The organism is Pseudomonas sp. BN505 (genome assembly GCF_029873175.1).
GTDB lineage: Bacteria > Pseudomonadota > Gammaproteobacteria > Pseudomonadales > Pseudomonadaceae > Aquipseudomonas > Aquipseudomonas putida.
This window is the reverse complement of record NZ_SSOI01000013.1, coordinates 113,265-168,737: the sequence shown is the minus strand read 5'-3', so window position 1 is coordinate 168,737 and position 55,473 is coordinate 113,265. Positions and strand designations below refer to the sequence as shown.

53 protein-coding genes, 2 tRNA genes and 2 pseudogenes (1 of these 57 cut by a window edge) are annotated in these 55,473 nt (G+C 60.5%); 35 read left to right on the top strand and 22 right to left on the bottom strand.

The window, feature by feature from the left end; genetic code table 11:
- Window positions 1-122: 122 nt before the first annotated feature.
- Entirely contained in the window at window positions 123-1,499 is a 1,377-nt protein-coding gene (locus E8E78_RS01635) for an L-serine ammonia-lyase (protein ID WP_016497606.1), read from the bottom strand.
- A 453-nt stretch (window positions 1,500-1,952) separates the two neighbouring features.
- Here E8E78_RS01635 and E8E78_RS01630 point away from each other — a divergent pair, with 453 nt between their 5' ends.
- The 3 genes from E8E78_RS01630 (at window position 1,953) to choV (ending at window position 5,005) form a co-directional block, all read left to right on the top strand.
- The gene (locus E8E78_RS01630) at window positions 1,953-2,900 is read left to right on the top strand and encodes a choline ABC transporter substrate-binding protein (RefSeq protein WP_016497605.1); all 948 of its coding nucleotides are present in this window, start codon (window positions 1,953-1,955) and stop codon (window positions 2,898-2,900) included.
- An 81-nt stretch (window positions 2,901-2,981) separates the two neighbouring features.
- The gene (choW, locus tag E8E78_RS01625) at window positions 2,982-3,830 is read left to right on the top strand and encodes a choline ABC transporter permease subunit (protein ID WP_169725175.1); all 849 of its coding nucleotides are present in this window, start codon (window positions 2,982-2,984) and stop codon (window positions 3,828-3,830) included.
- Window positions 3,827-5,005: a choline ABC transporter ATP-binding protein gene (choV, locus tag E8E78_RS01620; protein WP_059394975.1), complete on the top strand. Its 1,179-nt coding sequence runs from the start codon at window positions 3,827-3,829 to the stop codon at window positions 5,003-5,005. Before choW ends, choV begins: the two co-directional genes overlap by 4 nt.
- Before the next feature lie 120 nt (window positions 5,006-5,125).
- Here the strand turns inward: choV and hisF are convergent, their stop codons facing one another.
- The 6 genes from hisF to E8E78_RS01590 form a co-directional block, all read right to left on the bottom strand.
- Window positions 5,126-5,896, bottom strand: a complete 771-nt coding sequence (gene hisF / locus E8E78_RS01615) for an imidazole glycerol phosphate synthase subunit HisF (protein WP_008091498.1) — start codon at window positions 5,894-5,896, stop codon at window positions 5,126-5,128.
- Between the two features lie 10 nt (window positions 5,897-5,906).
- On the bottom strand, window positions 5,907-6,644 hold the full coding sequence (gene hisA, locus E8E78_RS01610) for a 1-(5-phosphoribosyl)-5-[(5-phosphoribosylamino)methylideneamino]imidazole-4-carboxamide isomerase (protein WP_016484508.1): 738 nt from the start codon (window positions 6,642-6,644) through the stop codon (window positions 5,907-5,909).
- Between the two features lie 27 nt (window positions 6,645-6,671).
- On the bottom strand, window positions 6,672-6,932 hold the full coding sequence (locus E8E78_RS01605) for a DUF2164 domain-containing protein (RefSeq protein ID WP_043203968.1): 261 nt from the start codon (window positions 6,930-6,932) through the stop codon (window positions 6,672-6,674).
- Window positions 6,933-7,571: an imidazole glycerol phosphate synthase subunit HisH gene (hisH, locus tag E8E78_RS01600; RefSeq protein WP_049276201.1), complete on the bottom strand. Its 639-nt coding sequence runs from the start codon at window positions 7,569-7,571 to the stop codon at window positions 6,933-6,935.
- The gene (gene hisB / locus E8E78_RS01595) at window positions 7,572-8,165 is read right to left on the bottom strand and encodes an imidazoleglycerol-phosphate dehydratase HisB (RefSeq protein WP_009682881.1); all 594 of its coding nucleotides are present in this window, start codon (window positions 8,163-8,165) and stop codon (window positions 7,572-7,574) included.
- A 170-nt stretch (window positions 8,166-8,335) separates the two neighbouring features.
- Complete coding sequence (locus E8E78_RS01590) at window positions 8,336-9,997, bottom strand: OFA family MFS transporter (RefSeq protein ID WP_059394977.1); 1,662 nt, start codon at window positions 9,995-9,997, stop codon at window positions 8,336-8,338.
- 368 nt (window positions 9,998-10,365) lie between these two features.
- Between E8E78_RS01590 and E8E78_RS01585 the strand changes: the two genes are divergently transcribed.
- The 4 genes from E8E78_RS01585 to E8E78_RS01570 all read left to right on the top strand — a co-directional run bounded on the left by E8E78_RS01585 (window position 10,366) and on the right by E8E78_RS01570 (window position 14,111).
- Window positions 10,366-12,612: an AsmA family protein gene (locus E8E78_RS01585; RefSeq protein WP_280312455.1), complete on the top strand. Its 2,247-nt coding sequence runs from the start codon at window positions 10,366-10,368 to the stop codon at window positions 12,610-12,612.
- Entirely contained in the window at window positions 12,609-13,676 is a 1,068-nt protein-coding gene (mutY, locus tag E8E78_RS01580) for an A/G-specific adenine glycosylase (protein ID WP_280312454.1), read from the top strand. Before E8E78_RS01585 ends, mutY begins: the two co-directional genes overlap by 4 nt.
- Window positions 13,673-13,945 (top strand): oxidative damage protection protein, encoded by a 273-nt coding sequence (locus E8E78_RS01575; protein ID WP_016497598.1) that lies wholly within the window; start codon window positions 13,673-13,675, stop codon window positions 13,943-13,945. The genes mutY and E8E78_RS01575 overlap by 4 nt, the downstream gene beginning before the upstream one ends.
- 90 nt (window positions 13,946-14,035) lie before the next feature.
- Window positions 14,036-14,111 (top strand) — tRNA-Phe (locus E8E78_RS01570).
- Window positions 14,112-14,245: 134 nt separating this feature from the next.
- Here the strand turns inward: E8E78_RS01570 and E8E78_RS01565 are convergent.
- Together E8E78_RS01565 and E8E78_RS01560 are read right to left on the bottom strand one after the other, a co-directional pair.
- Window positions 14,246-14,548, bottom strand: a complete 303-nt coding sequence (locus E8E78_RS01565; protein WP_049278078.1) for an addiction module antidote protein — start codon at window positions 14,546-14,548, stop codon at window positions 14,246-14,248.
- A 9-nt stretch (window positions 14,549-14,557) separates the two neighbouring features.
- Window positions 14,558-14,848, bottom strand: coding sequence for a type II toxin-antitoxin system RelE/ParE family toxin (locus E8E78_RS01560; protein WP_049278080.1), 291 nt, complete (start codon window positions 14,846-14,848; stop codon window positions 14,558-14,560).
- A 150-nt stretch (window positions 14,849-14,998) separates the two neighbouring features.
- On the opposite strand from E8E78_RS01560, the gene ppk2 reads away from it, so the two are divergent.
- Window positions 14,999-15,979: a polyphosphate kinase 2 gene (gene ppk2, locus E8E78_RS01555; RefSeq protein ID WP_084966519.1), complete on the top strand. Its 981-nt coding sequence runs from the start codon at window positions 14,999-15,001 to the stop codon at window positions 15,977-15,979.
- Window positions 15,980-15,984: 5 nt separating this feature from the next.
- Here ppk2 and E8E78_RS01550 read toward each other — a convergent pair whose 3' ends face one another.
- On the bottom strand, window positions 15,985-16,521 hold the full coding sequence (locus tag E8E78_RS01550) for a hypothetical protein (RefSeq protein ID WP_049278083.1): 537 nt from the start codon (window positions 16,519-16,521) through the stop codon (window positions 15,985-15,987).
- Window positions 16,522-16,652: 131 nt separating this feature from the next.
- On the opposite strand from E8E78_RS01550, the gene E8E78_RS01545 reads away from it, so the two are divergent.
- A complete protein-coding gene (locus tag E8E78_RS01545; RefSeq protein WP_016497596.1) occupies window positions 16,653-17,096 on the top strand; it encodes a hypothetical protein in 444 nt (147 codons plus the stop codon).
- A 181-nt stretch (window positions 17,097-17,277) separates the two neighbouring features.
- On the opposite strand, the gene gabP is transcribed toward E8E78_RS01545, so the two are convergent.
- Window positions 17,278-18,663: a GABA permease gene (gene gabP, locus E8E78_RS01540; protein WP_016497595.1), complete on the bottom strand. Its 1,386-nt coding sequence runs from the start codon at window positions 18,661-18,663 to the stop codon at window positions 17,278-17,280.
- A 641-nt stretch (window positions 18,664-19,304) separates the two neighbouring features.
- On the opposite strand from gabP, the gene E8E78_RS01535 reads away from it, so the two are divergent.
- The 5 genes from E8E78_RS01535 (at window position 19,305) to E8E78_RS01515 (ending at window position 23,611) form a co-directional block, all read left to right on the top strand.
- On the top strand, window positions 19,305-20,078 hold the full coding sequence (locus tag E8E78_RS01535) for an ABC transporter ATP-binding protein (RefSeq protein ID WP_016484496.1): 774 nt from the start codon (window positions 19,305-19,307) through the stop codon (window positions 20,076-20,078).
- An 11-nt stretch (window positions 20,079-20,089) separates the two neighbouring features.
- Window positions 20,090-20,842, top strand: a complete 753-nt coding sequence (locus E8E78_RS01530; protein WP_049278089.1) for an ABC transporter substrate-binding protein — start codon at window positions 20,090-20,092, stop codon at window positions 20,840-20,842.
- Window positions 20,843-20,896: 54 nt separating this feature from the next.
- A complete protein-coding gene (locus E8E78_RS01525; protein ID WP_016497593.1) occupies window positions 20,897-21,589 on the top strand; it encodes an ABC transporter permease in 693 nt (230 codons plus the stop codon).
- The gene (locus E8E78_RS01520) at window positions 21,589-22,278 is read left to right on the top strand and encodes an ABC transporter permease (RefSeq protein WP_016497592.1); all 690 of its coding nucleotides are present in this window, start codon (window positions 21,589-21,591) and stop codon (window positions 22,276-22,278) included. Before E8E78_RS01525 ends, E8E78_RS01520 begins: the two co-directional genes overlap by 1 nt.
- 127 nt (window positions 22,279-22,405) lie before the next feature.
- Complete coding sequence (locus tag E8E78_RS01515) at window positions 22,406-23,611, top strand: methyltransferase (RefSeq protein ID WP_280312448.1); 1,206 nt, start codon at window positions 22,406-22,408, stop codon at window positions 23,609-23,611.
- Between the two features lie 237 nt (window positions 23,612-23,848).
- On the opposite strand, the gene E8E78_RS01510 is transcribed toward E8E78_RS01515, so the two are convergent.
- Entirely contained in the window at window positions 23,849-24,118 is a 270-nt protein-coding gene (locus E8E78_RS01510) for a DUF3077 domain-containing protein (protein WP_019471292.1), read from the bottom strand.
- A 519-nt stretch (window positions 24,119-24,637) separates the two neighbouring features.
- Here E8E78_RS01510 and E8E78_RS01505 point away from each other — a divergent pair.
- The 3 genes from E8E78_RS01505 (at window position 24,638) to E8E78_RS01495 (ending at window position 25,673) form a co-directional block, all read left to right on the top strand.
- Window positions 24,638-24,886, top strand: coding sequence for a hypothetical protein (locus E8E78_RS01505; protein ID WP_236197907.1), 249 nt, complete (start codon window positions 24,638-24,640; stop codon window positions 24,884-24,886).
- 98 nt (window positions 24,887-24,984) lie between these two features.
- Window positions 24,985-25,060 (top strand) — tRNA-Thr (locus E8E78_RS01500).
- A gap of 289 nt (window positions 25,061-25,349) precedes the next feature.
- Window positions 25,350-25,673 carry a helix-turn-helix transcriptional regulator gene (locus E8E78_RS01495; RefSeq protein WP_049278097.1) on the top strand — a complete coding sequence of 108 codons (324 nt, stop codon included), beginning with the start codon at window positions 25,350-25,352 and terminating at the stop codon, window positions 25,671-25,673.
- Here E8E78_RS01495 and E8E78_RS01490 read toward each other — a convergent pair.
- Window positions 25,670-26,020 carry a type II toxin-antitoxin system RelE/ParE family toxin gene (locus tag E8E78_RS01490; protein WP_049278107.1) on the bottom strand — a complete coding sequence of 117 codons (351 nt, stop codon included), beginning with the start codon at window positions 26,018-26,020 and terminating at the stop codon, window positions 25,670-25,672. The genes E8E78_RS01495 and E8E78_RS01490 overlap by 4 nt on opposite strands.
- A gap of 175 nt (window positions 26,021-26,195) precedes the next feature.
- Here E8E78_RS01490 and E8E78_RS01485 point away from each other — a divergent pair.
- The 6 genes and pseudogenes from E8E78_RS01485 to E8E78_RS01460 form a co-directional block, all read left to right on the top strand.
- Window positions 26,196-26,516, top strand: a pseudogene (locus E8E78_RS01485) (integrase); the annotation flags it as partial.
- Between the two features lie 933 nt (window positions 26,517-27,449).
- Window positions 27,450-28,432 (top strand): annotated as a pseudogene (locus E8E78_RS01480) (integrase domain-containing protein).
- On the top strand, window positions 28,425-28,700 hold the full coding sequence (locus E8E78_RS01475; protein ID WP_080983745.1) for a hypothetical protein: 276 nt from the start codon (window positions 28,425-28,427) through the stop codon (window positions 28,698-28,700). The pseudogene E8E78_RS01480 and the gene E8E78_RS01475 overlap by 8 nt, the downstream one beginning before the upstream one ends.
- 199 nt (window positions 28,701-28,899) lie before the next feature.
- Window positions 28,900-30,513 (top strand): TIGR04141 family sporadically distributed protein, encoded by a 1,614-nt coding sequence (locus tag E8E78_RS01470; protein ID WP_080983746.1) that lies wholly within the window; start codon window positions 28,900-28,902, stop codon window positions 30,511-30,513.
- A gap of 288 nt (window positions 30,514-30,801) precedes the next feature.
- Entirely contained in the window at window positions 30,802-31,971 is a 1,170-nt protein-coding gene (locus E8E78_RS01465) for an AAA family ATPase (protein ID WP_049278103.1), read from the top strand.
- A 5-nt stretch (window positions 31,972-31,976) separates the two neighbouring features.
- Window positions 31,977-32,720 carry an HNH endonuclease gene (locus E8E78_RS01460; RefSeq protein WP_080983747.1) on the top strand — a complete coding sequence of 248 codons (744 nt, stop codon included), beginning with the start codon at window positions 31,977-31,979 and terminating at the stop codon, window positions 32,718-32,720.
- Window positions 32,721-32,924: 204 nt separating this feature from the next.
- On the opposite strand, the gene E8E78_RS01455 is transcribed toward E8E78_RS01460, so the two are convergent.
- Together E8E78_RS01455 and E8E78_RS01450 are read right to left on the bottom strand one after the other, a co-directional pair.
- Complete coding sequence (locus E8E78_RS01455) at window positions 32,925-33,398, bottom strand: transcriptional regulator (protein ID WP_049278105.1); 474 nt, start codon at window positions 33,396-33,398, stop codon at window positions 32,925-32,927.
- A 41-nt stretch (window positions 33,399-33,439) separates the two neighbouring features.
- Complete coding sequence (locus tag E8E78_RS01450; RefSeq protein ID WP_231859021.1) at window positions 33,440-33,565, bottom strand: type II toxin-antitoxin system HigB family toxin; 126 nt, start codon at window positions 33,563-33,565, stop codon at window positions 33,440-33,442.
- Window positions 33,566-33,739: 174 nt separating this feature from the next.
- Here E8E78_RS01450 and E8E78_RS01445 point away from each other — a divergent pair, with 174 nt between their 5' ends.
- Entirely contained in the window at window positions 33,740-33,946 is a 207-nt protein-coding gene (locus E8E78_RS01445) for a DUF3079 domain-containing protein (protein WP_016497582.1), read from the top strand.
- Between the two features lie 291 nt (window positions 33,947-34,237).
- Here E8E78_RS01445 and E8E78_RS01440 read toward each other — a convergent pair whose 3' ends face one another.
- Window positions 34,238-36,535 carry a TonB-dependent siderophore receptor gene (locus E8E78_RS01440; RefSeq protein WP_049276095.1) on the bottom strand — a complete coding sequence of 766 codons (2,298 nt, stop codon included), beginning with the start codon at window positions 36,533-36,535 and terminating at the stop codon, window positions 34,238-34,240.
- A gap of 140 nt (window positions 36,536-36,675) precedes the next feature.
- Between E8E78_RS01440 and E8E78_RS01435 the strand changes: the two genes are divergently transcribed.
- From E8E78_RS01435 to E8E78_RS01425, 3 genes are all read left to right on the top strand, one after another.
- Entirely contained in the window at window positions 36,676-37,398 is a 723-nt protein-coding gene (locus E8E78_RS01435; RefSeq protein WP_049276094.1) for a response regulator, read from the top strand.
- Window position 37,399: 1 nt separating this feature from the next.
- Window positions 37,400-38,767, top strand: a complete 1,368-nt coding sequence (locus E8E78_RS01430) for an ATP-binding protein (protein WP_049276096.1) — start codon at window positions 37,400-37,402, stop codon at window positions 38,765-38,767.
- Window positions 38,768-38,882: 115 nt separating this feature from the next.
- Window positions 38,883-40,550 carry an FMN-binding glutamate synthase family protein gene (locus tag E8E78_RS01425; protein ID WP_274138325.1) on the top strand — a complete coding sequence of 556 codons (1,668 nt, stop codon included), beginning with the start codon at window positions 38,883-38,885 and terminating at the stop codon, window positions 40,548-40,550.
- 30 nt (window positions 40,551-40,580) lie between these two features.
- On the opposite strand, the gene E8E78_RS01420 is transcribed toward E8E78_RS01425, so the two are convergent.
- Window positions 40,581-41,900 carry an OprD family porin gene (locus E8E78_RS01420; protein ID WP_016497577.1) on the bottom strand — a complete coding sequence of 440 codons (1,320 nt, stop codon included), beginning with the start codon at window positions 41,898-41,900 and terminating at the stop codon, window positions 40,581-40,583.
- Window positions 41,901-42,374: 474 nt separating this feature from the next.
- Here E8E78_RS01420 and E8E78_RS01415 point away from each other — a divergent pair, with 474 nt between their 5' ends.
- Window positions 42,375-44,450 carry a TonB-dependent siderophore receptor gene (locus E8E78_RS01415; RefSeq protein WP_049276039.1) on the top strand — a complete coding sequence of 692 codons (2,076 nt, stop codon included), beginning with the start codon at window positions 42,375-42,377 and terminating at the stop codon, window positions 44,448-44,450.
- A 131-nt stretch (window positions 44,451-44,581) separates the two neighbouring features.
- Here E8E78_RS01415 and E8E78_RS01410 read toward each other — a convergent pair whose 3' ends face one another.
- Both E8E78_RS01410 and aguA read right to left on the bottom strand, forming a co-directional pair.
- On the bottom strand, window positions 44,582-44,779 hold the full coding sequence (locus E8E78_RS01410; RefSeq protein ID WP_026034717.1) for a hypothetical protein: 198 nt from the start codon (window positions 44,777-44,779) through the stop codon (window positions 44,582-44,584).
- Window positions 44,780-44,963: 184 nt separating this feature from the next.
- Window positions 44,964-46,070 carry an agmatine deiminase gene (gene aguA / locus E8E78_RS01405; RefSeq protein ID WP_016497575.1) on the bottom strand — a complete coding sequence of 369 codons (1,107 nt, stop codon included), beginning with the start codon at window positions 46,068-46,070 and terminating at the stop codon, window positions 44,964-44,966.
- A gap of 278 nt (window positions 46,071-46,348) precedes the next feature.
- Here aguA and rfbC point away from each other — a divergent pair, with 278 nt between their 5' ends.
- From rfbC to E8E78_RS01385, 4 genes are read left to right on the top strand one after another with little or no spacing between them, the layout of a single operon-like run.
- Window positions 46,349-46,894 carry a dTDP-4-dehydrorhamnose 3,5-epimerase gene (gene rfbC, locus E8E78_RS01400; RefSeq protein ID WP_049276040.1) on the top strand — a complete coding sequence of 182 codons (546 nt, stop codon included), beginning with the start codon at window positions 46,349-46,351 and terminating at the stop codon, window positions 46,892-46,894.
- A 42-nt stretch (window positions 46,895-46,936) separates the two neighbouring features.
- The gene (locus tag E8E78_RS01395) at window positions 46,937-48,751 is read left to right on the top strand and encodes an ATP-binding protein (RefSeq protein ID WP_016497573.1); all 1,815 of its coding nucleotides are present in this window, start codon (window positions 46,937-46,939) and stop codon (window positions 48,749-48,751) included.
- Window positions 48,748-50,154 carry a sigma-54 dependent transcriptional regulator gene (locus tag E8E78_RS01390; protein WP_016497572.1) on the top strand — a complete coding sequence of 469 codons (1,407 nt, stop codon included), beginning with the start codon at window positions 48,748-48,750 and terminating at the stop codon, window positions 50,152-50,154. The genes E8E78_RS01395 and E8E78_RS01390 overlap by 4 nt, the downstream gene beginning before the upstream one ends.
- Window positions 50,154-50,609: a YiiD C-terminal domain-containing protein gene (locus E8E78_RS01385; protein ID WP_049276041.1), complete on the top strand. Its 456-nt coding sequence runs from the start codon at window positions 50,154-50,156 to the stop codon at window positions 50,607-50,609. Before E8E78_RS01390 ends, E8E78_RS01385 begins: the two co-directional genes overlap by 1 nt.
- A 102-nt stretch (window positions 50,610-50,711) precedes the next feature.
- Here the strand turns inward: E8E78_RS01385 and cysQ are convergent, their stop codons facing one another.
- On the bottom strand, window positions 50,712-51,530 hold the full coding sequence (gene cysQ / locus E8E78_RS01380; protein ID WP_274138323.1) for a 3'(2'),5'-bisphosphate nucleotidase CysQ: 819 nt from the start codon (window positions 51,528-51,530) through the stop codon (window positions 50,712-50,714).
- Window positions 51,527-52,093, bottom strand: a complete 567-nt coding sequence (gene nudE, locus E8E78_RS01375; protein ID WP_043200325.1) for an ADP compounds hydrolase NudE — start codon at window positions 52,091-52,093, stop codon at window positions 51,527-51,529. The genes cysQ and nudE overlap by 4 nt, the downstream gene beginning before the upstream one ends.
- A gap of 64 nt (window positions 52,094-52,157) precedes the next feature.
- Between nudE and yrfG the strand changes: the two genes are divergently transcribed.
- Entirely contained in the window at window positions 52,158-52,820 is a 663-nt protein-coding gene (gene yrfG, locus E8E78_RS01370) for a GMP/IMP nucleotidase (protein WP_049276045.1), read from the top strand.
- A 50-nt stretch (window positions 52,821-52,870) separates the two neighbouring features.
- Here yrfG and lysM read toward each other — a convergent pair whose 3' ends face one another.
- Window positions 52,871-53,311, bottom strand: a complete 441-nt coding sequence (lysM, locus tag E8E78_RS01365) for a peptidoglycan-binding protein LysM (protein WP_016497567.1) — start codon at window positions 53,309-53,311, stop codon at window positions 52,871-52,873.
- 177 nt (window positions 53,312-53,488) lie between these two features.
- Here lysM and fdhD point away from each other — a divergent pair, with 177 nt between their 5' ends.
- A complete protein-coding gene (gene fdhD / locus E8E78_RS01360) occupies window positions 53,489-54,319 on the top strand; it encodes a formate dehydrogenase accessory sulfurtransferase FdhD (protein ID WP_049276046.1) in 831 nt (276 codons plus the stop codon).
- A 5-nt stretch (window positions 54,320-54,324) separates the two neighbouring features.
- Window positions 54,325-55,473, top strand: the 5' end (the start) of a protein-coding gene (locus E8E78_RS01355) for an FdhF/YdeP family oxidoreductase (protein ID WP_049276049.1). Its footprint extends 1,197 nt past the window's final position; only the first 1,149 of its 2,346 coding nucleotides appear in the window; it begins with the start codon at window positions 54,325-54,327; its stop codon lies off the right edge, out of view.

The following is a 55,473-nucleotide window of genomic DNA, read 5'->3' as shown; positions in this document are numbered from 1 at the left end:
GTTATGTTGCACCTGCATCAACCTTCAAAGGCCTCTTCGCGGGTGAACCCGCTCCCACACGTACTGCGCAATGCCTGTGGGAGCGGGTTCACCCGCCAAGAGGCCAGCAAACCTGGTAACGATCAGCACTCGATAGCGCTGACCGCCAGGCCACCGCGCGAGGTCTCTTTGTATTTGTCGTGCATGTCGGCCCCGGTATCGCGCATGGTGCGGATCACCTGGTCGAGGGAAATGAAGTGCTCGCCGTCACCGCGCAGCGCCATTTGCACCGCGTTGATGGCTTTTACCGCAGCAATCGCGTTGCGCTCGATGCATGGCACCTGCACCAACCCGCCGACCGGGTCGCAGGTCAGGCCGAGGTTGTGTTCCAAGGCAATTTCGGCCGCGTTCTCCACCTGTGGCGGGGTGGCGCCCAACACTTCGGCAAGCCCTGCCGCCGCCATGGCGCAGGCCGAGCCGACTTCACCCTGGCAGCCCACTTCGGCACCGGAAATCGACGCGTTCTTCTTGCACAGGATGCCCACGGCAGCCGCAGCCAGGAAGTAATCGACAATGCTGGACTCGTTCACCTCATCGCTGAAGCGCATGTAGTAGTGCAGCACCGCCGGGATGATGCCGGCCGCGCCATTGGTGGGTGCGGTAACCATGCGCCCACCGGCGGCGTTCTCTTCGTTGACGGCCAGGGCGAACAGGTTGACCCATTCCATGGCGCTCATGGTCGAGCCGATCACGTTGGGCTTGCCGATCTCCTGCAGGCTGCGGTGCAGCTTGGCAGCGCGGCGGCGCACGTTCAGCCCGCCGGGCAGCGTGCCTTCGTATTTAAGCCCGTTGTTGACGCATTCCTGCATGGCTTCCCAGAGCTTGTGCAGGCCGGCGCGGATCTCTTCTTCGCTGCGCCAGACCTTCTCGTTGGCCATCATCAATTGCGACACGCTGAGGTCGTTTTGCTTGCACAGCCGCAGCAGTTCGGCGGCGCTGTTGAAGTCGTACGGCAGCACCGTCTGGTCGGCATCCAGCACACCGCTGGCGGCCTGGGCGGCATCGACCACAAAGCCGCCACCCACCGAGTAGTAGGTGTCGCGGTGCAACTCGCCCTGCTCGCCTTCGGCAATCAGGGTCATGGCGTTGGGGTGATACGGCAGGTTCTCGTCCAGCAGCAGCATGTCGCGGGCCCAGACAAACTCGATCGGCAAGCGGCTATCAAGCTGCAGCGTGTTGGTTTCGCGCAGGTCGGCGATGCGCGGCACGATCTGGGTCGGGTCAATCGCGTCAGGCCATTCGCCCATCAGGCCCATGACCGTGGCGTTGTCGGTGCCGTGACCGATGCCGGTGGCCGACAGCGAGCCATACAGGCGCACTTCGATCCGTTTTACACGCTCCAGCTCGCCGCGTTCGCGAAGGCCCTGAACAAACAGGGCGCCAGCACGCATGGGGCCGACGGTGTGGGAGCTGGAAGGCCCGACACCGATCTTGAACAGGTCGAACACGCTGATGGCCATTGTCGAATCACCTCTTGCTGGGCTTGTCTCTGCGCGCCATGCGCAGGGCGGGGCAACTGCTAGGCTCAAACAGCGGGCCGCCTTGAATGCCAGCATCATCGGGCTTTTACCGCACCCCTCGCCGTCTGCAACCGACGTACTTTTGTCCAGCCGCGCCGCGCTGTTTTTGCTCAAGGAGCGGCCCTCACCACGCCGCTTTCCGGCGGCCTGGTGACGCAAAAATGCGGCCGAGGGGGTGGATAAACCCATAAGCGACATCGCCCTTACTGGATACGACCCGTTCCGTACTGGATACGACCCTACCAGTAGGCGATTGCCCGGCGCTGGAGGATTATCGAAAGCGACTCGTAAAGCACGGCCACGCATCCTGCCCTCTGCAGGCCTGGTCGACCGGACCCTCAGAAAGCCCGGCGACCCACGCGAACCCGAAGACAATATCTCAGGAGTCCATCCATGAAAGGTTCACCCTCGCTGTTGCTGGTTGCGTTGCTGTCCACGCCCTTGCTGGCCCAGGCCGCCGAACCCGAGCAGTGTCAGACGGTACGTTTCTCCGACGTCGGCTGGACCGACATCACAGTCACGACCGCGACCACCAGCGTTGTGCTCGAAGCCCTGGGTTACAAAACCCACACCACCATGATCTCGGTACCCGTGACCTACAAGTCGCTGGCCACCGGCAAGGACCTGGACGTGTTTCTCGGCAACTGGATGCCGACCATGGAGAACGACATCAAGCAGTACCGCGACGCTGGCACCGTGGAAACGGTGCGCGCCAACCTGGAAAACGCCAAGTACACCTTGGCCGTGCCTCAGGCGCTGTACGACAAGGGCCTGAAAGATTTCGCCGACATTCCCAAGTTCAAGAAGGAACTGGACGGCAAGATCTACGGCATCGAGCCCGGCAACGATGGCAACCGCACCATCCAGAGCATGATCGACAAGAACGCCTTTGGCCTGAAGGACGCCGGTTTCAAGATTGTGCAATCGAGCGAGGCCGGCATGCTGTCGCAGGTCGACCGCGCGCAAAAACGCGGCGAGGCCCTGGTGTTCCTGGGCTGGGAACCGCACCCGATGAACACCCGCTTCAAGATGCAGTACCTGACCGGCGGGGACGATTTCTTCGGGCCCGATTTCGGCAAAGCGACCGTATTGACCAATACCCGCAAGGGCTACGCGCAGGAATGCAGCAACGTTGGCCAACTGCTCAAGAACCTGTCGTTCGAGCTCAAGGATGAAAGCACCATGATGGGCTATGTCCTGGACGACAAGATGAAACCCGAAGCAGCCGCCAAGAAGTGGCTTAAAGACAACCCCGGCAAGCTGGACACCTGGCTTGCCGGCGTTACCACTGTTGATGGCAAACCCGGCCTTGAGGCGGCCAAGGCCAAGCTGGCGCAATAACGCAGCACGCAATAGCGCTACCTCGGGGCAGGACCGTGCCTGCCCCGGGTTGATTTCAATCTATGCAGGTGGAAGCTCGCTATCATGCTTATCGATCAGAAAATACCCCTGGGCCAGTACATCGCGTCGTTCGTCGAGTGGCTGACCCAGAACGGCGCAAATTACTTCGACGCCATCGCGCAAGGCCTGGAATTCATGATCCATGGGGTCACCAGTGCCCTGACCTGGTTCAACCCGTTCGTCCTCATCGCCCTGTTCGCCGGCCTGGCACACCTGATCCAGCGCAAGTGGGGGCTGACCGCGTTCGTTGCCCTGTCATTCCTGCTGATCTTCAACCTGGGTTACTGGCAGGAAACCATGGAAACCCTGGCGCAGGTGACCTTCGCCACGGTGGTGTGCGTGGTGATTGGCGTGCCCCTGGGCATCCTGGCTGCGCACAAACCAATGTTCTATACCGCCATGCGCCCGGTACTCGACCTGATGCAGACGGTGCCCACCTTCGTCTACCTGATCCCTACCCTGACCCTGTTCGGCCTGGGTGTGGTACCGGGGCTGATCTCTACCGTGGTCTTCGCCATTGCGGCACCAATCCGCCTCACCTACCTGGGCATCTGCGACGTCCCGCAAGAGCTGATGGACGCTGGCAAGGCCTTTGGCTGCTCGCGTCGCCAATTGCTTACCCGTATCGAACTGCCGCATGCGATGCCCAGCATCGCCGCCGGCGTCACCCAGTGCATCATGCTGTCGCTGTCGATGGTGGTGATCGCCGCCCTGGTGGGCGCTGACGGCCTGGGCAAACCTGTGGTCAACGCACTGAACACCGCCGATATCTCCCTGGGCTTCGAAGCGGGCCTGGCGATCGTGCTGCTGGCAATCATGCTCGACCGTATCTGCAAGCAACCGGAACTGCCGGTAAGGGGTGAGGCATGAGCATCATTCGTTTCGAAGACGTCGACGTCATTTTCTCCAATAAGCCGCGCGAGGCGCTGTCGCTGCTGGATCAGGGCAAGACCCGCGAACAGATCCTCAAGCAGACCGGCCTGGTGGTCGGCGTCGAAAAGGCTAACCTTGATATCAACAAGGGTGAGATCTGCGTGCTGATGGGCTTGTCCGGCTCGGGCAAATCGAGCCTGCTGCGCTGCATCAACGGCCTGAACACCGTCAGCCGCGGCAAGCTGTTTGTCGAGCACGAAGGCAAGCACATCGACATTGCCCACTGCAGCCCGGCCGAACTGAAAATGATGCGCACCAAGCGCATTGCCATGGTGTTCCAGAAGTTTGCCCTGATGCCCTGGCTGACGGTGCGCGAGAACATCAGCTTTGGCCTGGAAATGCAGGGCCGCCCTGAAAAGGAACGGCGCAAGCTGGTGGACGAGAAGCTTGAGCTGGTGGGCCTGACCCAGTGGCGCAACAAGAAGCCGGACGAGCTGTCTGGCGGCATGCAGCAGCGCGTGGGCCTGGCCCGGGCGCTGGCGATGGATGCCGACATCCTGCTGATGGACGAACCGTTCTCGGCCCTCGACCCGCTGATCCGCCAAGGCCTGCAAGACGAGCTGCTGGGCCTGCAGGCCAAGCTGAGCAAGACCATCGTGTTCGTCAGCCACGACCTGGACGAGGCACTGAAGCTGGGTACCCGCATTGCGATCATGAAGGACGGGCGGATCATCCAGTACAGCAAGCCGGAGGAGATCGTGCTCAACCCGGCCGACGAGTATGTGCGTACCTTCGTCGCCCACACCAACCCGCTGAACGTGCTGTGCGGCCGCAGCCTGATGCGCAGCCTGGACAACTGCAAGCGAGTCAATGGCTCGGTGTGCCTGGACCCGGGTATCGATTCGTGGCTGGACCTGGGCGAAGGTGGCGCGCTCAAGCGTGCACGCCAGGGCCAGAACGGGCTGGACATGCAGAACTGGGCACCGGGGCAGGATGTGGAGCTGCTGGAGCGCAGGCCGACCGTGGTGCACGCCGACATCGGCATGCGCGAGGCGCTGCAGATTCGTTATCAGACCGGCAACAAGCTGGTGTTGCAGGATAACAACAGGGTGGTGGGGATTCTTGGGGATACCGAGCTTTATCACGCGTTGCTCGGCAAGAACCACGGGTGATGCCCCCGGGCCCGCTTTGCGGGCCATTCGCAGCACAAGGCTGCTCCTACAGGGGAATGCGTATCCCTGTAGGAGCAGCCTTGTGCTGCGAATGGAGGGCAAAGCCCTCCCGGCAATCTGTCAGCGAACGACGATGCCGCGCGAAGCCATGTAGGCCTTGGCCTCCGGCACCGTGTACTCGCCAAAGTGGAAGATACTGGCCGCCAGCACCGCGCTGGCATGCCCTTCCAGAATGCCGTCAGCCAGGTGCTGCAGGTTACCCACACCCCCCGAGGCAATCACCGGAATGCCCAGCGCATCACTGATCGCGCGGGTAACACCCAGGTCGAAGCCGTTCTTCATGCCGTCCTGGTCCATGCTGGTCAGCAGGATCTCGCCAGCGCCCAGGCCTTCCATCTTCTTTGCCCACTCGACTGCATCCAGCCCGGTCGGCTTGCGCCCGCCGTGGGTGAAGATTTCCCAGCGTGGCGTTTCACCTGGCCCGGACACCTTCTTGGCATCGATGGCGACAACGATGCACTGCGAACCGAAACGGTCCGCCGCCTCGCCCACAAACTCCGGGTTGAACACCGCAGCCGTGTTGATCGAAACCTTGTCGGCACCGGCGTTGAGCAGGTTGCGGATGTCCTGCACGGTGCGCACGCCACCGCCCACGGTCAGCGGGATGAACACCTGGCTGGCCATGCGCTCGACGGTATGCAGGGTGGTGTCGCGGCCATCGACGCTGGCGGTGATGTCGAGGAAGGTGATTTCGTCGGCACCCTGCTCGTTGTAGCGACGGGCGATTTCCACCGGGTCGCCGGCATCACGGATGTTCTCGAACTTGACGCCCTTGACCACCCGGCCGTTGTCCACGTCCAGGCAAGGGATGATGCGCTTGGCCAGTGCCATGGTTCAGTCCTCAGCCTTGGTAGTTGTCGCAGAAGGCCTGGGCCTCGGCGACATCGAGTGTGCCTTCGTAGATGGCACGGCCGGTGATGGCGCCAATGATGCCAGGGGCCTTGGCGTCCAGCAGGGCCTTGATGTCGCCCAGGTTGTGGATGCCGCCCGAGGCGATCACCGGAATGCGGGTGGCTTCAGCCAGTGCCTTGGTGAAAGGCACGTTGCAGCCTTGCATCATGCCGTCCTTGGCGATGTCGGTGTAGACGATCGCCGAGACGCCATCGGCCTCGAAACGCTTGGCCAGGTCGATGACCTGCACGGTGCTCACTTCGGCCCAGCCGTCGGTGGCGACGAAGCCGTCCTTGGCATCCAGGCCAACGATGACCTTGCCGGGGAAGGCCTTGCACGCTTCGGCGACGAACTCTGGCTGCTTCACCGCCTTGGTGCCGATGATCACGTAGCTGACGCCAGCCTTGACGTAATGCTCGATGGTTTCCAGCGAACGGATGCCACCGCCGATCTGGATCGGCAGGGTCGGGTAGCGCTTGGCAATGGCGGTAACCACTTCACCGTTGACCGGCTGGCCTTCGAAGGCGCCGTTGAGGTCGACCAGGTGCAGGCGGCGGCAGCCACCCTCGACCCACTTGGCGGCCATGCTCACCGGGTCGTCGGAAAATACCGTGGAGTCTTCCATGCGGCCCTGGCGCAGGCGCACGCAAGCACCGTCCTTCAGATCGATAGCGGGGATAATCAGCATCTTGGGAACCTGTCTGTTCTTAGGGTTTCAGGGCTTTTCGAGCGCCCACAGATCGCTTTCGATGCTCTCGAACCGCTCCTTGAGGTGCAGCTGAACATCGGCAATCGCCCTGTTGTAGTAAAGGGGTGCAATTTCTTTGCTGAACAGCTCAAGCACCTCGGCCACCTCGAACGACCCCAGCTCCAGCTCGAAACGGTCTTCGAGGAAGCGCTTGAGCGTGTCGAGCGCATCGCGCTCCTGCTCGGGGGCCAGCGTGATGACCGGGGCCTTGGCTTTCGACCTGCTCATTTACCAGCGCCCGTCCCAGGCGACGAAGTTCTGCAGCAACTGCAGGCCATGGGTATGGCTCTTCTCCGGGTGGAACTGCACGGCAAAGCGCGAGCCGTCCGCCAGCGCAGCGGCAAAATCGACGCCGTAGTGGCCGCGGCCGACTACCTGGCCCGGCTTGCCGGCATTGATGTAATAGCTGTGCACGAAGTAGAAACGCGCCTGGTCGGGGATGTCGTGCCACAGTGGGTGGTGGATGGTCTGGCTGACTTCGTTCCAGCCCATGTGCGGCACCTTCAGGTGCTCACCGTCTTCTTGCAGACCTTTGCCGAAGAAACGCACCTGGCCCGGGAACATGCCGATGCAGTCGACACCGGCGTTTTCCTCGCTGTGTTCAAGCAGCGCCTGCATGCCCACGCAAATACCGAGGAACGGGCGGTCCTGGCTGACTTCGCGCACCAGGCTGTCGAAGCCCAGGCGGCGGATTTCGGCCATGCAATCGCGGATCGCACCTACGCCCGGAAATACCACGCGGTCGGCTTCACGAATGACTGCGGCATCGCTGGTGACCAGCACTTTACCGGCACCAACGTGCTCAAGCGCCTTGGCCACCGAGTGCAGGTTGCCCATGCCATAGTCGATTACGGCTACCGTCTGCATTTACAGGCACCCTTTGGTCGACGGCATCTGCCCGGCCATGCGCTCGTCGAGGGTGACAGCCATGCGCAGCGCGCGGCCGAATGCCTTGAACACGGTTTCGATCTGGTGGTGGGTGTTGTGGCCACGCAGGTTGTCGATGTGCAGGGTTACCAGCGCGTGGTTGACGAAGCCCTGGAAGAATTCCTGGAACAGGTCGACATCGAAGCCGCCAACACTGGCACGGGTATACGGCACATGCATCTGCAGGCCAGGGCGACCGGAGAAGTCGATGACCACACGCGACAGCGCTTCATCCAGCGGCACGTAGGCGTGGCCGTAGCGGAAGATACCTTTCTTGTCACCGATGGCCTGGGCGAAAGCCATACCCAGGGTAATACCGACGTCCTCGACGGTATGGTGATCGTCGATATGCGTGTCACCCTTGCACTCGATATCCAGATCGATCAGGCCATGGCGGGCGATCTGGTCCAGCATGTGTTCAAGAAAAGGCACGCCGATATCGAATCGGGCCTTGCCACTGCCATCGAGGTTGATCGAGCACTTGACCTGGGTTTCCAGGGTATTGCGCTCGACGGAAGCCTTACGTTCGACCATCACCAGCTCCGCAAAATCATTGGGCGAAAAGGGCTCCATTATAGGCCCAGAACGTGCCAGCTTGAAACGCGGATGACATATGGCAAAGCGAGGAATTACGGGGGCTGGATGCTGCTACAGGTCTATACAACTGCGTAATGGGGGCTGCTTTGCGCCCCCATGCAGTTACATCAATGGAACAGGACAGCAGTCTTCTGCAGTGTCACCCACACACCCCAGGCCAGCGGCACGACCACCACCGCCCAGGCCAGCAGCACCAACGGCAGGCTCCCCGGCGCCGCCTTCCACTCCAGCGACCGCGCCCCATCGGCACCCTTGTCATGGCTCAGCGCGCGCTCGGCCGCCAGTTCGGCATCGCTCATGAAGTGCTTGTCGGCCACCGGGCGCACCAGCATGTTGCAGATAAAGCCCAGCACCAGCAGGCCGGCGAGGATATACAAGGTCATGTCGTAAGACGCTGCGCGCTCTACACCCGCTGCCAGCTGAGACTCGCGCAGGTAAGTGATCAACACCGGCCCCAGCACGCCCGCCGCAGCCCAGGCAGTCAGCAGGCGACCATGAATGGCGCCGACCATCTGCGTGCCGAACAGGTCAGCCAGGTACGCCGGCACGGTCGCGAAACCGCCGCCATACATCGACAGGATGATGCAGAACGCGGCCACGAACAGCGCCACGTTACCCAGGTGCCCCATGTTCGGCACCAGGCTGTAAAGGCCGACGCCCAAGGCGAAGAAGGCAAAGTAGGTGTTCTTGCGGCCGATGTAGTCGGAGAACGACGCCCAGAAGAACCGCCCGCCGATATTGAACAGGCTCAGCAGGCCAGTGAAGCCGGCGGCGATCGCGGCAATCTGTGCCAACTGGGCCGCATTCAGCTGGCTGAAGGTCAGTTCGTTGCCCAGCAATTTGCCGGCGAACACTTCCTGCAGCAGGGGCGACGCCATGCCGAGAATACCGATACCCGCCGACACGTTCAGGCACAGCACCAGCCAGATCAGCGCGAACTGAGGGGTTTTCCACGCCACACTGACATGTACATGGCGGTCGGTGACCATGGTGTTACCGGCTTTTTTCGCCGGGGCGCTCCAGCCTTCGGGCTTCCAGCCGGTCGGCGGCACTCGGTAAGCCAGCGCACCGGCAGTCATGAACACGAAGTAGATCGCCGCCATGGCGACGAAGCTCTGCCATACGCCCACTTCGTGTTCATTGCCAAAATGCCCCATCAGCGCAGTGGCCAGCGGTGCACCCACCATGGCCCCGCCACCGAAGCCCATGATCGCCATGCCGGTGGCCATACCGCGTTTGTCCGGGAACCACTTGATCAGCGTGGACACAGGGGAGATATAGCCCAGGCCCAGGCCGATACCGCCGATCACGCCGGAGCCCAGCCACATCAGCCACAGTTGGTGGGTTTTTACGCCAATGGCCGAGATCAGCATGCCGCCACACCAGCACAGTGCCGACACCAGGCCCGCCTTACGCGGCCCGGCGTGCTCCAGCCAACCACCCAGTACTGCCGCGGAGCAGCCGAGGAAGACGAAGAACAGGGTGTAGATCCAGCTCAGCATCGAGATCGGCCAGTCGCATTCGGCGCTGAACAGACGGGCAATGAAGCCCATGTCTGGCGCACAGGCGACGGGCGCGGTGATGCCGAGGGCTTGCGACAACGGCAGCCAGAACACCGAAAAACCGTAGGCCATGCCGATGCACAGGTGGATGGCCAGGGCGGCTGGCGGGACCAGCCAGCGGTTGAAGCCCGGGCGGGCGATGATGCGCTCCTTCGACAGGAAGCCTGGCGCACTGGCCGAGGCCCCCGCCGCGACGGTACTGGTCATGGATCTGATCCTTCTTATAGGGTGGGTGCTCGCAAAGCGGCGCAAGATTAGCAGAGCCAAGTGACGTGAAAGCAATCTGATATCGTGATTTTTCGCGTTGCTGAAACGGTCCTCTCTCCTGTGCCGGCCTCTTAGCGGGCTCGCCCGCTCCCACAGGATTTTCAACACCCTTCAGGCCTGTGCAGTACCTGTGGGAGCGGGCATGCCCGCGAAGAGGCCGGCACAGGCAAACATTTGCCCACCGAAAGCCGTACCATCTGCTTCAACCGTAGGAAATGCCCTGTATCTCTAGTCGAATAAGCAGGGACAACCCCCGCGGCGTTATACTCTGTCGCCTGAATTCACTAACGGACTACAAGGACTCGCCCATGAAAGCGTTCGGCAAAATCCTGGGGCTGGGGCTTCTCGGGTTGCTGCTGATCATCGTGGCGCTGGGCTTCGCCCTGACCCACCTCTTTGATCCCAACGACTACAAAGACGAGATTCGCCAGTTGGCACGGGACAAGGCTCACGTCGAGTTGAGCCTCAACGGCGACATCGGCTGGAGCCTGCTCCCGTGGCTGGGCCTGGAGTTGCACGAGGCAAGCATCGCCACCTTGGCCAAACCCAAGGAGCCGTTCGCCGACCTGCAAATGCTCGGCCTGTCCGTGCGTGTGCTGCCGCTGCTGCGCCGCGAGGTGCAGATGAGCGACGTGCGCGTCGAAGGCCTTAACCTGACCCTGGCCCGCGACGAGCTGGGCCATGGCAACTGGGAAGACATCGGCAAGCCGCTGCCCGTACAGAACGGTGCAAGCGCCGATGCACCCGCACAGGCACCTGCTGAGCAGAAGCCTGCTACCGCCGACAGCAACGACCGCGCCATCAAGCTGGACATCGACAGCCTGACCGTGAACAACGCACGCCTGCAGTACACCGATGCCAAGACCGGCCACAGCTACAGCGCCGAGAGCATCCAGCTGAGCACGGGGCCGGTCCACGAAGGCGCCAACATTCCGCTCAAGGCCAGTGCCTTCATCAGCGCCAGCGAGCCGAATATCAAGGCCCGCACCGAACTGGCCGGCGAGCTGCGTTTTGACCGCAAGCTCAAGCGCTACAACTTCGAAGACATGCGCCTGTCGGGCGAAACCTCGGGTGAGCCAACCGGCGGCAAGACCGTGACCTTCGCCGCCCAGGGCCAGCTGCTGGTCGACCTGGCAGCCAATGTCGCCTCGTGGAACGGCCTGAAAGTCTCGGCCAACCAGCTGCGCGCCCTGGGCGAGCTGAATGTGCGCGACCTGGACAAGGCACCACAGCTGAGCGGTGGCCTGTCCATCGCCCAGTTCAACCTGCGCACCTTCCTCGACAGCATCGGCCGCTCGCTGCCGGCCACCAACGACCCGGCAGCCTTCGCCAAGCTGGAGCTGGTGACCCGTCTGCAGGGCACGGCAAACAGCCTGGCCCTGGAAGACCTGGCCGTGAAGCTGGACGACAGTACCTTCAGTGGCCGTGTGGCCGTGGAAGACTTCGCCAAGCAGGCCCTGCGCCTGCAACTGAAGGGCGATACCTTCGACGCTGACCGCTACCTGCCAGCCAAGAGCGAAGAGGCCAAGGGCGCCACTGCCGCGCGCCAGGCCGAGGTCAAGCAGCAAGAAGCCAGCGCCGTGGCCGGTGCCGGCACCACACCACTGCCCAACGCCCCGACCCAGGTGGCCTGGAGCGACGACAAACTGCTGCCGGTCGACCGCCTGCGCGCCCTCGACCTGCAAGCAGACCTGGCCTTTGGCTCGCTGACCGTGGACAAGCTGCCGATCGAAGACGCCCAGCTCAAGGCCATTGGCCAAGGCGGCCTGCTGACCCTGCAAACCCTGCGCGGCGAGCTGTACAACGGCACCTTCGAAGCCAAGGGCACGGTCGACGTGCGCCCTGCCGTACCGCAACTGGGTGTGAACACCAACATCCAGCGGGTGCCGGTAGAGCACTTCATCAAGACCGAAGGCAAGGACCAGGTACCACCCGTCAAAGGCCTGCTGACACTGACCAGCGACCTGACCGCCAGCGGCAACAGCCAGAAAGCCCTGGTCGACACCCTGAACGGCAGCGCCAACTTCACCATCAATGATGGCGTGCTGGTCAATGCCAACCTGGAACAGCAGCTGTGCCAGGCCATCGCCACCCTCAACCGCAAGACCCTGAGCGGCGAGCCACGTGGCAAGGACACCCCGTTCCAGGAACTGCGCGGCAGCCTGGTGGTGCGAAATGGCGTTGCCAGCAACCCGGACCTCAAAGCGCGCATCCCGGGCCTGACCGTCAACGGCCATGGCGACCTCGACCTGCGCGTGCTGGGCATGGACTACAACGTTGGCGTGATTGTCGAAGGCGACCAGCGCGCCATGCCGGACCCGGCCTGCCAGGTCAACGAACGCTACGTGGGCGTTGAAGTGCCGCTGCGCTGCCGTGGCCCGCTGGAGCTGGGCGCCAAGGCCTGCCGCCTGGACCAGGGCGGCATGGGCAAAGTTGCCGCCAAGCTGGCCGGCAACCGTCTGAAAGACAAGATTGATGAAAAGCTCGAAGAGAAACTCGGAGACAAAGTGAGCCCGGAAGTAAAAGACGCACTCAAGGGGCTGTTCAAGCGATGAGCCCCGAGCAGTTCTCCAGCGCTGTGCTGGACTGGTACGACGAGCACGGCCGGCACGACCTGCCCTGGCAACAGGGCATCACCCCGTACCGGGTGTGGGTGTCGGAAATCATGTTGCAGCAGACCCAGGTCAGCACCGTGCTCAACTACTTCGACCGGTTCATGCAGGCCCTGCCGACCGTGCAAGCCTTGGCCGAAGCGCCGGAGGACGAAGTGCTGCACCTGTGGACGGGGCTGGGCTACTACACCCGCGCACGCAACCTGCAAAAGGCGGCAAAAATCGTCGTCGCGCAACATGGCGGCGAGTTCCCGCGCAGTGTCGAGCAGCTCACCGAGCTGCCCGGCATCGGCCGCTCCACCGCCGGCGCCATCGCCAGCATCAGCATGGGCATACGCGCGCCGATCCTGGACGGTAACGTCAAGCGCGTGCTGGCCCGCTACACCGCCCAGGCCGGCTACCCTGGCGAGCCCAAGGTGGCCAACCAGCTGTGGGCCACGGCCGAGCGTTTTACCCCGCTGCAGCGCGCCAACCATTACAGCCAGGCCATGATGGACATGGGTGCCACGCTGTGCACCCGCAGCAAGCCCAGTTGCCTGATCTGCCCGTTGCAGCGCGGCTGCGAGGCGCACCTGCACGGTGAAGAAACCCGCTACCCGGAGCCCAAGCCGCGCAAGGCGTTGCCACAACGGCGCACGCTGATGCCACTGCTGGCCAACCACGAAGGCGCCATCCTGCTCTATCGCCGCCCCTCCAGCGGCCTTTGGGGTGGCTTGTGGAGCCTGCCGGAGCTGGACGACCTCGCACAGCTCGACGACCTGGCCTATCAGCACGGCTTGCGCCTGGCAGGCAGCCGGGCCATGGCAGGCCTGACCCATACCTTCAGCCATTTCCAGCTGGCCATCGAGCCTTGGCTGGTGCGCGTCGACTTGGTCGGCGAGCACGTGGCCGAGGCCGACTGGCTCTGGTATAACCTCGCCACCCCGCCGCGCCTGGGCCTCGCCGCCCCGGTCAAAAAGCTGCTTGAACGCGCAGCCGACGAACTGATTGCAGGAGACGCCCGATGACCCGCACCGTGATGTGCCGCAAGTACAAAGAAGAACTGCCAGGCCTGGAGCGCCCGCCCTACCCCGGCGCCAAGGGCCAGGACATCTTCGAACACATCTCGCAGAAAGCCTGGGCAGACTGGCAGAAGCACCAGACCATGCTGATCAACGAAAAACGCCTGAACATGATGAATGCCGAGGACCGCAAATTCCTCCAGGCAGAGATGGACAAGTTTTTCGCCGGCGAAGAATACGCCCAGGCGGAAGGCTACGTTCCACCGGCCGAATGACCCCAAAAATCGTAAGCGACGGAATTAATTTAAAATTTTTTCAAAAAGTCGTTGACGAGCGGTCCGGAAATCTATTTAATTCACCTCGTCGCCCAGATAGCTCAGTCGGTAGAGCAGAGGATTGAAAATCCTCGTGTCGGCGGTTCGACTCCGTCTCTGGGCACCACCTTCAGCTTCTGGTGGTTGCAAAGTTACCCGAAGCGACAACAAGAAACCCGCCTAGTGCGGGTTTTTTGTTGTCTGTGATTTGTGCTGTGGATTCGGCAGCTATCCCACCTGCTGCCAAACCCGAACAAGGCTTTACCCGGTAGAGCGTGGCAACACCTCGGCATGCAGCCTCACCCCAAGCGCTGCCATCACTTTCATGATGGTCGCCAGGCTCGGGTTACCTTCAGCGGACAGCGCCTTGTACAACCCTTCCCGCGTCAGCCCGGTATCACGTGCCAGTTGGGCCATGCCACGCGCGCGAGCGATATCACCCAATGCAGCAGCGAGCAGCGCCGGGTCGTTTTCTTCAAGACAGGCTTCAAGGTACAAGGCCATGTCCTCTTCTGTCTTCAAATGGTCCACAGCGTCCCATTTGGTCAGTTTGATAGTTGTCATGGTGGCCTCCTAGAGGTCGCGAGCCAGCTTGATAGCAGATTTTATATCTCTGGCCTGGCTAGCTTTGTCGCCACCCGCCAGGAGGATGATCACTTCATAACCCCGCTGAACGAAATACACCCGATAGCCCGGGCCATAGTCGATCCGAAGCTCGGACACTCCCTCAGCAACCGGCTTACAGTCCCCCATCACGCCAAGCTCCACTCGACGCAACCGGACATTAATGCGAGCTTTCGCACGCGGATCCCGCAAAGCAGCGAACCACCTTCGGTACGTTTCGGATTGTATTAATGTACGCATGGGAAAAATGTAAACCGCAGTTCACACTACAGCCAATTTGTAGCTGTTTCAAACTGTTTGTCAGCACGCCATTGACCAGCATCAAATGGCCACCGCTCGCCACACCATAAGGTACTGAATGGACATCCGTATCGACTAGCAAGGACCTCCATGAGCGAAGAATCACCCCTCCTGCTCCCCGCCCCCAGCGAACCCGCCATCACTCCAGTCCGCACGCGCCGCCCACGCCAGCGCAAGCCGGAACCGGCGATCACCCGTATCAGCCAGCAACCCGCTGCACTGGAAGTTGCCACCGCCCCGAAGGGCAGCAACGAAGACAGCACCTCGGCCCACCTGCCGGCCAGCTACCCCTACCGCACCCGCCTGCGACGCCAGGACTACGAAAAGGCCAAGCACGCGCTGCAGATCGAGCTGTTGAAGGTACAAAGCTGGGTGAAGGAAACCGGCCAGCGTGTGGTGATCCTGTTCGAGGGGCGCGATGCCGCAGGCAAGGGCGGCACCATCAAGCGCTTCATGGAGCACCTCAACCCACGTGGCGCACGCATCGTCGCACTGGAGAAGCCTTCCGAGCAGGAACAGGGCCAGTGGTATTTCCAGCGCTACATCCAGCACCTGCCCACAGCAGGTGAAATGGTGTTCTTCGACCGCTCCTGGTACAACCGCGCGGGCGTCGAGAAGGTGATGGATTTCTGCACACCGCTGCAGTACCTGGAGTTCATGCGCCAGACACCGGACCTGGAGCGCATGCTGTGCAACAGCGGCATCCTGCTGTTCAAGTACTGGTTTTCGGTGAACCGCGAAGAGCAACTGCGGCGCTTCATTTCACGCCGGGACGACCCGCTCAAACACTGGAAGCTGTCGCCCATCGACATCAAGTCGCTGGACAAGTGGGAAGACTACACCGCGGCCAAGGAAGCGATGTTCTTCCACACCGACACCGCCGATGCGCCGTGGACGGTGATCAAGTCCGATGACAAGAAGCGCGCACGGATCAACTGCATCCGCCACTTCCTGCATTCACTGGACTACCCAGGCAAGGACCACAGCGTGGCCCACGCCCCGGATGCGCTGCTGGTCGGCAAGGCCGCTCGCGGCTTCGAGGAAGACGAGCTGGTCGCCCAACCAGCCTGAAGGGCCTAGAAGTTGGCCATGGCACTGCAATAATCAGCTTTGCGCCGGGCCACGTCCTCGGCCTTGTCCAGGCGCTTGAGCGTGCCGCCGCAAGCGCTATAGCCGTGCACCACCAGCTCATAGTCGGCGCCTTTTTGCGGCACAAACGAGAACATGCCCAGGCAGTTCTGCACCGTGTCATAGCCGGCCGAGCGGCCCCCATCGAGAAAATGCAGGGTAAACGGCTTACCGGCAGGCACCAGCACTTCGCTGACTGCGTCACCCGCCTGGGCAGATACACTGGCCGGCATGCCCAAGGTTTCGCCATTGCGGTCGGCGAAGCCTTTGGTGGGTACTGCAATCACTCCGGCACCGGGGCTGTACCAGTCCACACAATCCTTCTCCGGTACCGCACGTACCATACCGTCGGCGATTACCCGCAGGCGTGCGGTGTCACCGCCAATGGGCGAGCCGTAGGGGGTATTGAAAGATTTGACTGCGGCAATGTTGCCGCAGCCGGCAAGAGCGGCGGCCAGCAGGCCGAGCATGACGGGTGCTTTCATCCGTGAATGTCCTTTGCGCGAATGCCGAATGTCCGGCAGCCTGACTCAGACCCGCCAATGCCGCTTGGGTTTCACTGCCATCTGCGATTCAATACGCACTTTTCCAGCACCACCCAAGGACTCAAGCCCCCATGGCCACCCCTACCAAGCAACAGAAACGCGCCAAGCGCGCCGCCAGCAAGGCCAAGCAGAACCGCATGGTGCGCAGCGGCCAGGCGGTCAAGCCCAGTGCCGGCGACAGCGCCAGCGTCGAGCAGGTGTTCAACAAGGCGATGGAGTCGGGCAGCTACGACGCGATGTTCGAGAAGATGAAGGAAGCCCAGGCAGGCGGCCTGGTGCCGATGATCTCGGTATTCCTGGTGGACCCGCTGCTGGCCCTGGTGCTCAAGGGGCACAAGGAAGAGCACGCTACCGACTACATCGTGCTGGTGTTCAACGCCTACCGCAAATGGCTGGACGGCGCTGACGAAGAGGCCACCATGGCCTGGCTGGAAAGCGATGAGTTCCAGGATGCCTACATCGCCGCATCCGAACTGGTGGCCAAGCAGCAGCAACAGCAGAAGCAGTTTGGCTGACAGGGCCATTTAACCTGCAAGGGCCCTATCGCCGGCAAGCCAGCTCCCGCAGGTTCATGACAGGCCTGAGTGCAGCAACATTCCTGTGGGAGCTGGCTTGCCGGCGATAGGGCCGGTGCAGGCTACAAAAAAAGGCCGCACCCTTCACAGGGCGCGGCCTTTTCATTTCAGCCAGCGCGGATCAGTTATCCAGCGCCACCCGCCCGGCAGCTTCGCGCTTGCGGTGCACCAGCAAGCCAGCCGCTACTACACCAATGCTCAGCAACGCAGTCGCGATGATCTCCGCACGGTGATCCTCACGCAGCGCCATTACCACAAGAATGGCAACGATAAAGGCAATGGTCGCCCAGGTCAGGCCCGGGAACAGCCACATCTTGAAGGCAATCTTCTCGCCACTGGCTTCACGCTTGGCACGCATGCGCAGCTGCGAAATGGCAATCACCAGGTACACCAGCAGCGCAATGGCACCAGAACTTGCCAGCAGGAATTCGAACACCTGGGCCGGGGCCACGAAGTTGGCGAACACGCAGAGGAATGCCGCTGCAGTGGACAGCAATACCGCCACGTACGGGGTCGCCGCCTTGGTGGTGCGCTGGGCAATGGCCGGGGCGTCGCCACGCTTGCTCAGCGAGAACAGCATGCGCGAAGAGGTGTACAGCGCCGAGTTCAGGCAGCTGGTCACGGCAATCAGCACGACGATGTCGACAATCAGCTTGGCATTCGGCACGCCGATACGGCTCAGCACGGTCTGGTAGGAACCGGTTTCGGCCAGGGCCGGGTCGTTCCACGGCACCAGGGCAACGACCAGGAAGATCGACACCAGGTAGAACAGGCAGATACGCCAGATGACCGAGTTGGTGGCGCGGCTGATCTGCTTGCCCGGGTCCTTCGACTCGGCAGCGGCGATGGTGACAATTTCGGTACCCATGAACGAGAACATAGTGGTCAGCATGGCTGCCAGCACTGCGCCCAGGCCGTTAGGCATGAAGCCTTGGGTGTCGAACAGGTGGCTGGCACCGCTCACCTGGCTGCTCGGCACAAAGCCGAACAAGGCCGCACAGCCCACGGCGATGAAGCCGACGATCGCCAGCACCTTGAGCAGGGCGAACCAGAACTCGAACTCACCGTAGTTCTTCACGCTGCACAGGTTGGTCAGGGTAAGCGCCAGGGTAATGATGAGGGAGAAGGCCCACAGGTCAACTGCAGGGAACCAGGCATGCAGAATGGCCGCGGCGGCGTTGGCTTCCAGCGGAATCACCAGCACCCAGAACCACCAGTACAGCCAGCCAATGGTAAAACCGGCCCAACGCCCAATGGCGCGGTCGGCATAGGTTGAGAACGAACCGGTGTCTGGCGAGGCGACCGCCATTTCACCCAGCATGCGCATCACCAGCACGACCAGCGTACCGGCAGCGGCGTAAGCCAGCAGCACGGCCGGGCCGGCAGCTGCGATGGCGTGGCCGGAGCCTACGAACAGGCCGGCACCGATGACGCCAGCGATGGACAGCATGGTCACATGCCGTTGTTTGAGCCCCTGAGCGAGGTCATTGGAATTGTTACCGCTCATTAAAACTACCTTTGTAAGGAGTGGACCACTCCGACTGCGGAAACGGAGCGCGCCAGGGGTTGATCTAGGCGTCGCTGCAATCGGCGGTTTCCTACTGGCAATAAGCGCGCCACCAGCTGAATGCATTCGTCAGAAATTTCTGCGGGCCTTTTAGGACGCGGTTTGGAGGGCTTTCGGCCAGACCTTGACCGAAAGGACGCCAAATCGTCGGATTACTGAAATACCCACTTACAAACGCACCAAAGGTGCTCCCCGGTAACACCTGTGCACCACCGCAATGCCAAAAAGTGCAACCTTGAGGTACAACCTTTTAGCCTGCGTGCGTATTCGCGGGTAACCCCGCTCACACTGGACTGGCCTGACCTAAAGGTCTGGTTTACCCCTCGAATGGGCCAAAACCGCTTCCATGAGCAGGCTAAAGCTGGCACCATCGCGCCTTTTTTCATCAAGGCTCTGGTGCTGGGCGACACCTTCGCGGACATCTGCGCGACGTTGCGCTGCAGCGATGCGACAAACTGCCCCACCAGTGCCCCGAGTCCCTGGCAACCCTGTTGGCCGCCATAATGCCGCTATGCTAGCTTGGCGCACGCCAGGAAGGCCGCCAATAGCTGGGAACGCACCCGAACACATGAGGACCGCACATGGCTCAGGCCACGCCCGCGCTGGAAATCCGCAATCTGCACAAACGCTACGGCGAGCAGGAAATTCTCAAGGGCATTTCGCTGACCGCACGCGACGGTGACGTGATCTCCATCCTGGGGTCGTCCGGCTCCGGCAAGTCCACCCTGCTGCGTTGCATCAACCTGCTCGAGAACCCGCACCAGGGCGAAATCCTGGTGGCCGGCGAAGCCCTCAAGCTCAAGGCTGCCAAAAACGGCGACCTGGTCGCCGCCGACAACCGCCAGATCAACCGCCTGCGCAGCGAAATCGGCTTTGTCTTCCAGAACTTCAACCTGTGGCCGCACATGTCGATCCTCGACAACATCATCGAGGCGCCACGCCGCGTGCTCGGCCAGAGCAAGGCCGAGGCCATCGAAGCCGCCGAAGCGCTGCTGAACAAGGTTGGCATCTACGACAAGCGCCACAGCTACCCCGCCCAGCTTTCCGGTGGCCAGCAACAGCGTGCCGCCATTGCCCGTACCCTGGCCATGAAGCCTAAAGTCATCCTGTTCGACGAGCCCACTTCGGCCCTCGATCCGGAAATGGTCCAGGAAGTGCTAAACGTTATCCGCGCATTGGCCGAAGAAGGCCGTACCATGCTGTTGGTAACGCACGAGATGAGCTTTGCCCGCCATGTGTCCAGTGAAGTCGTCTTCCTGCACCAGGGCCTGGTCGAAGAGCAGGGATCGCCGCAGCAGGTCTTCGAGAACCCGAACTCGGCGCGTTGCAAGCAATTCATGTCAAGCCACCGCTAACGGAGCAATACATGCACACCTACAAGAAGTTTCTCCTGGCAGCTGCTGCCACGCTGGTGATGTCGGCAAACGCCATGGCCGCAGAAAAACTGCGCATGGGCATCGAAGCCGCCTACCCACCGTTCAACAACAAGGATGCCAGCGGTAACGTGGTTGGCTTCGACAAAGACATTGGCGACGCCCTGTGCGCCAAGATGAAAGTCGAGTGCTCGGTCGTTACCTCCGACTGGGACGGCATCATCCCGGCCCTGAACGCCAAGAAGTTCGACTTCCTGGTGTCGTCGCTGTCGATCACCGACGAACGCAAGCAGGCTGTGGACTTCACCAATCCGTACTACTCCAACAAACTGCAGTTCATCGCAGCGAAGAACGTCGACTTCAAGACCGACAAAGCGTCGCTGAAAGGCAAGGTCATCGGCACCCAGCGCGCCACCTTGGCCGGCACCTACCTTGAAGACAACTACCCGGATGTCGATGTCAAACTTTACGACACCCAGGAAAACGCCTACCTGGACCTGGTGTCCGGCCGCATCGACGGCATCCTGGCCGACAAGTACGTGCAGTACGAGTGGCTGAAGAGCAAAGACGGCTCGAACTTCGAGTTCAAGGGCGAGCCGGTGATGGACAGCGACAAGATCGGCATTGCCGTGCGCAAAGGTGACACCAAGCTGCGCGACGAGCTGAACAAAGCCCTGGCCGAGATCAAGGCCGACGGCACGTACAAGAAAATCAACGACAAGTACTTCCCGTTCAGCATCGAATGACCCGCCCTGACCGGCGCGCCCCCGTGGCGCGCCAGTCCCTAAAATGACCTGCCCATGAATATCGACCTGCACGGATTCGGTCCGGCCATGATGGCCGGCACCCTGATGACCGTAAAACTGGCGCTTTGCGCCTTGCTGCTGGGGCTGGTGCTGGGCCTGCTCGGCGCCCTGGCCAAAACCTCACCGCTCAAGCCGCTGCAATGGCTTGGCGGCTTCTACTCGACCCTGGTTCGCGGCGTGCCCGAACTGCTGTGGGTGCTGCTCATTTATTTCGGCACCGTCGGGCTGATGAACAGCCTCGGCGAAGCCCTGAACATGCCGGGCCTGGAGCTTAGCGCCTTCGCGGCGGGTGTAATCGCCCTGGGCCTGTGCTTTGGCGCCTACGCCACCGAAGTGTTCCGTGGGGCCATCCTGGCGATCCCCAAGGGCCATCGTGAAGCTGGCCTGGCGCTGGGCTTGTCCAAGGGCCGCATCCTTTCGCGGATCATCCTGCCGCAGATGTGGCGCATCGCCCTGCCCGGCCTTGGCAACCTGTTCATGATCCTGATGAAGGACACCGCCCTGGTGTCGGTGATCGGCCTGGAAGAAATCATGCGTCACTCGCAAATTGGCGTGACCGTGACCAAGGAGCCCTTCACCTTCTACATGGTCGCGGCCTGCATCTACCTGGGCCTGACCGTCATTGCCATGACCGGCATGTACTTCATGGAAAAACGCGCCGCTCGCGGCTTTGCGAGGGCTGAATAATGAATTGGGAAGTCATCTTCAAATGGCTGCCACGCCTGGCCGAGGGTGCGGTCCTGACCCTGGAGCTGGTAGCCATTGCCGTGGTTGCCGGTTTGATCCTGGCCATCCCGCTGGGCATCGCCCGCTCCTCGCGCCACTGGTACGTGCGCGCCGTGCCGTTCAGCTACATCTTCTTCTTCCGCGGCACGCCGCTGCTGGTGCAGCTGTTTCTGGTCTACTACGGCCTGGCACAGTTCGATGCGGTGCGTTCCAGCTCGCTGTGGCCGTACCTGCGCGATCCGTTCTGGTGCACGGTGCTGACCATGACCCTGCACACCGCTGCCTACATCGCCGAGATCCTGCGTGGCGCGCTTCAGTCGATCCCCAAAGGTGAGATCGAAGCGGCGCGGGCGCTGGGCATGTCGCGTGGCAAGGCGCTGTTCTACATCATGCTGCCCCGTGCTGCGCGCATCGGCCTGCCGGCGTACAGCAACGAAGTGATCCTGATGCTCAAGGCCAGTGCGCTGGCCAGTACCGTGACCCTGCTGGAACTGACCGGCATGGCCCGTACCATCATTGCCCGCACCTACCTGCCGGTGGAGATCTTCTTTGCCGCAGGCGTGTTCTACCTGGTGATCTCGTTCCTGCTGGTGCAGGGCTTCAAGCTGCTGGAGCGCTGGCTGCGCGTGGATGCCTGCCAGGGTCGTTGAGACCTTACTGGCCATTTCGCGGGTAAACCCGCTCCCACAGGTACATCACAGGCCTTGAAACCTGTGCTAATCCTGTGGGAGCGGGTTCACCCGCGAAGAGGCCCTCAAACCCAACACACTTCTTCCCATGCCCAACCACCTCCACAGCCACCACCTAAGCACCCGCTTCAAGGCCCTCGACCAGTTCCTGATCGAGCACCATCAGCTGTGGAAACCCCGCCCCTTCACCACCCTGCAACTGGCCTGGGAAACCACCCACCCCGAACTCGCCACCCACCTGCGCCAATGTTCCCTGGCAGACGCCGAAGCCGATAGCGCCGCTGACCGCTTGCCCGCGCCCTTCCCGCAACTGGCCGAACAAGCCCAGAAGCTCGCCGCCCTCGGCAGCCTCCCTCAGACCGACCTGCCACCCGCCGCCCACCGCCTGGACGTCGCCGTCCCCGGCCGCAAATGGCAGCAGATCGAAGCCTTCGCCAGCCACCTGGCCTTCCGCGACCCACCCCGCCACTGGCTGGACTGGTGCTCCGGCAAAGGCCACCTCGGCCGTCGCCTGCTGCAACCCGGCCAACAGCTGACCTGCCTGGAGTACGACGCCGAACTGGTCGTCGCCGGCCTGGCCCTGAGCGGCCACCATCACTTGCCAGCACAGCACGTACACCAGGATGTGATGGCCAGCGACAGCGCCCGCCACCTGGGCGGCGACAAAAGTGTGGTAGCCCTGCATGCCTGCGGCGACCTGCATGTGCGCCTGATGCAGCTGGCCAGCCAGCAAGGCTGTCGGCAACTCGCCGTAGCCCCCTGCTGCTACAACCGCATCGCGGCGCCGCAGTACCAAGCGTTATCCACAGCCGCGCAGGCATCAAGCCTGCAGCTGTCGCTGGATGACCTGGGCCTGCCCCTGAGCGAAACCGTCACAGCCGGCGCCCGCGTGCGGCGCCAGCGCGACACCTCGATGGCCCGTCGCCTGGGCTTTGATCTGCTGCAACGCCAGCAGCGCCAGAGCGGCGAGTACCTGCCAACGCCGTCGCTGCCGGTAGCCTGGCTGGAAAAGCCCTTCGAGCAGTACTGTCGCGACCTGGCCGATCTCAAACAAATGCCCTTGACCGGCAACCCGGACTGGGCCGCCCTCGAGCTCGCCGGCTGGCAGCGCCTGGCCGAGGTACGCAACCTGGAGCGCGTACGCAACCTGTTCCGCCGGCCGCTGGAGTTGTGGTTGGTACTCGATCGCGCCCTGTTCCTCGAAGAACAAGGCTACGCCGTTCGCCTAGGCCTGTTTTGCGACTATCCACTGACCCCACGCAACCTGCTTATCCTCGCGGAACGCGACCGTTAGCCGCAGCACAACCTGTGGATAAGTCTGTGAACAAGCTTTTGATTACCTGTTGGATCCAAGCGCTATTTCAAGCGTTTGGCTTATTCCGGGTTGCAGCTCAAGGCCAGTAAAAACAGGCGTTTGCGCAAAGACCAGCGGCGCAGCGATCCGGCATGCCTTTCGCGCAAGTCCCAAATGCCACTTGTGCATAAACATTTCTTGTGGTTGGCGCAAGCGGCTTTTGTGGGAGCAAAAATTTCAGTGCGCCTTACCTTTGGCGATCTCGATATCGTTCATCAGCGCCTTGGCCATGTCGCACAGGTAATCGGCAGCACCCAGGAATTTATGGTCGTCTTCCATATCTCCCTCACGCACCAGGTGCTTGATGTAGCCCATCAGGATCGAGACATGCTCGTAGGCAGCATCCACAGGGACACCGGGCTCCACGCGTAGCAGATTGAGGGATGGGTTACCGGCTGCGAGGAAAGTTTCCACGCCTGCGGTGGTGATTGGCTCATCTTGTTTCATGGCAAATCCTCATTCACGAAAGGAGGCTGCCAAAAATCTTTCTCACGGATTTGAGGCGGCAGCCGTACGCGGGGTGAGAAACCGAGTGAATAAGGAAGCCCGGCCAGACCGAGGTCTGCCCACGTACGGCCACCATGACAGGTAGCGCTTATTCAAAGTCGGGCTCTCACACCCGGTCGCCTGAGCGACCCGAAAACGGTATCTGTGAGCCACTTCCCCGACAACAGCGATACTTCGGCGGCGCGCGTAGGATACTTCCGAACCCTCCAAACCCTGAAGCTTTTGCCCCCATAGTTCAGAATTTCCTTACGCAAATTGCCGCACTTACACCATCCCTGTGGGAGCGGGTTCACCCGCGAAGAGGCCCTATCAGGCAACACAAGGCTAATGCCCCACCGCCGTAACGGTGTATCATCCGCCCCCCAAATCATTAAAAAGTGACGTCGCGCGCTGCCCGCCAGGCTCGCGGCCTTCTGGCGTTGCGCCAGAACCGACAATGGACCAACGGACCTGACCATCGTGACCCGAGCCAAACCCCTCGCCCTGTTGACCCTCGCCCTGGCCCTGACCGGCTGCGCCAGCGGCACCTCGCCGCACCCAAACAGCAACCTGGGCTGGAACCACCCCGGCATGCAACTGGGCGGTGACAACGGCCTGCCCCTGCGCACCGAAAGCCCCTGCCGCAAGCGCGGCTGCGACAACGACAAGTTGTTCTTCAACCCGGGCAAAAGCGAGCCAAGCGTCAACACTATCCACCGCGGCTGGTAGGAAAATTCTCCTTTTAGGCCGGTGACTTAGGTCTTTTTCGAACATTCGCAAGGAAGTGGTTTACAGGCGCCAAACGATCGTTATAATGACGCCCCATTGCCGGTATAGCTCAGATGGTAGAGCAACTGACTTGTAATCAGTAGGTCCCGGGTTCGATTCCTGGTGCCGGCACCATACGCAGTATCAAAAAAGGCTCACCGAAAGGTGGGCCTTTTTTGTTTTAACCCCCGCAGCCCCCAATCCCCTGCCTTACAGATGCCCTGAAGCCACCACGATCGGTGTAGGAGCTGGCTTGCCTGCGATGGGCTGCGCAGCAGCCCCAACCACCCCAAGCAGAAGCAATTTTCTGATCACCAGCCCAGCTCACAAACAGACACACCCTCCAACACAAACGCTTTGACTCGCCAACCAATCCCCACTACGATTTATCGCAAATTTTAGATATTTCTGCCGAGGCAAGCCAATGGCGCTTCAATTCCACGAAAGCCCTTTCCACGCCACCCACGACGCAGAAACCGCCAGCAAAATGGCCTTGAAAATGGACTTGTCCATTTTCATCACTGACTGCATCAAAAAAATGGGCCTCAAACAGCATGATGCCGCAGCCAAGCTGAACGTAACCCAATCCCGCATATCCGAGCTTGCAAACGGCAAGATCGAGAAATTCACCTTGGACGCCATGATGGACATGCTGGACAAGCTCGGCTTTCGCACAACCCTGACCCTGCCCTCGAACGATGCCGGTTCACAGCCCCAGATCGTGATCACCCAAACACCTGGCAGCTAAACCCTGTACCCCATTTTTCTCAGTTCGTGCTTCAACTCCTTCATCCGCTCTTCAGCGACCTGCATCGCGTGCCGGTCGGACCTGTTGGTCGTTTTTACGAACGAATGCAACACGACGACCATGTCTGCAAATTTGGCCACATAGACGCATCGGAATGCAGGGCTGCCGTTGATGATGAGCTCAATCGCACCCGTCCCTACCGACTCGGTTAACGACTTGATCGGCCGCTCTGGGTCCTGGCCATACTGGATGCGTCGCAGGTCTTTACCAAAATCGTCCTGAACGTCCTTGGGAAGGTCTTTGTATTCACGCTCAGCAGCTGCACTCACAAACGCAAACTTTTTCAACGGTCTACCCACGGCGAGATGCTGGATTAGTGGACGGCATGGATGCCAGGAGGGAGGGAATTTAGCGCAGTGGCTTGCAGTTGGCGGAATTAGAGTGGTTTCGCGGTTTGACCCTGAAATATCGTGTTTCTCTCGCCCGCTGAAATCAGTTCGACCTCATTTGGGGCCGGGGTTTGCCGCGCTCAGGACGATGGGCTACGACACCAAGGTGGATATCTGCGGACATGGCTTCCGAGCCATGGCGTGCAGTGCGCTGGTCGAGTCCGGGCTGTGGTCGAAGACGGCTATCGAGCGGCAGATGAGCCACAAGGAACGCAACAACGTGCGCGCCGCCTATACCCACAAGGCCGAGTTCCTCGAAGAGCGCCGGATGATCATGACCTGGTGGAGCCGGTTTCTAGAGGCGAACCGCGAGGACCATGTGACGCCGCATGAGTTTGCCAAGCAGACGGGCGAGAACGTCACGCGCCTTCGCAGTGCCAAGAGGAGCGAGTAGCCCGCCGCACCACCACCTCAAACTCGCTGTGAAGTTACCCACAGCTCCGCATCAAGCTCCTCCGCGCGGGTCCTTTCAAACGGGGCTGCAAAGCCGCCCCGTTTGAAAGGACCATACCTAACAAAAAAAACTGCTGGCACAGCTTACGTCTGTGGAAAACCACTGATGTCCACCGGGGGATAGTTTTATCCACAGGCGCTAAATCTCTGATATCGCGTTGCTTAACGAATATTGTCCACAGGCGTAGACCGGGAGTTGCAAACGCTGTCGATGACAGCACCCTAGGTGACCCGAACCCTGAAGGTCACGCCGCTCCCGCGGTGGTTCTTCCCAATGGCGATTCGCATCCGGCAGCTCGCCCGGTCACTACCCATGTGATGGATGCTCTTACACATATGGCCCTCGTGCGCCAGACACACCGTACCTCGCTGCCCTGCAGCAACCTATCCGCTTGGCCGACTAATGCGCCAACCTGTGCCCGTCTCTTTCTTCTGGAAAGAGACGGGCACTTCTACCACTGCTGCAGCCCTGATCGCACAAGGCTTTGCGGCATTCCCCCTCGTGACAATCGGCGTGACAAACGCCGATGCCACCAGCAACAGCGCTGTAGATGATGGTGCCGCAGACCAGGGAATGGACTGCACCTGACTGACAGTCAGGCATGCCCCGGTCATCGCAGTGCTGCTTGCACCTGGCTCAGGATCTTCAGGCACTGGTTTCGTCAGCCAATGCTGCCTCCACCCGCCCACCGGTAACGGTGCTCAGGAGGCCAGATCATGAGATGCCCTTGCTCCCGGTCGTAAGGAGCCGCCCGTCCCGCGTGAAAGGACAACCCCACAGGCCGCAGGGGCCTCGATCCCTGATAACACTCAGCATTCTTGGCGGGATGACGTGGGAAAGGTTTCAAAGCTTGGCTTCGAGCGGGGATTGACCATGGCATTGGTAGGCAGGCGGGATGGGCGAAATTTTGGCTATGGCCGGCAATTGAGTTATGCCGGACCGCAGGCGTTGCAGGCCATGTTTGGCGGCGGGCATTACGGCACGGTAAAAGCACACGCCGATCGGTGGCAGGCGTTCGTACGCTGGTGCCGGTCGGACGATGACCGGGGTTTAATGATGCACGGCAGATCGACCAACAGACCTTGCTGGATTACGCCAGATATCTTCGTCAGCACGTTGAACAAGGCGAACTCGCCATCGCCACCGCGCAAAACCGACTATCCAGCGTGAACCGAACGATGGCGGCGCTTCGCGGTGATCAGCATGTGAAAGTGCCGAGCCCGAGCAAGGCGTTGAGTATGCAGCGAACCGGTACTCGCCGCTCAGTGCCACAAGGCCAAGCCTGGGAGCAGGTTAGGCGGATAGTCGACGCACTCTGCGAGAAGCAGATACCACGTGCCGCTGCCATCGTCCAATTGGCACGAGCCACCGGCATGCGCTTGCGTGAGGCTATCCTGGCTGACCTACCACGGCTATGCCGGGAGGCCAAAAATCTCGGCAAGATCAATATTCAGGAAGGCACCAAAGGCGGCCGTGCCGGTGCATCAGCGCCACGCTGGATTGCAGTGGATCAACATGTTCGCGATGCGCTTGGATTTGCAGAGCGGGTTTCGCCAGCGGGTAGCCGAAATCTGATTGCGCCCGACGAAAGCTACATGAGCGTGCGGCAACACGTAGTACGACCAGCGCGGGATGTCCTGCACACGCATGACCTCAAAGGCTTTCATGAGCTGCGAGCTGCTTACGCATGTGAACGCTATAAGCAGATCACCCAGCACCGGGCGCCTATCAACGGCGGTCGCTGCTACGAGATAGATAGGTACCTTGATCGTGATGCTCGAAAGCAAATCAGCTATGAGCTGGGGCATGGTCGGATTGATGTAGTTGCGACCTATATCGGTGGCCGACATGAGTAAGCCCTTCGATATGGAACTGTTCTTGGCTAGCGTACTGAACGGGTCGCACGCGACCCGACAACGTCATTTACGTCAGGCAAAAATCATCCAGGCCGAAATCGCAACGCGCTGGCAGCGAGAAACACCATGGGCTTGGCAGAGAAAGCATCTGGCTTGGTTTCTGGAACACCACCTGAGCCAACGAAGTGAGGCGACACGGTATTACTACATGCTGACGATCCGGCTGCTTGCTCAACGTCTGCAAACGTCATGGGTTTTCAAGCCCTGAAGGTAACCTAATCCTAATGATCATGACATACAACTATTGCAGCCCAAAGCAGACCGTCAGCACAATAAATAAATCAGTCCCCTATTCCGCTACCATTGGCCGGTGGGCTGACTAAGCAGGGGTTGTCAAAGCTAGCAGATTGAAGCAATATCAATGAATAAAGGCTAATAGCCACTACCTTAAGTTAAGGGAAGAAGCGATGCCAGGGAAAAAATATCGCCACCTCAATATTTTCTTGAAAAAACCCGAAGTCACCTACAATGGCTTCGCTGAACTTCTCGCTGCGGACAAAGACGTAGTGGCATATGAGACTGCCTCAAATCTTGACCTTAATGGCGTGTTATACGTAAAGCGTGCAACTGAAAAAAAGCCAAATTGGTCAGATATAGCTGACGAAATTGCTGGACAAACCGTTACGGATATCGGTAACAAATCCAGCTCCGCAGTTCTGTTCATAAGGGTTGATAATGATGTATTTGCAATAGCTTTCGGTTATGGCAGGCACTTAATAGATCTATCATTTTTTGTCCAAGATTTTGGACTTAAAACAGCACTAAACACTCTTGATCATGAAAGCCTTCGAAGTGTTGACATACATACCCTTGACGATCAGCCTGTGCAAAAAAAGTCACAAGCCACGCGAGACTCTGAAATAAGTGTTTTTGGCATCGATATTTCTAAAGACATTTTGCGAGCGGTCACAGGCACTCCAAAAATTGGCGTCGTATTTAAGAACATATCAGGTGGTGACGCTATGTTTTCTTTCGGTATGGAAATGGAGATAGAAGATCTAACCGATATAGCCAGGACGCTGAAAATTCAATATCAAAAAAATGACTACAAAGCTAACTTTCTGTGGGTTGACAACGTCAGAAAAGTCAAAGAAAAGTCTCGAATAGATCATTTCGATGCTATTCTATTGGCAGCCATTAAAGCTCGCGACTCAAATATAGTTTTAACTTTGCCCGAAATTGAAAAATGGGATTCAATCGCGGGATTCAGCTTTACACGCACAAAATCCAATCAAACGCCTACAATTTCCACTGTCCTATATTTGACTAATATCGACACCACTAAGGTCTCTATCGAATCAATTAAACGGGACCAGCTACACGTTTTTGACATACACGAGAATGAGTTTAGCCACTCGATTTACAAATGCATATACTACGAAGTCTCGGAGGCAAACAAAACCACCATAATTTTTGGTGGCACATGGTATGAAATTGACAATTCTTTCATGGGAAGAACAAATTTAAGCTTGGCGCAGATCGCCATTTCACCTCTTCGATTCCCGCAAATACATACATGGGAAGAAAGCAATAAATCCAAAATCGAAGCAGAGGGTGACTACAACATCAGAGCGGCTCAAGCTCATAGTTATTACTTATTAGATAAAAGACTTATTAAAAGTAACAAGTCAACAAGCCCCGTTGAACTATGCGACCTGCTTACATCAGCAAAACAGTTTATTCATGTAAAGCATCGAAAAGGTGGCTCAGCCGGATTGAGTCATCTTTTTGCTCAAGGCAATGTCGCTGCAGAAATATTGCTCGGAGACCGTGACTTTAGAAAATCAGCCAGAAAAGTTCTTGGCACGTTCGGCAATGCCGCTCGAGAACTCATACCAATTGATAATTTTAAAAGCTCGGATTACGAGGTAGTATTTTTAATACTTGGAGATGAGCCAACCACAGTAAAAGATAACTTACCTTTTTTTAGCAAGGTAAATTTAGTGCGCGCCTACGACAATCTTTCTCAGCGTGGTTATACCGTATCTATTTCAGCTGCACCAAAAATAGAAAGACCTTAGGTCAACCCATAACTTACAAGTAATGCTTTACGCCTTATCAAGGCTAATTAGTATGGCTTTAGAGAAGGAGAAAAATGGACAGATCTATTTCGGCGCTGATTTATGTGTGCCATTAAATAAATCTGTCTCCTTTTCTATGTTCGCAGAGTCTGGTTACCACCGGGATATTCATGCAGCAATATTACCTCACCAGAAAGATCAATTAAAATATATCACAGACAGCCCAAACATGTGCTTACTGCCAAGTCGGGATACTAGTTCCTCACAACTCCAATGGAAACAACAGCCATGAATCTAAAAAAAATCGACATACACAACGTAGCCAGCATCGACAGTTTAAGTATAAATTTTAGCGCCGGCATGAACATCATATGCGGACCAAACGGAATTGGGAAAACTACAATTCTAGAGTGTATCGCACAAAGTTTTTCAGGTCAGTATGTAAACATACTTAAACGCCGAGCAGACTCAGATAGCGGAGCCGTGAAAGCTTGGATAAATCGAGATGAATCAGAGAGCTATTCAGAATTCTCTGTTACAGAACTCTTGCCTATTATGGGCAAGGACTGGTGCTCTCCGAATGAAGAAGCGGCAAAAAATCTATTATCTTTTAAAGTAGCCAGAACGTTCATACATCAGCCACTAAACGCAATATCACGAGACGTCACAAAAGACATTAACAATATCGCTAATGAAAATAAGAATGGCTTGAATATTGCCGAAGTGAAAAACTGGTTTATCAACAGGCATTTATTTTCTGCACATGCGGGCTCACTAACCGAAACACAGATGCACAATGTACAAGTAGCCAAGGAATTTTTTGGGCTTCTCAACTCCGACTATAAGTTCAGCCGAGTCGACGCTTCCTCCAATGAAATTATGGTGAACACTCCAGCCGGGGAAATACTATACGAGTACTTATCCTCAGGCTTTAAATCGTGCCTTTCCATTTTATTCGGAATCGTCAAAGAGCTAGAGTTCAGATTTAAAGATTCAAATGCAAAAGCCGATGACTTTCGAGGAGTCATACTAATCGACGAGATAGAGCTTCACTTACACCCTGACTGGCAAGTAAAGATCGCAAAAGTTTTAACAAAGGCTTTCCCGAAGGCCCAGTTCATTGTCTCAACTCATAGCCCTCACGTAATCCAAGCCGCAAAACCCAACGAAGTAATTGCTTTGGAGGCACATGATGGAACAGTATTCCGAAGGGAGTTACCAGATACCCAATACGGATTCCAAGGCTGGACAATAGAAGAAGTATTAAGAGATGTCATGGGAATGCAGGATACCCGCACTCCGGTTTATCGCAATACCCTGAGCCAATTTGAAAATGCAGTAGACGAAGAAAATTACAATAACGCAAAAGAAGCATATGAAGAACTTAATAAATTGCTACACCCCGAGAACCACTTAAGGAAACTGCTGGCCTTCCAATTGGGCGCACTGAAAGGATAAGTCCAATGATAAAACTAGAAAGGTCAAGTAAGCCAGATTTTCTTTCAGAATCCAAATGTTTGGAACTCACAGAAAAATTCAAAACAACAGGCGAGAGCGTCTGGAATCATGATCAAATCAAAAATCCACTTCTGCAGTCTAGCCATGGAAAGTGCGCATACTGCGAATGCAGTCTTTCTGAAGAAAGCAAATACATGGAGGTAGAGCACTTTAGATTCAAGGACAAATACGCAGAACTCGTCGTGAACTGGAATAATCTTCTACCTGCCTGCAAACGATGCAACATTGCAAAAGGCAGTCACGATGTTGAGGATGAGCCGATAATCAATCCTTACGATACAAATCCACAAACTCACTTCACATTTAGACTCTACAAGTTAAAAGGCCGCACTGAGCTTGGTATATCAACAATTGAAGCCACGGACTTAAACAACTCTGAGCGCTTAGTGCTCAAGAGGTTTGAAGTTGGCCAGCAACTTGAAAGATCCATTGAACTGGCAGCCGAAAGGCTTGAACTCTATTTAGAAAACCAATCGACGCGTAGAAAAAATAGATTATCAGGGATAGTGGAAACCATATTACAAGAATGCCAGCCAGCGGCAATATACTCTGCAACCACAGCTACGATTGCTCTGACAGACGAAACATTCTCAAAAGTCATAAACACCATGAAAACTAACAACATATGGCATCAAACTCTTGAAGATCTGTACTCCAGAGCCTCCAAATCATTTCTGACATTGGCGTGATTGTTAAGGAAGGTCAGTAAGTGTCTAAAGATAGTTTTAGAGATAGAACCTTACGACACGAAAATATAAATCATATAAATCATCACCTTACGATCTTTTTCGACTCCTGGTGCCGCACAATACGCAGTATCAAAAAAGGCTCACCGAAAGGTGGGCCTTTTTTTTTTCGGCTTTCACTGCGCTGCTCCCACCCTGTCTCCGCTGTCAAACCACCCCATGCATGAAGAACTCGACCGGTACGCTGAAAAACTCAGCAAAGCCCTTTATCTGGGCAACCGTCATCTTCCGCTTGTTGTTCAGAATCTCCGAAACCGCGCTCTGGGTCGCTATCGCCGACAGGTCCTTCTGCTTCACCCCCCTGTCCGACAGCAGAAAGGCCAACGCCTCGGCCTGGGTCGCGAACGGCACCAATACGGACTCACTCTCATACTCGTAGACGCGGTCCGCTACCATCTCCGCAAAGCGTGCCGCAGCGTGGCCATCACTGTCCGCATGGGAGTAAAGCTCGTCGATCAATGCCATGCGTGCTTGAAGCTCGGCATCGTCCTTGATGGGATCATGGCAGGCGGCCAGAAGATGGGCCATGGTTGCCATCTGAGTGTTCAGGCCATCGAGCATGGGTGAAATATTAGCGATGAAGGCATCTAGTCCATTGGCTTCGATTTTATCCCGCTTCATGTTGTCACCTGTCGAATTGAAATATCGCGCTGCCCAGGTTGCTACCTGATATCGCTTCGGCACCATTTGTCGTACTCGGCGTGCGACAAAATGGCCTTGATGTACAGAGTGCCCGTTCGCGCATTGAGACACGCGATGTGGCGGCATTCGTTTTTCTTGACCCGCATTGTGTTGTCGCGGCGCCCCAACATAAGGTGGAAATTGTCTGTGATCCAGATATCTGTCAAATAGATATCTGGATGCGCGATGACTTCGCAACCGCCAATGGATTGATGTCGGTCAACCGAGGGGCTGGGCCAGGGGTTTACGTTCAGGCCAAGTAGCCCTGAGGGAGGATGAGCATGGCCAAGAGATTTCCCACAAACCCTCGCCACCCCGAGCGTATCTGCTGGGGTTGCGACCTGTACTGCCCGGCCAAGGCGCTAGCCTGTGGCAATGGCGCAGACCGGACCATGCATCCGGTGGAGCTGTTTGGCGAAGATTGGGATAGCTTCGAGGGCCATTTGGAGAAGCCAGCTGATGCAGGGCACGCGGCAGAGCCCACCTGAGAAAGGGCCGCTTGGGAGCGGGCATACCCCGAAACCGACACCGTGGTGGATGGCACGGGCTTCGCCCGTGTTCGCGGGCGAGCCCGCTCCCACAGTGATCGCGCTCGCTTTCAGATGTTTTGCAATTCAGTTGCCCCGACAGATACTGCATAGACCTGAAGTCTGCGCGGTACCTGTGGGAGCGGGCGTGCCCGCGAAGAGTCCAACGCGGTGCATGGCACCGGCTTCGCCGGTGTTCGCGGCTAAAGCCGCTCCCACAGGGACCGCGCGCAGACCTGTGGGAACGGTTGGTCAGAACGCGGTGCTTACCGTCACCGACAGGTTACGCGGGTCGCCGTAGATGGCCCCGGCATAGAACCCGTACTGGGTGTAGTAGTGCTTGTCGAACAGGTTGTTGGCGTTGAGGCTGACGCTGGTTTCATCGGTCAGCTGGTACTTGGCCATGGCATTCCAGATGGCATAACCGGACCAGTTCACATCAGTGGCACCATTGCTTACACCGTTGGTGGGCTGGCCAGCCGGGCTGGAAATGGCGCGGATGTTGGTTTGCGCGGTCACGCCGGCACCCAGGGTCAGGCGGTCGAGCGGGCCGCTGAGGCGGTAGGTGGTCGAAGCCTTGAACAGGTGCGACGGGTCGCTGCGGCCATCGCTGTCGACGCGACGGAAGTGCAGGTAGGTGTAGCCGGCGTAAACGTTCCAGTTGGGCGTCAGCGCGCCTGCCACTTCCAGGTCGATACCGTCGGTTTCCACGCCAGAGCCCGCCTTGTAGGCGCTGGCCCCGGTCGGGGTGGTCAGGTCGCCGTCGAGCACGGCTTTGTTTTCCTGCTTGGTGCGGAAGTACGCCGCCGAGGCGTTCAGGCGGCCATCGAACCACTCACCCTTGATACCTGTTTCGTAGCTTTGCCCACGAATCGGCTCGACCTTGCTGCCGCTGCTGGTTTCAGAGGTTTGCGGGGTGAAGATATCGGTGTAGCTGGCATACAACGAGTAATTGTCGTTGAGGTCATACACCGCGCCCAGGTAGGGGGTGACAATGCCGTTTTCTTCCTGGCTGCTGCGCTCGCCGGCCACGCTGCGGGTCACCGAGGAATAGTTGCTGGTGCGCACGCCAACGATTACCGATAGCGGGTCGGTGATGCTCAGGCGGGTGGCGGCGTACATGCCCTGCAGGCGGGTGGTGGTCTTGCTGTGAAGGCCGGTGCGCGAGGCGATGAGGTCGTAGTCGTCATCCACGCCATTGTGCCAGTCCGTGACCGGGAAGCCGTTATTGGCGCGGAACTGGCAACCCAGTGCAGGCGCGCTGGCCATGCCATCGCCGACCATGGTGCAGGTGTACTGGGGCGACCAGCCTACGGTGCGGCTGTCGTTATAGCCGACCATGGCCTGGTGGGTGCGGCCGAACAGCTGGAACGGGCCGGACAGGTCGATCTGCGCCGACTGCTGGGTGGTGTCGCTGGAGCTGTGCAAACCGTTCAGCACCGCGCCGCTGCCGTTCTGGTCCCAATAGCCGCCGAAGCTGCCGCGCCCAGCCGAGTTCACCTTGGCAAGGCCCCGGTGGTTCAAGGCTTCGGTAGTCGCCTGGGCTGCTTTCAGGTCCAGTGTCCAGTCGTTGTCGAAGCGGTGCTCCAGAGAGCCGAACGCGGTACGGGTGGTGTACTCGCCAAAGCTCCAGCTGGGCACCACGTTGGTGCTGCGCGGCAAATCGGTCTTGCTACCGTCGCGGTACCAGATGGGGATGTTCGCGCCCCAGCCGCCGCCGACAACCTTGTTGTACTCATACTGGTAACCGGCGCCCAAGGTGGTGGCGTCGTCCAGATCGAACTCGAAATTGGCCAACGCGGCGCGGGAGCGATCGGACTGGTTGTCGCGGAAGGAGTTGGCGTCCTGCTGGGTCATCACGAAGCGCGAGCGCAGGCGGCCATCCGCGGACAGGGGCAGATTCAGGTCAGCACCCAGGCGACGTTTGTCCCAGCTGCCGTACGTGGCGTAGGCGCTGCCGCCGAATGTCTTGGTCGGTGCCTTGCGGATCAGGTTGACGGTGGCCGAGGGGTCGCCGGTGCCGCCCAGCAGGCCGTTGGCGCCGCGCACGATGTCGATGCGTTCGTACAGGTCCATATTCAGTGCGTTGCCACTGCCGCTGAAGTCCGAACCGCCCTGGGTCTGCAGGCCATCGACCTTCCAGTTGCTGATCGAATAGCCCCGGGCACGGTAGTCCGTACGCCCACCCACCTCGGACTTGTTGGCCGTTACGCCTGGCGTGGTTTCCAGCGCCTGCTCGATGGTGTGGATGTCGCGGTCATCCATCTGCTGGCGGGTAATGGTGGTGACCGATTGCGGCGTCTGGCGTGGCGTCAGCGCCAGGCCGGTGGAGCTACGTGTGCTCTCGACCGTGTAGCCTAGCTGGCCAGCATCGTCGGCCGGCAGCAGAGCGCTGTCTTCGATCTGCGTGGCGTCCAGCTCCAGAGGTTTGCCATCGGCAGCCATGGCCCCGCCACTGATGGCGACGGCAACGAAGAACGCCAACGGCTTGAGGCGATTGCCACTTTGGCTGATGGGGGTGAACACTTTCGGGATGCGCTTGGGATTCATTTGGGAAGGCTTCGTATTTGCAGATGATTTTTTGTTAGGATTCTAGGGATCGGCCCTCCCGGCTCCAGACCCGACATGTACGGGGATGTAATTGAACGTAACGAGCGCCACCGGCCCTCACCGAACAGGTGTTTTTCCGCATGAGTACGACCTTGCTGGTTGTCGACGATGACGACGAAATCCGCGAACTTCTTTGTGATTACCTGACCGATGCCGGCTACAAAGTGCTAGCCGCAGCAGACGGTGAACAGATGCGCGAACAGCTGGCCCGGCACAAGGTGGACCTGGTGGTGCTCGACCTCATGCTGCCGGGTGAAGATGGCCTTAGCCTGTGCCGCCAGTTGCAAGCGACGCCGGGGTTGGCAGTAATCATGCTGTCGGCCAAGGGCAGCACGCTGGACCGCATCATCGGCCTGGAAGTGGGTGCCGACGACTACCTGGCCAAACCCTTCGAGCCGCGCGAGCTGATCGCCCGGATCAAGGCCGTGCTGCGTCGCCCGCAACGCCTGGACACTCCCGCCGAAGAGCCCGCCGTGGCGGACGCCCAGCTGTTCGCAGGCTTTCGCCTTGAACACGTCAAGCGTCTGCTCACCCGCCCCGATGGCGAAACCCTGACCCTGCCGCGCTCCGACTATCGCGTGCTGCGCGAACTGCTGGAAGCCAACAACCGGGTGGTCTCCCGCGACCAGCTGACCCGCAGCGCGTTTGGCCGCGACCACCTGCCCGACGACCGTTCGGTGGACATGTGCGTCAGCCGCCTGCGCCAGCAACTACGCCGTGCGCCGGCGGGGGCTGCTCAAATTCTCACCATCCGCAACGAAGGCTACCTGCTGAGTATCGCCAACCTCGCGGCCGATGCCTGACATGCGCTGGCTTCGCCGGCTGTGGCCGCGCACCTTGTTTGGCCAGCTGCTGCTGATCATGATCAGCGGCACGCTGGTGATCCAGTTGATGTCGAGCAGCATCTGGTTCGATGTGCGTTTCGCCCAGGTACTCGAGGCGCCCATTCGCCTGATCGCCGCGCGCAGTGCGCCACTGATCGCCCAGGCCAGTTGCCGCGCCGGCGCGCTGAAGGTGCCCGCCCACTATCAGTTGCGCTGCGCCGAAACGCTACCCACACCTGAACATGACGAGCGCCGAGGGCGCAGGCGCGTCGAGCTGTTGCTGCAGCAGGCCCTCAGGTACGAACTGGGGTATGCCCAGGACGTGCGCCTGCTGAAGGTGCGGCTGACCGATGAGCTGGGCCAGCCGATTGTCTGGCGCAGCCTGTTCGGCCTGCGCACGGCCCAGGCGCATGTGCAGTTCGCGGTACCGTTGGCCGACGGCCACTGGCTGACCATCGAGGGCCAGGAACTGCAGGGCTGGAGTGGCGAATCGGCCTGGGTGCTGATCAGCGACTACCTGTTGCGGGTGTATGCGCTGCGGATTGTCGCGGTATTGCTGGTGTGCCTGATTGCCGTGCGCCTGTGCCTGCGCCCGTTGCGGCGCCTGGCCGACGCAGCGCGCGGCCTGGGCGGCAACCTCGAGCAGCCTCCCCTGGTGCTGGATGGCCCGGAAGAAGTGCGCCAGGCGGCCCAGGCGTTCAACGCCATGCAGCAGCGGCTGATTGCCATGGTCAATGACAAGGCCTACTTCCTGGCCGCCGTGTCCCACGACCTGCGCACCCCGCTGACCCGCATGCGCCTGCGCCTGGAGCGGCTACCGGACGACGAACATCGTCAGCGCCTGCGACAGAACATTACCCAGATGGACGACATGATCGGCCAGGTTCTGGACTACCTGCGTGCGGGGGAGCAGCAGAATTTGCAACAGGTGGACCTGGACCGACTGGTTGCACGCCAGTGTGCGGACCTGGCCACGGCCGAAGAACCACTGCCGCTGCACGGCCAGGCGGGCAGCTTGCGGGTAGATGCCTTGCTGTTGCAGCGTTGCCTGCAGAACCTGCTGGTCAATGCACTGCGCTATGCCAGGGGCATCTCGGTGACACTGGAACGGTCCGACACTGGGGTGTTCATCCATATCGACGACCGCGGGCCGGGGATCGCGCCGGAGCTGATGGCAACCATCACCGACCCGTTCGTGCGCGGGGAAGGCTCGCGTAACCAGGCCTCTGGCGGGTATGGGCTGGGGTTGAGCATTGCCCAGCGGATTGCCGCCAGCCATGGCGGTGAGCTGATGCTGTCGAACCGCGAAGGCGGTGGGTTGCGGGTCAGCATACTGCTGCCTGGCTAACGCTATTTTTCTGTGGGACTGCGCAATCAGGTAACAGTCTTTTACCGATTACCCAGGTTTTCCCCTCCCCGCCTTTGCCTATCCTATGCCCGGTCATCCTGCCTGCGATGGACCCATGAATCACTCTCTGCCCAGCCGCTACGCCTGCCTCGTCATCTGCCTGTTGTTCACCTTTGCCAGCCTGCCGCTGCTGCCCCAACATGCCTGGCTCTGGCCAATCACACTGATCACTGCCCTGCTCAGCCTCGTCGGGCTCAACGACCTGCGCCAGAGCCACCACGCCGTGCGCCGCAACTACCCGATCCTGGGCAATATCCGCTACCTGATCGAAACCATCCGCCCGGAAATCCGCCAGTACCTGATCGAGGGTGACGACGACAAGCTGCCGTTCTCCCGCTCGCAGCGCTCGCTCGTTTACGCACGCGCCAAGAACGAAAGCGCCGAGAAAGCCTTCGGTACCCTGAACGATGCCTACAAACCCGGTTTCGAATTCATCAGCCATTCGATGCTGCCAGTGTCCACACCAGACCCGGCCTCGTTCCGCATCGCCATTGGCGGGCCGCAATGCCGCCTGCCCTACTCGGCCTCGATCTTCAACATCTCCGCCATGAGCTTTGGCGCCCTCAGCGCCAATGCCATCGCCGCGCTAAACCGCGGTGCGCGCATGGGCCGTTTTGCCCATGACACGGGTGAAGGCAGCATCAGCCCCTACCACCGCGAACATGGCGGTGACCTGATCTGGGAAATCGGCAGTGGCTACTTCGGCTGCCGTACCGAGGACGGTCGTTTCGACCCGCACCGCTTCGCCGAACAGGCCCGCTCGCCGCAGGTGAAGATGATCGAGATCAAGCTCAGCCAAGGCGCCAAGCCAGGCCACGGCGGTATCCTGCCAGGGCACAAGGTCAGCGCCGAAATTGCCGAGACCCGTGGCGTGCGCGCAGGTGAAGACTGCATCTCCCCGGCCGCGCACAGTGCCTTCCGCACGCCAGCCGGGTTGCTGCAATTCGTGGCCAGCCTGCGCGAGCTGTCGGGTGGCAAGCCCGTAGGTTTCAAGTTCTGCCTGGGCCACCCGTGGGAGTTCATGGGCATTGCCAAGGCCATGCTGGCCACCGGCATCACCCCGGACTTCATCGTTGTCGATGGCAAGGAAGGCGGTACCGGCGCGGCACCTCGCGAGTTCAGCGACAACATGGGTGTGCCCATGCGCGAAGGCCTGATGTTCGTGCACAACACCCTGGTCGGCCTGAACCTGCGCTCCAGCATTCGTATTGGCGCTGCGGGCAAGATCGTCAGTGCCTTCGACATCGCCAGCGTACTGGCCATCGGCGCTGACTGGGTCAACTCGGCACGCGGCTTCATGTTCGCCATTGGCTGCATCCAGTCGCAAAGCTGCCACACCAACAAATGCCCGACCGGCGTGGCCACGCAAGACCCACTGCGCCAGCGCGCCCTGGTGGTGCCAGACAAGGCCGAGCGGGTGGCCAGCTTTCATCGCAACACGCTGCACGCACTGGCCGAAATGCTGGCCGCTGCGGGCCTGGAGCACCCTTCGGAGCTCAAGCCCAAGCACCTGGCTCGGCGTATCAGCCCCAGCGAAATCGGGCTGTTCTCGGACCTGCACACGTTCCTAAAGCCAGGCGAATTGCTCAGTGGCTCGATTGAAAGCGAGTTTTATGCGCGGATGTGGCGGATGGCACGTAGCGACAGTTTTGCGCCGGAAACGGGGGAACTGATGCCCGTTGCGGCAAAAGCCGTGCGCCGAAAAGAAACAGCCCCGGCATAAGCCAGGGCTGTTCGATGCTTCAGATCAGGATCAGAAGATGCTGATCGGGTACTCGACGAATACGCGGACTTCGTTGCCGTCGTCGTTGTAACCGTTCTGCTGCACGGCATTGTTGGTACGCAGGAACGAGCTACGCAGCTTGATGGACAGGTCCTTGGCGGGACCGTCCTGCACCACGTAACGGATCTGGTTGAAGATCTCGCGCTCTTTACCTTCGCCGAAGCCCTGCGGGTTGGCGACGTTGCGGGTGTTGATGTTGTCACCCACCACGTAGGCCAGCTTGTAGGTCAGGCCCGGGATGCCGTAGGCACCGAAGTCCAGGCCGTAGCCCAGCTGCCAGGAGCGCTCGTCTTCGGCGTTGAAGTCGGACCAGTACGAGTTGGCCAGGTAGATGGTCGAACCACCGTCACCCACGCCACCGGCGTTCTGGTAGAAGCCATAGTTGTAACCGGTGCTGCCGGTGCTGCGCTGATGCGCGAGGGTGAACGAGTGCGCACCGTACGCGTAAGTGGCTGCCAGGCTCCAGATGGTGTTGGAGTCGCCATTCAGGCCAGCGGCTTGTACGTACTTGCTGTCGATGTCCGACTTGTAGCCGTTGAAGTCCAGGGTCAGGGACTGGTCGCTGGCGATCGGGAAGACGTAGTTCAAGCCCAGGTAGTGCTTCTTCATCACGTCTTCGTTGTCTGCGGTGTACAGCGAAGCGGTGAAGTTGTCGGTGAACTTGTAGCTACCACCGAAGACGTTGATCGACTTCAGGCCGCCACCGTCACGGCGCTCGGCGCTTTTGCGCGCTTCCTGGGTGAAGCGGCCGGCGTTCAGTTCCAGGCCCTCGATCTCTTTCGAGGTGATCAGGGTACCGGTGAAACTTTCTGGCAGCAGACGCGCGTCGTCGTACTGCAACACTGGCAGAGCTGGCATCTGGTCACCGTACTTCAGCACGGTGTTGGAAATGCGGAATTTTACTGCTGCGCCACCACGGGCCAGGTTGTGCGGCGAGCTGGCGTTGCCTTCGGCATTGGTGGTTTCGTGCGGCTTGAAGAAGTCGACGCCGCCGCCACCGTTGTGGCCTTTGCCGCCATCAAGGCGGACGGCGTACAGGCCGAATGCGTCGACGCCGACGCCCACGGTGCCCTGGGTGAAGCCGGAGGAGAAGTTGGCGATGAACGCCTGGCCCCATTCGATCTGGTCGTCGGTGCCGTGCTTCTTGTCACGGTTGATGTAGGCGTTGCGCAGAAGGACGTTGGCGTGGCTGTCCTCGATGAAGCCCTTGCTGTCGGCCTGGTCATTGGCCTGTGCCTGGGTCGCGGCGATCATCGCCAAGGCGACCAGGCTGATCCTGGTTTTCAACATGTTGTTTTCCTTATTTCTTAATCAAAAACGCTCTGCACTATGACGCCAGGAACCAACGCCCCTTCGTAGGTTCGACGCTATGCGGATCCCGCCTGGTGGGCCAGCCGGTAAGTCCACGGCAGCCCTCGGCAGCAGCATGGCCAAGATAATGGCCAGCAGGCGTTGGCCGAATCCTAGCCGTGTGCGATTACAAATGTCAAAAAGTCGTGAAATGCAGGTTGATATAACCAAATTATCGGCAGAGCTGGTGCATTTCCATGCAGGTTTGCGCTATCAGCGGGCAATTTATCTCGTGTGGGAAATTACCTTTTGATCGAACGGACAATTTCCCGAGAGCAGGCAAACCGTGGCGGCAGAGGCTGTTACAAAGAGACACATATGTAAAGACAACCCTTTACAAATACCCAAGCAAGAGCAAATAGCAAGCATTACCATTCGCACCTTATTTTTCACCTGCCCGGTCCGGATGTGTCCATGCTTGTACCTTGCCGCCTTTCCCCCTTGACGCTTGGCCTGTCGCTGCTGTTCAGCGCCGGCCTGGCCAGTGCCGCCACCACCACGCTGCCAGAGTCGTCGGTTACCGCCGACAGCGAGCGTGAGAAGGACAACCCGCGCGTCAAGGAGGTGAGCACCGCCACCCGCACCTCGACGCCGGTACGCTATGTGCCACAGGCCATCGACACGGTGAAAACCGCCAATGTGCTGGACTACGGCAACAACACCCTGGGCAAGGCGCTGGAGGGGATCCCCAACGTAAGCAGCGGCGCCGACACCCGCTTTGACAGCGTGCGCATCCGCGGCTTCGAGGCCAGCAACGACTTCTACCTGGACGGCATTCGCGACGACAGCCAGTACATCCGCGACCTGCACAACATCGAGCGGGTCGAGGTGCTGAAGGGGCCAGCGGCGGTGCTGTATGGCCGTGGCAGCCAGGGCGGCATCGTCAACCGGGTCAGCAAGGCTCCGGAGCAGGGGCGCCGCTCAAGCATCGAAGCACAGGCCGGCAGCGAAGACCTGCGCAGCCTGTATGCCGACCTCAGCGCCGACCCCAGCGACACCGTCAGCCTGCGCCTGAACATGGGCAACCAGGACAACAACAGCTTCCGCAAGGGTATCGACGGCAGCCGCCAGCTGTTCGCCCCGTCGGTCAGCTGGCAGATCACCCCCGACCTGAACTGGCTGGTGCAGTACGAATACAGCCGCTACAACCGCACGCCCGACCGGGGCATCCCCGGGGTGAATGGCCGCCCGGCCGACGTCAGCCGCAGCACCACCTACGGCGACCAGCGCGACTACATCGATGATCGCGCCCAGTCCCTGCGCTCACGCCTGAACTACCAGCTGAACGAAACCTGGCAGCTGCGCCATACCCTGGGCCTGTTCAAGCTCGACAGCGAGTTCGACAACACCTACGTCACGGGCTACAACGCCAGCACCAATGTCCTGACCCGCCAGCGCTGGCAGCAGGACCTGAACACCCGCAACCTGTTCAACAACCTGGAAGCCGAGGGCGATTTCGACACCTTGGGCCTGGAGCACAAGCTGCTGCTGGGCCTGGAGTTCGGCAACCAGAAGCGTGACCCTGTGCTGTATACCGCTGGTAGCCAGCCGCTGCCGGGCTTGGGCCAACCGAACCGCAGCCAGCAGCACAACGGCCGCCTGGTGCTGTCGAGTGACAACCACACGGTGGTCGATAGCCGCGGCATTTATCTGCAGGATCAGATCCGCCTGAACGATCAATGGCAGATCCTTGCCGGGGTGCGCTTCGACCAGTTCGAGGTTGAAACCACCAACGTGCGCAACCTGTCCGAGTCGCAGGACAGCAACAGCACCAGCCCACGCCTGGGCGTGGTGTACACACCGTGGCGTGACCATTCGTTCTACGCCTCGTGGAGCAAGACCTTCTCGCCGGTGGGCGGCGGCCTCATCGGCATTACTCCGGGTTCGCAGGGCAACACCAACGACACCAAGCCGGAGGAAACGCGCCAGAAGGAAATCGGGGTGAAGAGCGACTGGCTCGACCAGCGCCTGACCACCACGGTGGCCATCTACGAACTGGAGTTGTACAACCGCCGTACCCGCGACCCGCTCATCCCGGAAAACATCTTGCTCAGCGGCTTGCAGCGTTCGCGCGGCATCGAGTTGACGGCCACCGGCAACATCGTCGGCAACTGGTATGTACGCGGCGGCATCGGCCTGCAGGATGCGATCATCGTCAAGGACAACAACGGCCAGGAAGGCAACCGCATCAACGATGTGGCCAAGCGCAACGCCAGCCTGTTCGTGACCTGGAAACCAGAGCTGGGCTGGTACGCCGAAACCGGCGTTACGCTTGTAGGTGAGCGTTATGCGGACAACCAGAACACCACGGTGTTGCCAGGGTATGGCCGTTGGGATGCGCTGGCGGGGTACCGCACCCATGACTGGGATGTGCGGGCGGCGTTGAGCAACATTGCCGACAAGACCTACTACAGCTCGGCGACCAGTGCGGCGCAGATTCAGGTGGGGGACCCGCGTAGCCTGGTGGTCACGGGTAGCTACACCTTCTGATCTTTATTGCTGTACCGGCCTCTTCGCGGCTGAAGCCGCTCCCACAGGGTCACCACAGGTTTCGAGACATGTGGAGTACCTGTGGGAGCGGGTTCACCCGCGAAGAGGCCGGCACAGAAATACCAATTCGATCAGTGCCACACCGCCATCAGCGCCTGCATTTCTGCTTCGCTGATCAGCCCTTGGGGGTAGCGCCCGGCAAGCAGACGTCGTGGGTCGGTCGTCCTGACCCTGATGCTTCCATGGTGTTTCAACCACTTCGCCACAACCTTGAGCGACTGGTGATTCACTGCCGATGGGCGCAAAGCCGACTCACTTGCTGCGTTCATGTCTACACGTACTCCCTGGCCCGTGAGCGGCTAATTTACGTAGGTAATGTTACAGATCCGAGAGCGCGGCCCGGCCGAGCTATCTGATTGAAAAACAATACAAAACCTATGCCAGCCTGGGCGCCGGGTGTCGCCAGAAAAAAAGCCCGTCAAATGACGGGCCTTTTTTTAATTCACGCTGGGCTCAACGCTTGACCGGCGCCGGCTGCTGCTGAGTCAGGCAGTGGATGTTGCCGCCACCCAGCAACAATTCGCGGCCAGGGATCATCACTACTTCGTGGTCAGGGAAGATCTTTGCCAGGATCGCTCTGGCTTCGGCATCTGCCGGGTCGTCGAAGCTTGGCGCAATGATGCCGCCGTTGACGATCAGGAAGTTCACGTACGAACCGGCAAGGCGCACCGACGGGTCTCGCTCCTGGCTGCCGGCCACCTGATCGACACCGGCACACTCTTCAGCGGTGGCAAACAGCGGGCCTGGGATCGGCATCTTGTGCACGATGAACTCGCGGCCCTTGGCATCGCGGGTGTTCTTCAACACCTCCATGGCCGCGTGGCAGCGCGCATAGTTGGGGTCGTTGGAATCATCGGTCCAGGCCAGTAACACTTCACCCGGGCGCACGTAACAGCAGAAGTTGTCGACGTGGCCGTCGGTTTCGTCGTTGTACAGGCCATCCGGCAGCCACACCACGGTGTCGACCGCCAGTTGGTCACGCAGCACGGCTTCGATCTGCTCGCGGTTGAGGTGCGGGTTGCGGTTACGGTTGAGCAGGCATTCCTCGGTGGTGATCACGGTGCCCTCACCGTCCACGTGGATCGAACCGCCTTCAAGTACGAAGCCTTCGGTTTGGTAGCGCTGGCAGCGCTCCATTTCCAGCACCTTGGCGGCCAGTTCCTCGTCGCGGTTCCACGGCGCATACAGGCCGCCGTCGAAGCCGCCCCAGGCATTGAAGCCCCAGTCCACACCACGCACTTCACCTTGGTCGTTGATGACGAAGGTTGGGCCGGTATCACGCACCCAGGCGTCGTCGTTGCTGATTTCGACCACGCGAATGTTCGGCTGGTCGAGTTGGCGACGGGCATTTTCGTACTGGCCGGCGGAGGCCGCGACGGTGACAGGTTCGAAGCGGGCAATGGCCTTGGCCAGGGTCACATGCGCAGCCTGTGCCGGCTTGCCGCCCAGGCGCCAGTTGTCCGGGCGCTCCGGCCAGACCATCCACACCTGGGTTTGCGGGGCCCACTCGGCGGGCATGTGGAAACCATCGGCACGGGGCGTGGAGTTGAGGGTTTTCATGGGTGACCTCTATGATGGCCCTGAGCCGGAGTGTGCTGGGGCGTTTGCCAATTTATAACCGATATATATCGATATTTGAAGCCCGGCAGTCGGGAATGACTCGCGAATTAGGCGCAATTAAATCGATAACAATCGAATCATGCAAAGCCGTGCCTGGTGCCGCTACCGGTCTGACGTCTACCATAGCCACACCTTATGCATCCTGTTGCATCGGCATGCGGAAAATTCCAGCGCGGCCGACTAGGGTCAATACTTGGGCAACGGGCCAGCGAGCCACTATGAACATCATCCCTACCGCAATCCCTGAAGTACTGATCATCGAGCCGAAGGTGTTCGGTGACAGCCGTGGTTTTTTCTTCGAGGCATTCAACGCGCGTGAGTTCGCGCGGCAAACTGGCGTGCGCACCGAGTTCGTGCAGGACAACCACTCTCGCTCCATCAAGGGTGTACTGCGCGGGCTGCACTATCAGGTCGAGAACACCCAAGGCAAGCTGGTGCGGGTGGTACACGGGGAAATCCGCGATGTCGCCGTGGACGTGCGCAAAAGCTCGCCAACCTTTGGCCAGTGGGTCGCCGTGCACCTGTCTGCCGACAACCACCGCCAGCTATGGGTACCTCCCGGTTTCGCCCACGGTTTTGCGGTGATGAGCGAATCGGCCGAGTTCCTCTACAAGACCACCGATTACTACAACCCCGGCGCCGACCGCTGCATCCGCTGGGACGACCCGCAACTGGCCATCGACTGGGGGTTGCAGCACCCACCGGTGCTGTCGGACAAGGACAAGCTCGGCCTGCCACTGGCAGAGGCGGAACTGCTGCCTTAACTAGCGCATAATTGCGCCAGACTTTTCTGGCGCATTTACGTGATGATTGCAAAACCCACGCCCCCACGCCGTCCCCGCTGGCGCAGCCTGGCCTTGTTGGCCCTGTGCCTGGCTCCGTTGTTGTGGCCCCTGCATCACCTGGCCGAACGCTACTACCAGGAAGAGCTGGCCTCGCAGAACCGCCAGACCCTCGACCTGTACGTCGCCAACCTGCTCGGCACCCTGCACCGCTACGAAACCTTGCCGCAGATCCTCGGTGACCTGCCGGCGCTGCGTGGCGTGCTGGCCGACCCGTTCCGCCTGGAAGCGGTGACCAACGCCAACCGCCTGCTCAAGGACATCGTGCAGCAGACCGGTGCCGAGGTGATGTACCTGATGGACGTCAGCGGCAACACCCTGGCCGCGTCCAACTGGGACAAGCGCGACAGCTTCGTCGGTCGCAACTTCGCCTTCCGCCCCTACTTCAACGAAGCCATGGCCGGCCACCTGGGCCGGTTCTTCGGCCAGGGCACTACCTCGGCCAAGCGCGGCTACTTCTTTGCCGCAGCTGTGCGGGACCGCGAGCGCATCGTCGGCGTGCTGGTGGTCAAGGTCGACCTCGACCACACCGAAACCCTCTGGGGCCGCACCCCCGAGCAGCTGCTGCTGACCGACCACAACGGCGTGGTCATCCTGACGTCGCGGCCCGACTGGCGCTTCCGCTCCACCCGCACGCTGACCGAGGCCGAGCGCCAGGCCATCATCGCCATCCAGCCCTACCCGACCCAGGCCCCGCAACCGCTGGTGCTCAACCCGGACGCCTGGATCACCCAGACCCGCGACATCAAGGAAACCGGCTGGCAGGTCAGCATCCTCGCGCCGCGCATGCTGGTCGATCGCTCGGTGCAAACGGTGATGGCCATCGGTGCCGGTACGCTGCTGGTACTGATGCTGCTGGCCGGCCTGGTGATGCAACGGCGGCGCCACTACATCGACCGCATCGACTTCGAAGCCCGTGGCCGCCAAGAGCTGGAAAAGCGTGTGGCCCAGCGTACCGCCGACCTTGAAGGCCTGAACACACGGTTGAAAAATGCCGTGCTGGAACGTGAAAACGCCCAGCAAGAAGCAGTGCGCGCCCAGGACGAACTGGTGCAGGCGGGCAAGCTGTCGGTACTCGGCACCATGTCGGCCAGCATCAGCCACGAGCTGAACCAGCCGCTGGCGGCCATCCGCAGCTACGCGGAAAACGCCGAAATCCTGCTGGACCACCAACGCACCGATGACGCCCGCGGCAACCTCAAGCTGATCGGCGAGCTGACCGGGCGCATGGCCTCGATCATCGCCCACCTGCGCGCCTTCGCGCGCCGCGACCGCCATGCCCCGGAAAGCGTGGCCTTGCAGCCCGCCCTGGACGATGCCCTGGCACTGCTGGCCAAGCGCCGCCGGGCGATGGCCGTGGAGCTGATCCGCGACCTGCCGGAGGCGACCTTGTGGGTACAGGCCGGTGAAACCCGCCTGCGCCAGGTGCTCGGCAACCTGCTGGCCAATGCCCTCGACGCCCTGACCGAAAAGGCCAACCCGCGCCGCTTGTGGCTAAGTGCCGAGCAGCGCGATGACTGCGTCTACCTGTACATCCGCGACAACGGCCCCGGCTTCAGCCGACAGGCCCTGGAGCATGCCAAGGAGCCGTTCTTCACCACCAAGACCCGCACCCAGGGCCTGGGCCTGGGCCTGGCCATCTGCGAAAGCCTGATGCGCGCCCTGGGCGGTGAACTGCTGCTGGCCAACCACCCGGAAGGTGGCGCACTGCTGACCCTGCAGCTGCGCGTGGCCGCGCCTGGCGCTACTTTGCCCAATTCGGAGGACTCCTCGGCATGACCACCGAGACACTGATCGACAGCCAAGCCCAGGTCATCCTGGTGGACGATGACCCGCACCTGCGTCAGGCGCTGAGCCAGACCCTGGACCTGGCCGGGCTCAAGGTAGTCGCCCTGGCCGATGCCCAAGGCCTGGCCGAGCGTATCGAGGCCGATTGGCCCGGTGTGGTGGTCAGCGACATCCGCATGCCCGGTATCGATGGCCTGCAACTGCTGGAGCAACTGCACGGCCGCGACAGCGAGCTGCCGGTGCTGCTGATTACCGGCCATGGCGATGTGCCGCTGGCGGTGCAGGCGATGCGCGCCGGGGCTTATGACTTCCTGGAAAAACCCTTTGCCACAGACGCCCTGCTCGACAGCGTGCGCCGCGCCCTGGCCCTGCGCCGCCTGGTGCTGGACAACCGCAGCCTGCGCTTGGCACTGAGCGACCGCCAGCAACTGGCCACCCGCCTGGTCGGCCATTCGCCGTCCATGCTGCGCCTGCGCGAGCAGATCGGTGCCCTGGCCGGCACCCGCGCCGATGTGCTGATACTGGGTGAAACCGGCGCGGGCAAAGAGGTGGTGGCCCGCGCCCTGCACGACCTGTCCAGCCGACGCGACGGCCCGTTCGTGGCGATCAACGCCGGCGCGCTGGCCGAGTCAGTGGTGGAAAGCGAGTTGTTCGGCCATGAGCCAGGCGCCTTCACAGGCGCGCAAAAACGCCGTATCGGCAAGTTCGAGTTCGCCAACGGCGGCACGCTGTTCCTCGACGAAATCGAGAGCATGAGCCTGGATGTACAGGTAAAACTGCTGCGCATGTTGCAGGAACGGGTGGTCGAGCGACTTGGCGGCAACCAGCTGATCCCGCTGGATATCCGCATCATTGCCGCGACCAAGGAAGACCTGCGCCAGTCCGCCGACCAAGGGCGCTTCCGTGCCGACCTGTATTACCGCCTGAACGTGGCGCCGCTGCGTATTCCACCGCTGCGCGAGCGCGGCGATGACATCCTGGTGCTGTTCCAGCACTTCGCCGACGCCGCCAGCCAGCGCCATGGCCTACCCCCGCACACCTTGCAGCCGGCGCAGCGTGCCGTGCTGTTGCGCCACCCCTGGCCAGGCAATGTGCGCGAGCTGCAAAACGCCGCCGAGCGTTTCGCCCTTGGCCTGGAGCTGGCCCTGGACGGCCAGGCGCCGCCGGCGACAGCAGCTGCTGTGCCAGTGCTGAGCGGCAACCTCAGCGAGCAGGTCGAGCAGTTCGAACGCTCGCTGATCGCGGCCGAACTGGCCCAGCCACACAGCTCCATGCGCAGCCTGGCCGAGGCGCTGGGCATCCCCCGCAAGACCCTGCACGACAAGCTGCGCAAGCACAGCTTGAGCTTCGACGGCGGCAGCGGCGGGCATGACGACCAAGAGGACCACCGTTAATGAACACCGATAGCCAGTACCTGCAGTCCGTACTGCACAGCGACATCCCCCTGACCCGCGAAATGGGCCTGGAGGTGATCGATTGGCAGCAGCACACCCTGCGCCTGCAACTGCCGCTGGCGGCGAACGTCAACCACAAGAGCACCATGTTTGGCGGCAGCCTGTACTGCGCCGCCGTGCTGGCGGGCTGGGGCTGGCTGCACCTGCGTCTGCGGGCGCTGGGGATCGATGACGGGCATATCGTCATCCAGGAAGGGCAGATCAGTTATCCGTTGCCGGTTACCGGCGCGGCGGTGGCGCGTTGTGCACCGCCCGACGACAAGACCTGGGAGCGATTCCTGGCCATGTACCAGCGCCGTGGGCGGGCGCGGTTGACGTTGGAAACCACCGTGAGCAATGCCGGAAGTGACGAGCCTGCAGTGAAATTCAGCGGCCAGTACGTGCTGCACCGCTAGCCCAACAGCCGCTTGAAGCAACTGCCTGGCACACAACCCAAAGACTGGCGCAATTCCTGTGGGAGCGGGCAAGCCCGCTCCCACAGGGTACGGTTAAATCCGTCAGATCAGCTTCAGGAAGGCCTGGCGCCATGCAGCATTGGCAGGCAACGCCAGGAAATACGGATTGAGCAGCGACTCACGTGGCGGATACCGAAACGGCAAGCCATCCAGCCCGATCACTTCGCCACCGGCCCCCTCCACCACACCCTGCGCCGCAGCGGTGTCCCACTGCGAAGTCGGCGCCAGGCGCGGATAGCAGTCTGCGCTGCCCTCAGCCAGCAGGCAGAACTTCAACGAACTGCCGATATTGGCCAGCTCCAGCTCACCCACCGCAGCCCCAAGGCCGGCCATCAGCGCTTCCTGCTCCGGGCTGGAATGCCGACGGCTGGCCACCACGGTAAAACGCTCGCCCTGCGCGGGTGCGTTGCGTACCTGGATCGGCTGGGCTGCCTCACCGGCATCTGCACGCCAGGCCCCCATGCCGCGCCCACCAAAATAGCAGCGCCCATTGGTGGGCATCGACACCACGCCAAACACCACCTCGCCGTTTTCGACCAGGGCGATGTTGACCGTGAACTCTTCGCTGCCGGCAATGAACTCCTTGGTGCCGTCCAGCGGGTCGACCAGCCACCAGCGGCTCCAGCCCTGACGCTCGGCCAGCGGAATGTTGCAGTCTTCCTCGGACAGCACCGGAATGTGCGGCGCCAGCGCCAGCAGGCCATCAGCAATCACCCGGTGCGCTGCCAGGTCGGCGGCGGTCACCGGCGAATCGTCGGCCTTGTTGGTCACGGCCACGTCGGCACGCCAGAACGGCAGGATCGCCTCGCCTGCGATCAGTGCCAGTTTGACCACTTCGTGCATCAGTTGCAGGTCGTTCATAGCTCCAGCAGCCCCCGCTGGATCATCAGGTCACGGGCCAGGTACAGCGCCGCCAGGGCGCGGCCCTCGGTGAACTGTGGGTGCATGGCCAATGCCGACAACTCGCGCAGGTTGACCTTGTCGACCCGCATCGGCTCTGGCTCATCGCCTTCCAGGCGCTCTTCGTACAGGTCGGTGGCCAGCACTACCTGGATCTTCTGGCTCATGTAGCCCGGCGACAGCGACAGCTCGGTCAGGTGCTCCAGCTGGCGTGCGCCAAAACCGGCTTCTTCCTTGAGCTCCCGGTCGGCTGCCGCCAGCACATCCTCGCCCGGCTCGATCAGGCCCTTGGGCAACGACAGCTCGTATTCATCGGTGCCGCCGCAGTACTCCTCCACCAGCACGGCATGCTCGGCGTCGAGCATGGCAACGATCATCACCGCCCCGTAGCCGTTACCCCGGCCCACCAAACGCTCGTAGGTACGCTCATTGCCATTGCTGAAGCGCAATTGCACGGCTTCGACGCGGAACAGGCGGCTGCTGGCGACGATTTCGCGGCTGAGGACGGTGGGTTTCTGGCGCATGGGGCGGCTCCTTGGCGTGAACGGGTTACTATACCGTGGCTAGCCGACTGATCGAGAGTTTCCCATGCCTGTTATTCCCTGGTCTGCCATCGATACCGTCCTGCTGGACATGGACGGCACCCTGCTCGACCTGCATTACGACAACCGCTTCTGGCTGGAGCACCTGCCCCAGCGCTATGCCGAGCTGCACGGGGTGAGCCGGACCATGGCGGAAATGGAGCTGCAGCCACTGTTCGAGCGCAATGCCGGCACGCTGAACTGGTATTGCCTGGATTTCTGGAGCCGCGAGCTGCGCCTGCCAATCCGGGAGCTGAAGCAGGAAATCGCCGACCTGATCGCCCTGCGCCCAGACGCCGACACCTTCCTGGCGGCAATCCGCAAGGCGGGCAAACGCGTGGTGATGATCACCAATGCGCACCGCGACTCGCTGTCGCTGAAGCTGGAGCGGGTGGAACTGGCGCCGTATTTCGAACGGCTGATCAGCTCGCACGATTATGGCTACCCGAAGGAAAGCCCGCAGTTTTGGGATGCCTTGCAGGCGGACATCGGTTTTGAGCCGGAGCGCAGCCTGTTTATCGATGACACGCTGGCGATACTGCGCAGTGCACAGCGATTTGGGGTGGGGCACCTGCTGGCGGTGCGCCAGCCGGATAGCAAGGCAGGGCCGCGGGATACCGAAGAGTTTGCGGCGGTCGAGGATTACCGGGAATTATTGGTAGGCCTATGAGGCCCTCTTCGCGGGTTCACCCGCGAAGAGGCCGGTACAGGTTTCAGAAATCAGTCAGGAATACGCAGCACCTGCCCCGGATAGATCTTGTCCGGGTGCGACAGCATCGGCTTGTTGGCCTCGAAAATCTTGTTGTACTGGTTGGCGTTGCCATAAACCACGACTGAAATGGCCGATAGCGTGTCGCCCTTTTTCACCGTAACGAACCGTGCCGCCTTCACAACCGGCCCGGTCACGGTGATCTGGTCATCCACGCTGGCCACACCATTGATGTTGCCGGCTGCGAGGATGATCTTCTCCTTCTCTTCCTGGCTGGCCACTTCGCCCTTGAGGGTGATCGTGTCTCCCTCTACAGTGGCGGTGATGTTCGGGTTGCCCAGGCCAACGTCTTGCACGTGTTTTTTCAGCTGCTCCTCGGCATTGGCATTGCCAGGGGTCAGCAGGTCGATCAACTTCTCGCCGGCTTCCTTCACAAAACTGAACAGGCTCATTGCGCTCTCCTTGTTGACGAAACCTCGGACTCACGAGTCTAGGCCAGCTTTTCCACTCCCGCCCCCTGTGCGACCAATCGACACGGTCTATCAAGGCATAGACCCTAGCGATTAGACGCCGCCGGCCCGCAAGCCTAGGCTTGTGCAATCAGAAAGCCGCCGGTATTCAACGCCCCGATGAACAGCAAACCTCCGGTCTGCGCGGCATCATCGCCCTTGTCCATGCCCGCCGCCAGCAACACCTACGATTACGTCCAGCTCAGCGACGCCCAACGCGACAGCACCCCGCTGGCCGAAGAAGTGGCCCTGGCCATTGTCTACAACGGCCTCAACCAGGCGGTGATGCTGGTCAGCCCCACCGACCTCGAAGACTTCGCCGTCGGTTTCAGCGTTGGCAGCGGCATTGTCGAAGGCACCGCAGAAATCTACGACCTGAAGCTTTCCGGCAGCGGCTCGGCAATGTATGCCGACCTGGAAATTTCCAGCCGGGCGTTCTGGAACCTCAAAAACCAGCGCCGCCAGCTGGCCGGCACCAGTGGTTGCGGCCTGTGCGGGGTCGAAGCGCTTGAACAGGCGCTACCGGACCTGCCCGAACTGCCAGGCGCGCCCCTGCCCCCGCCCCAGTGGCTGGTTGGCCTGCGTGAACGCATCGATGCCTTCCAGCCGCTGGGCCAGCATTGCGGGGCTGTGCATGCCGCACTGTTCATGAACCGCCATGGCGAGCTGCTGCTCGGCCGTGAAGACATCGGCCGGCACAACGCCCTCGACAAGCTGATCGGCGCCCTGCTGCGCCAAGGCATAGACAGCCAGGGCGGCCTGGCCATCGTCACCAGCCGCTGCAGCCTGGAGCTGATCCAGAAAGTACTGCGTGCCGGCATCCAGACCCTGGTCAGCCTGTCGGCGCCCACCGGCCTTGCCCTGCAATGGGCACGCAAGCACAACCTCAACCTCATCCATCTGCCCAAGCACAGCGCACCGCGGGTCTACAGCCCGGCGGCGGAGTCGTAACAGCCGTGACCTCTTACCAGCACCTCCCGGACAACGCCCCAGCCTCCCCCCCTCGCTACAAGCCCTACCACGGCCCCGCCGGTGGCTGGGGCGCGTTGCGCAGCGTGGCCAAGGCCTGGGTCGGCAGCGACAACGCGCTGAAGAACATTCGCGCGCTGCTCAAGACCAACCAGAACGGCGGCTTCGACTGCCCGGGCTGCGCCTGGGGTGATTCGCCGGAAAGCGGCATGGTCAAGTTCTGCGAGAATGGCGCCAAGGCGGTGAACTGGGAGGCGACCAAGCGCCGCGTCGATGCCGCCTTCTTCGCCCGTTACAGCGTCACCTCGCTGCTGCAGCAGAGCGACTACTGGCTGGAGTACCAAGGGCGCCTGACCGAACCGATGGTCTACGACGCGCCCAGCGACCGGTACCTGCCAATCAGCTGGGATGCCGCGTTCGCCCTGATCGCCCGCGAGCTGAACAAGCTGGCCAACCCTGACCAGGCCGAGTTCTATACCTCGGGGCGCGCCAGCAACGAAGCGGCGTACCTGTACCAGTTATTCGTGCGCGCCTACGGCACCAACAACTTCCCCGACTGTTCGAACATGTGCCACGAGGCCAGTGGCGTGGCCCTCGGGCAAAGCGTCGGGGTTGGCAAGGGCACCGTCACCTTCGACGATTTCGAGCATGCCGACACGATTTTCGTCTGGGGCCAGAACCCCGGCACCAACCACCCGCGCATGCTCGACCCGCTGCGCGATGCGGTGAAACGTGGCGCCCAGGTGGTGTGCGTAAACCCGCTGAAGGAACGTGGCCTGGAGCGTTTCCAGCACCCGCAGAACCCGCTGGAGATGCTGACCAACAGTGACCGGCCGACCAACACCGCGTTCTTCCGCCCGGCATTGGGCGGCGACATGGCGATGCTGCGCGGCATGGCCAAGTTCGCCCTGCAATGGGAACGCGAAGCCCAGGCCAAAGGCGAACCGGCCGTGTTCGACCATGCTTTCATTGCCGAACATGGCCATGGCGTCGACGAGTACCTGGCAGTGGTAGATGCCACGCCGTGGGAGCACATCCAGGCGCAGTCCGGCCTGGCCCTAGCCGACATCGAGCTGGCCGCCCGCATGTACTGTCGCGGCAAGCGGGTGATCATGTGCTGGGCGATGGGCATCACC

What these genes read in the sequence shown, in the direction of transcription:
- E8E78_RS01635 (WP_016497606.1), bottom strand. Translation starts at nt 1,499, where the DNA reads ATGGCCATCAGCGTGTTCGACCTGTTCAAGATCGGTGTCGGGCCTTCC.
- E8E78_RS01630 (WP_016497605.1), top strand. Translation starts at nt 1,953, where the DNA reads ATGAAAGGTTCACCCTCGCTGTTGCTGGTTGCGTTGCTGTCCACGCCC.
- choV (WP_059394975.1), top strand. Translation starts at nt 3,827, where the DNA reads ATGAGCATCATTCGTTTCGAAGACGTCGACGTCATTTTCTCCAATAAG.
- hisF (WP_008091498.1), bottom strand. Translation starts at nt 5,896, where the DNA reads ATGGCACTGGCCAAGCGCATCATCCCTTGCCTGGACGTGGACAACGGC.
- hisA (WP_016484508.1), bottom strand. Translation starts at nt 6,644, where the DNA reads ATGCTGATTATCCCCGCTATCGATCTGAAGGACGGTGCTTGCGTGCGC.
- E8E78_RS01605 (WP_043203968.1), bottom strand. Translation starts at nt 6,932, where the DNA reads ATGAGCAGGTCGAAAGCCAAGGCCCCGGTCATCACGCTGGCCCCCGAG.
- hisH (WP_049276201.1), bottom strand. Translation starts at nt 7,571, where the DNA reads ATGCAGACGGTAGCCGTAATCGACTATGGCATGGGCAACCTGCACTCG.
- hisB (WP_009682881.1), bottom strand. Translation starts at nt 8,165, where the DNA reads ATGGTCGAACGTAAGGCTTCCGTCGAGCGCAATACCCTGGAAACCCAG.
- E8E78_RS01590 (WP_059394977.1), bottom strand. Translation starts at nt 9,997, where the DNA reads ATGACCAGTACCGTCGCGGCGGGGGCCTCGGCCAGTGCGCCAGGCTTC.
- E8E78_RS01585 (WP_280312455.1), top strand. Translation starts at nt 10,366, where the DNA reads ATGAAAGCGTTCGGCAAAATCCTGGGGCTGGGGCTTCTCGGGTTGCTG.
- mutY (WP_280312454.1), top strand. Translation starts at nt 12,609, where the DNA reads ATGAGCCCCGAGCAGTTCTCCAGCGCTGTGCTGGACTGGTACGACGAG.
- E8E78_RS01575 (WP_016497598.1), top strand. Translation starts at nt 13,673, where the DNA reads ATGACCCGCACCGTGATGTGCCGCAAGTACAAAGAAGAACTGCCAGGC.
- E8E78_RS01565 (WP_049278078.1), bottom strand. Translation starts at nt 14,548, where the DNA reads ATGACAACTATCAAACTGACCAAATGGGACGCTGTGGACCATTTGAAG.
- E8E78_RS01560 (WP_049278080.1), bottom strand. Translation starts at nt 14,848, where the DNA reads ATGCGTACATTAATACAATCCGAAACGTACCGAAGGTGGTTCGCTGCT.
- ppk2 (WP_084966519.1), top strand. Translation starts at nt 14,999, where the DNA reads ATGAGCGAAGAATCACCCCTCCTGCTCCCCGCCCCCAGCGAACCCGCC.
- E8E78_RS01550 (WP_049278083.1), bottom strand. Translation starts at nt 16,521, where the DNA reads ATGAAAGCACCCGTCATGCTCGGCCTGCTGGCCGCCGCTCTTGCCGGC.
- E8E78_RS01545 (WP_016497596.1), top strand. Translation starts at nt 16,653, where the DNA reads ATGGCCACCCCTACCAAGCAACAGAAACGCGCCAAGCGCGCCGCCAGC.
- gabP (WP_016497595.1), bottom strand. Translation starts at nt 18,663, where the DNA reads ATGAGCGGTAACAATTCCAATGACCTCGCTCAGGGGCTCAAACAACGG.
- E8E78_RS01535 (WP_016484496.1), top strand. Translation starts at nt 19,305, where the DNA reads ATGGCTCAGGCCACGCCCGCGCTGGAAATCCGCAATCTGCACAAACGC.
- E8E78_RS01530 (WP_049278089.1), top strand. Translation starts at nt 20,090, where the DNA reads ATGCACACCTACAAGAAGTTTCTCCTGGCAGCTGCTGCCACGCTGGTG.
- E8E78_RS01525 (WP_016497593.1), top strand. Translation starts at nt 20,897, where the DNA reads ATGAATATCGACCTGCACGGATTCGGTCCGGCCATGATGGCCGGCACC.
- E8E78_RS01520 (WP_016497592.1), top strand. Translation starts at nt 21,589, where the DNA reads ATGAATTGGGAAGTCATCTTCAAATGGCTGCCACGCCTGGCCGAGGGT.
- E8E78_RS01515 (WP_280312448.1), top strand. Translation starts at nt 22,406, where the DNA reads ATGCCCAACCACCTCCACAGCCACCACCTAAGCACCCGCTTCAAGGCC.
- E8E78_RS01510 (WP_019471292.1), bottom strand. Translation starts at nt 24,118, where the DNA reads ATGAAACAAGATGAGCCAATCACCACCGCAGGCGTGGAAACTTTCCTC.
- E8E78_RS01495 (WP_049278097.1), top strand. Translation starts at nt 25,350, where the DNA reads ATGGCGCTTCAATTCCACGAAAGCCCTTTCCACGCCACCCACGACGCA.
- E8E78_RS01475 (WP_080983745.1), top strand. Translation starts at nt 28,425, where the DNA reads ATGAGTAAGCCCTTCGATATGGAACTGTTCTTGGCTAGCGTACTGAAC.
- E8E78_RS01470 (WP_080983746.1), top strand. Translation starts at nt 28,900, where the DNA reads ATGCCAGGGAAAAAATATCGCCACCTCAATATTTTCTTGAAAAAACCC.
- E8E78_RS01465 (WP_049278103.1), top strand. Translation starts at nt 30,802, where the DNA reads ATGAATCTAAAAAAAATCGACATACACAACGTAGCCAGCATCGACAGT.
- E8E78_RS01460 (WP_080983747.1), top strand. Translation starts at nt 31,977, where the DNA reads ATGATAAAACTAGAAAGGTCAAGTAAGCCAGATTTTCTTTCAGAATCC.
- E8E78_RS01455 (WP_049278105.1), bottom strand. Translation starts at nt 33,398, where the DNA reads ATGAAGCGGGATAAAATCGAAGCCAATGGACTAGATGCCTTCATCGCT.
- E8E78_RS01450 (WP_231859021.1), bottom strand. Translation starts at nt 33,565, where the DNA reads ATGCGGGTCAAGAAAAACGAATGCCGCCACATCGCGTGTCTCAATGCG.
- E8E78_RS01445 (WP_016497582.1), top strand. Translation starts at nt 33,740, where the DNA reads ATGGCCAAGAGATTTCCCACAAACCCTCGCCACCCCGAGCGTATCTGC.
- E8E78_RS01440 (WP_049276095.1), bottom strand. Translation starts at nt 36,535, where the DNA reads ATGAATCCCAAGCGCATCCCGAAAGTGTTCACCCCCATCAGCCAAAGT.
- E8E78_RS01435 (WP_049276094.1), top strand. Translation starts at nt 36,676, where the DNA reads ATGAGTACGACCTTGCTGGTTGTCGACGATGACGACGAAATCCGCGAA.
- E8E78_RS01430 (WP_049276096.1), top strand. Translation starts at nt 37,400, where the DNA reads ATGCGCTGGCTTCGCCGGCTGTGGCCGCGCACCTTGTTTGGCCAGCTG.
- E8E78_RS01425 (WP_274138325.1), top strand. Translation starts at nt 38,883, where the DNA reads ATGAATCACTCTCTGCCCAGCCGCTACGCCTGCCTCGTCATCTGCCTG.
- E8E78_RS01420 (WP_016497577.1), bottom strand. Translation starts at nt 41,900, where the DNA reads ATGTTGAAAACCAGGATCAGCCTGGTCGCCTTGGCGATGATCGCCGCG.
- E8E78_RS01415 (WP_049276039.1), top strand. Translation starts at nt 42,375, where the DNA reads ATGCTTGTACCTTGCCGCCTTTCCCCCTTGACGCTTGGCCTGTCGCTG.
- E8E78_RS01410 (WP_026034717.1), bottom strand. Translation starts at nt 44,779, where the DNA reads ATGAACGCAGCAAGTGAGTCGGCTTTGCGCCCATCGGCAGTGAATCAC.
- aguA (WP_016497575.1), bottom strand. Translation starts at nt 46,070, where the DNA reads ATGAAAACCCTCAACTCCACGCCCCGTGCCGATGGTTTCCACATGCCC.
- rfbC (WP_049276040.1), top strand. Translation starts at nt 46,349, where the DNA reads ATGAACATCATCCCTACCGCAATCCCTGAAGTACTGATCATCGAGCCG.
- E8E78_RS01395 (WP_016497573.1), top strand. Translation starts at nt 46,937, where the DNA reads ATGATTGCAAAACCCACGCCCCCACGCCGTCCCCGCTGGCGCAGCCTG.
- E8E78_RS01390 (WP_016497572.1), top strand. Translation starts at nt 48,748, where the DNA reads ATGACCACCGAGACACTGATCGACAGCCAAGCCCAGGTCATCCTGGTG.
- E8E78_RS01385 (WP_049276041.1), top strand. Translation starts at nt 50,154, where the DNA reads ATGAACACCGATAGCCAGTACCTGCAGTCCGTACTGCACAGCGACATC.
- cysQ (WP_274138323.1), bottom strand. Translation starts at nt 51,530, where the DNA reads ATGAACGACCTGCAACTGATGCACGAAGTGGTCAAACTGGCACTGATC.
- nudE (WP_043200325.1), bottom strand. Translation starts at nt 52,093, where the DNA reads ATGCGCCAGAAACCCACCGTCCTCAGCCGCGAAATCGTCGCCAGCAGC.
- yrfG (WP_049276045.1), top strand. Translation starts at nt 52,158, where the DNA reads ATGCCTGTTATTCCCTGGTCTGCCATCGATACCGTCCTGCTGGACATG.
- lysM (WP_016497567.1), bottom strand. Translation starts at nt 53,311, where the DNA reads ATGAGCCTGTTCAGTTTTGTGAAGGAAGCCGGCGAGAAGTTGATCGAC.
- fdhD (WP_049276046.1), top strand. Translation starts at nt 53,489, where the DNA reads ATGAACAGCAAACCTCCGGTCTGCGCGGCATCATCGCCCTTGTCCATG.